A 57,054-nucleotide genomic window follows, 5' to 3' on the forward strand; every position below is an offset into this window, starting at 1 on the left:
CAGTTGCAGCGCCAGCACAGCGCCGGGCGTCAGGGCGCCGGGCTCGATGACGAGATGCGCAAGGTGCGTGCGCGCATCGCTGCGGCGCAGCAGCAGGCTGCCAGTCCCGCCGAGCCCGGGCTCGATGTGGTGCGAAACCGCCAGATCGAGAGCGACGAGGACGACGAGATGCGCAGCATTCTCGAAACCCTCAAGGCGCGGCAGCAGGCCCGGATCGCGGTGCCTGCAGACGTGCCCGAGCCTGCGCCGCGGCGGCCTGCGCCGGAGTCCGCCGACGGTGGCGATCACCGCATGATTGTCACCATGCAGCAGGAAATTCAGCAGTTGCGGGCGATGCTGGAAAGCCAGCTGAAGTCGCCGCCCCCGGCCGCGCCTGCGCCGCGCTCGCAGCCTCCGGTGGCGCAGGCCAAGCTCAGTCGCCGGCTCGACAGTCTGGGTATCGGCGCCCGGGTGGTGCGCCATCTGGTGGCCGATATCGAGCAGGATATCGAGCTCGACAAGGCCTGGCGCGGTAGTCTGGCGCGCCTGTCGGACGCCATTCCGGTGGTGGGGGAGGAGTTTATCGAACGGGGTGGCATGGTCGCCTTCGTCGGTCCCACCGGCGTCGGCAAGACCACCACCATCGGCAAGCTGGCGGCGCGCTACGTGCTGCGTTACGGCAGCTCCAGTCTGGCGCTGGTGACAACCGATTCCTACCGTATCGCCGCCCACGAGCAGCTGCGGACCTTCGGACGTATCCTCGATGTCCCGGTGCGGGTGGCGGATGAGAATCACTCGCTGGAAGAGGTGCTGCAATCGCTGCGCGGCAAGCGGCTGGTGCTGATCGATACTGCGGGCATGAGCGCCAGCGAACCCCATACCGGCGAGCAGATAGAGCTGCTAAAGAGCGTGCCTTTGCGCATGAAAAAGTTGCTGGTGCTGTCCTGCTCCAGTCAGCGTCGGGTGCTGGAAAGCGCCTACGATACCTACCGCGGGCTGGGACTGAACGGTTGCGTGCTGAGCAAGCTGGACGAGTCCGGCAGTCTTGGCGAGGCATTGACGCTGGCGATCGAGAAGCAGCTGCCGATAGCTTATGTCACGGACGGACAGAAGATACCGGACGATATCGGCGTGGCGCGGCGACACGACCTGGTGAGCCGGGCGGTGGTGACCGCGCAGAAAGCGCTGGAACGGGAACAGCAGTCGGGAGATGAGCCGGATCTGGCCTTTATCGGCCGGACCGGTTGATCCAGGGAAGAAACAGAGCATGCATCCAGTCAAGGTGGTGGCGGTAACCGGCGGCAAGGGCGGCGTCGGCAAGACCAATGTATCGGTCAATCTCTCGCTTGCGCTCGGGGAGATGGGGCGGCGTGTGGTATTGCTGGATGCCGACCTTGGGCTTGCCAATGTCGATGTGCTGCTCGGGTTGCGGCCGCGTCAGACCATCGCCGATGTGCTGGCCGGCAGTTGCGGGCTGGCCGAGGTGATGCTCGACGCCGGCGAGAACGTGCGTATCGTGCCGGCCTCTTCGGGCACCCAGGAAATGACCGCCCTGGGGGTGCACGAGCATGCCGAGCTGATCCACGCTTTCAGCGACATCGGCGATGACGTCGATGTGCTGGTTATCGATACCGCGGCGGGAATTTCAGAGTCGGTGGTCAGTTTTCTGCGCGCTTCCCAGGAGGTGCTGGTGGTGGTGTGCGACGAGCCGACGTCGATCACCGACGCCTATGCCCTGATCAAACTGCTGAACCGGGATTACCGCGTCAGTCGCTTCCGGGTGCTGGCCAACATGGTGCGCAGCGAGGCGGAAGGCCGCAATATGTTCAACAAGCTGCTGACCGTGACCGACCGTTTCCTCGATGTAACACTTCAATACGTAGGGTCAATCCCTTATGATGAATCGGTCAGAAAGGCCGTTCAACGCCAAGCTGCTGTATTAAAAGCATTTTCCAGCAGCAAAGCGGCACTTGCCTATCGTCAGCTGGCGAACAGGGTCGACAGCTGGCCGGTGATGACGACGCCGCGCGGACATCTCGAATTCTTCGTCGAGCGGCTGGTGCAGAGATTATAAAGAAGGTTCTTCGCGGCTACGCAGTGGCGGCTTGAAGGCGTGCGGCCTCGGCCTCGGGCGCTGGCGTTTGTGGTCCTCTATACTCGGGGAACTCAGGCTTCGGCTGACGGAAGAACCCCTAAAGCCCGGAAAAAGGATGTCATGTATAACCAGCTGGATTACACCTCCAGTGAGGACCTGATAGAGCAGTACGCCCCGCTGGTTAAGCGTATTGCCTACCATCTGCTGGCGCGCCTGCCAGCGAGCGTCGTGCTCGAGGACCTCATCCAGGCGGGCATGATCGGATTGCTCGAAGCTGCCGGCAAATACAACCCCGGCAAGGGCGCCAGTTTCGAAACCTACGCCGGTATCCGTATTCGCGGTGCCATCATCGACGAAGTGCGCCGTGGCGACTGGACGCCGCGTTCGGTGCATCGCAACAGCCGTCGTGTCGCCGACGCCATTCATCAGCTCGAAGCCCGCCTTGGGCGCGACGCCAGCGACGCCGAAGTGGCGGCGGAGCTGGGAATCGGCATGGACGAGTATCACTCGCTGCTGCAGGACGCCATGGAAAGTCGCCTGTTCAGCTTCGAGGAGCTGGTCAATCCCGATGACGACGGCGCCGGCGAACAGTTCGTCTCGGAGACCCCCGAGCCCGGCGGCGAGGTCGAGCAGGGCGCTTTTACCGCCGCGCTCGCCCGTGCCATCGAGGGGCTGCCCGAGCGTGAGCGGCTGGTGCTGTCGCTCTACTACGACGAGCAGCTCAACCTCAAGGAGATCGGGCAGGTGCTCGGGGTCAGCGAATCCAGGATCAGCCAGATTCACAGCCAGGCGGCTCACCGGCTGCGGGCACGGCTGCGCGACTGGCGATAAATTTTTCCACAAAGCAGCTGCAGTTTCGGCCTGTCCGGCCGATACAGCTAACGTTTGCTGCCTGTGTATATAACGGGGCTCGGGGTTAACGGAGGCTGAATGGCCTCCCGGCCGGTCAGGCCGGCAGCCCGGAGACGCCGGCGGGCCGATCAGAAGCGGCTCCGTACATCGGGTCATTATTGTTTGGGAGAACCTGTCTTGAGAAAGGACATCCGAATCCTGGTGGTGGACGACTTTTCCACCATGAGGCGCATCATAAAGAATCTGCTGCGTGATCTGGGGTTCACTAACGTCTTGGAGGCCGACGATGGCAAGACGGCCCTGCCGATCCTGAAACAGGGCAGCGTGGATTTTCTGGTGACGGACTGGAACATGCCGGGCATGACCGGTATCGACCTGCTGAAGGAAGTTCGCAAGGATCCGCAGCTGGCCGCGATACCGGTGCTGATGGTGACGGCGGAAGCCAAGCGCGAGCAGATCATTACCGCCGCTCAGGCCGGTGTGAACGGCTATGTCGTCAAGCCGTTCACCGCCGCCGTGCTGAAGGAGAAGATCGACAAGATCTTCGAGCGTCTGGAAGGCTGAGGAGTTTCCGTCATGTCCGGTGCAAAGATAACGTCAACCACGGATTCGCTGGAAGCGCTGTTGCAGGGCAAGGCGCAGGAGCTGGTTGCGGTGCTCGAGCGGGGCGACCTGCCTGATGCCATGTCGCTGATCAGTGAGCTGCAGGCTGCGCGCCATGACGCCTTTTATCGCGAGGTGGGCCGGCTCACCCGCGGACTGCATGAGGCGATCAAGTCGTTCTCGTCGGAAATCGGCGTGCCGGAAGCGCAACGCGGCCAGCTTTCCGCGATGACGGATGCCTCCGAGCGTCTCGATTACGTTATCCAGCTGACCGAACGGGCGGCCCACGACACCCTCGATCGCGTCGATCGTACCCTGGCACTGGTGGACCGATTCGCCGGGCGCCAGGACCTGCCCGAGGATACGACCCCGCAGCTCGAGCAGATGCGCGGCGAGCTGACGGAGATCCTGGTCGGGCAGGGTTTTCAGGACATTACCGGGCAGCTGATTCGCCGCGTCATGCAGCTGCTGACGCAGGTCGAAAGCCAACTGGTGGATCTTATGGAAATGGCTGCGAAGGTTGACCGGCTCAACAACGTCAGGGTGGAAGAGCCCCGCAGCGTTGCGGCGCCGGCCGATCCGGCGCGTGCCGAGGGTCCCCAGGTGCGGCCAGCGGACGGCGCCGCGGTGGCCCGCAATCAGGACGACGTCGACGATCTGTTGTCCAGTCTGGGCTTTTGAGAGGAGCGCCCCATGGGTTTGGATGTGGATCAGGAGATCCTGGAAGACTTTTTGATCGAAGCCGGCGAGATACTGGAGCAGCTCTCGGAGCAGCTAGTCGATCTCGAGCAGCGGCCGCAGGACCGTGAGCTGCTGAACGCGATCTTCCGTGGCTTCCATACGGTCAAGGGCGGCGCGGGTTTCCTGCAGATCGAGGCCATGGTGGAATGCTGCCATCAGGCCGAGAACCTGTTCGATCTGTTGCGCACCGGCGAGCTGCAGGTCTCGGCATCCCTGATGGATCTGGTGCTGCAGGCGCTCGATGCGGTCAATCGCATGTTCGGCCAGGTGCGCGCCGGCGACAATCCGGAGCCGGCCTCGCCGCAGCTGCTGCAAAGCCTGGCGGGCGCTGCCAGCGGACAGCCTGTTGCTGAGCCTGCGGCTGCACCGGCGCCGTCGCAAGCGCCGGGGGAAGTCGGGCTGAGCGAAGCGCTGGGGCAGGCGCCGAACGACGATCTCATTTCCGAGGACGAGTTCGAGTCGCTGCTGGACGAACTGCACGGCAGTGGCGGGGCGCCGGGAAAGACGGATTCGCAGGCCGGTGCCGGCAGCGACCGGATTACCGAGGATGAGTTCGAATCCCTGCTCGACGAACTGCACGGCAGTGGTGGGGCGCCCGGCAGGAAAACGCAGACGGACGCCGCCGGCCTCTCGGGACGCGAGTTCGATGCGCTGCTCGACGAACTGCCGGTCACCGCGAAGGAAGCGCCTGTGGCGCCGAAAGCGCCGGCTGCCGGGGAGCTGATTACCGACGACGAGTTCGAGGATCTGCTGGACAAGCTGCAGGCCGAAGGCAAGGGCGCCTTCGCCGCGGCACCGGCGGCCGAAAAGCCGCGCCCGCCGGCGGGCCAGCCCGAACCGGTGGCCGCTGCCCCGTCGTCCCGTGGCGCCCAGGAGTCCTCCAATGTGCGCGTCGACACCCGCCTGCTCGATACCATCATGAACATGGTGGGCGAGCTGGTGCTGGTGCGCAATCGCCTGGTGCGTCTTGGCGGCGCCCAGGAAGACGAGGAAATGGCGAAGGCGCTCGGTACCCTCGACATGGTCACCGCCGATCTGCAGACCTCGGTGATGAAAACCCGCATGCAGCCGGTGAAAAAGGTGTTCGGGCGTTTTCCGCGTCTGATTCGCGATCTCTCGCGCAACCTCAAGAAGGAAATCCGGCTGGAGCTTCGCGGCGAGGAAACCGATCTCGACAAGAACCTGGTCGAGGCGCTGGCCGATCCGCTGATCCACCTGGTGCGCAATGCCGTCGATCACGGTATCGAGGCGCCGGCCAAGCGCGAGCAGCTGGGCAAGCCGCGGGAAGGGCTGGTGCTGCTGTCCGCCGAGCAGGAAGGCGACCATATCCTGCTGGTGATCCAGGACGACGGCGGCGGTATGGATCCGAACAAGCTGCGCAAGCTGGCGGTCCAGCGCGGCATGCTCGACAGCGAAGCGGCCGCGCGGCTGAGCGATCAGGAATGCTTCAATCTGATCTTCGCCCCCGGCTTTTCGACCAAGTCCGAGATCTCCGACGTGTCCGGGCGCGGTGTGGGCATGGATGTGGTCAAGACCAAGATCACCCAGCTCAACGGTACCCTGGCGATCGATTCGGTACTGGGGCAGGGTACCCGCATCGCCATCCAGGTGCCGCTGACGCTGGCGATCATGCCGACGCTGATGGTGATTCTGGAGCAGCAGGCCTTCGCGCTGCCATTGGTCAACGTCAACGAGATCTTCAATCTGGACCTGACCAAAACCAACGTCGTCGACGGTCAGCGCGTGATCGTGGTGCGTGACCAGGCGCTGCCGCTGTTCCACCTCAAGCGCTGGCTGGTGGACGGCGCCGCGCATGCGCCGCTGCCGAAGCAGGGACATGTCGTGATCGTGACCGTTGGCACCCAGCGGGTGGGGTTCGTCGTCGACCAGCTGGTGGGCCAGGAAGAGGTGGTCATCAAGCCGCTCGGCAGCATCCTGCACGGCACGCCGGGGCTCTCCGGCGCCACCATCACAGGCGACGGCCGCATTGCCCTGATCATCGACCTGCCCAACCTGCTAAAGCGCTACGCGAGCTGACGCGGATGCTGACGAGAAGGACCCCATGGCGGCAAGCGTACTCATAGTCGACGACTCCAGCTTTATCCGGCACCGCATCAGCGATGCGCTGGCCCGCGACCCGCGCCTGAAGGTCGTGGGTACGGCGGTCAACGGCGTCGAGGCGGTCGAGAAGGCGCGCCAGCTGCGTCCTGACGTCATTACCATGGATGTCGAGATGCCGCAGATGAACGGCATCGAGGCGGTTCGCCGGATCATGCGCGAGGCGCCGACCTCGATTCTGATGCTGTCGTCGCTGACCCACGAGGGGGCCCAGACCACACTGCAGGCCCTCGAGGCCGGCGCCGTGGATTACCTGCCCAAGGATATTCGCGCCTGGCTCGACCAGTCCGGCCAGGTCAGCGGCCAGCTGATCGACCGGCTGGTGTCGCTGGCGCGCTCGCCGCGGTTTCGCCGCAGCCGTTTCGCCAGCGACAGCGTGCCCGAGGGGCGCAGTGCCAGCACCCTGGTATTCCGCTCCGGCGCGCGCGAAGACGCGCCCAGGGCGGCGCCGCCGCGCCCGGCGGGCCGTGTGCGGATGCCCGACTGCCGGCTGGTGGTGATTGGGTCCTCCACCGGCGGTCCGGCGGCCCTGCAGCAGATTCTGACGCAACTGCCGGCATCCTTCCCGTACCCGATCCTGCTGGTGCAGCACATGCCCGCAACCTTCACCCGGGTGTTCGCCGAGCGGCTCGACCAGCAGTGCCGTATTCGCGTGCGTCAGGCGGAGGACGGCGATCGCCTCGAACCGGGGCTGGCGCTGCTGGCACCGGGCGGCCAGCAGATGATCATCGACGGCAACCGCACCGACCGCGTGCGGATTCTTCCCGGCGACGAGCGCCTGACCTACAAGCCCAGCGTCGATATCACCTACGGCTCTGCCGCGCGCGCCTATGGCCGCAGGACCCTGGCGCTGATTCTCACCGGGATGGGCGCTGACGGCTGCGAGGGGGCGAAGCTGCTGAAGAAGACCGGCGCCACCATCTGGGCGCAAAACCAGCAGAGCTGCACCATCTACGGCATGCCGCAGGCGGTGGTCAAGGCCGGGCTGGCGGATGCGGAGCTGGACCTGTCGGAATTCGGGCCGCTGCTCGCCGGAGGCGGCCACTGATGGACCGGCTCAGCCTGCTGGGCTTGCTGCTGGCGGTGGTGGCCGTCGTCGGTGGTCACTATCTCGAAGGCGGCCAGTTGCAGCAGCTGTTCAACCCGCCGGCACTGCTGATCGTGGTGGGTGGCACCCTGGCGGCGGCAGCGATCCAGTCTCCGGCCGACGACTTTCGCCGTGCGCTGCGTCTGCTGCGCTGGCTGCTGCGCAGCCCCCGCTACGATTTCGAAGCCGGCGTGAAGGAAGTGGTCAGGTGGTGCGGTCTGGCGCGCAAGGACGGTCTGCTGGCGCTGGAGAAGGAGGTGGCGCGAACCCCGGATCCGCTGGTGCGCGGAGGCCTGCAGCTGCTGGTGGACGGTCGCCGCTCCGAGGTCATCCGCGCCATGCTGGAAGTGCAGCTGGTAGCGCATGAACAGCGGGATCTGCAGGGCGCGCGCGTGATCGAGAGTATGGGAGGCTATGCGCCGACGCTGGGCATTCTTGGCGCCGTGATCGGGCTTATCCAGGTCATGAGCAGCCTGGCGGATCCCGAGGGCCTGGGCGCCGGGATCGCCACGGCGTTCGTCGCCACCGTCTACGGTGTCGGTCTCGCCAACCTGCTGCTGATCCCGCTGGCCAACAAGATCAAGAATCGGGTGCTGGAGCGCTACCGCTATCAGGAAATGATGCTCGAAGGTCTGCTGTCGATCGCCGATGGCCAGAGTCCGCAGCTGATCCGCCAGCGCCTGCTGGGCTACCTGGGGTAGGTTCGCGTGCCGCGCCGCCGTCCGCCACCCGATGACAGCCCGCAGGATCGCTGGGTGGTCTCCTATGCCGACTTCATTACCCTGTTGCTGGCGTTCTTCGTCGTCATGTACGCCATTTCGACCGTGAACGAGGAAAAGTATCGCGCGCTGTCAGAGGCCCTGAGCGGCGTGTTCGAGTCGGGCGGCCGTGTAGCCGGCAACGGCGGGCAGCCGCTGGAGGACGATCTGGCGGTGGGCGACAGGCGCGAGCCGGAGGCGCCGCCGATCGAAATCGATGCGCCGGACGAGGCCCGGAGCGAGCAGTTGCGCGCGCTGCTGGACGGACTGCGGCGGCGGTTCTCGCCGCGGATCGACGACGGCGAGATGAAGATCGACGGCAACGACCTCTGGATCACGATCGAACTGCGCGCCGCGCAGTTGTTTCCCAGTGGCAGCGCCCTGCCGCAGATCGAAGCCGATGCGCTGCTGGGCGATATAGCCGAACTGCTGGTCGGACTGGACAACCCGATTCACGTCGAGGGGTTTACCGACGACAGGCCCATCGAAACCGATCAGTTCCCGTCGAACTGGGAACTGTCCGCGGCGCGGGCGGCGGCGGTGGTGCGGATTCTGGCCCTCAACGGGCTGGCGCCGCAGCGCATGGCGGCGGTGGGTTATGGCGAGTATCAGCCGGCCTACAGCAACCGCACCGCGGAGGGGCGCAGTCGCAACCGCCGGGTGGTGGTGGTGATCTCGAGAGATGAGCGAGTGCGCCGGGCGGTGCAGGCGTTCGGCAGTCAGCAGATCAGCACCGATGCGGTGAGCGAACTGCTGCAGCCGGAGCCTGCGTCTCCGCCACCGGCGCTGGAGCAGGTCGAGACGCAATCCGGTGGTATTCTCTACCGCCAGGCCGAGCCTGAGGCGCGGTAGGAGGCGCCTGGCACTCATTCTGTAGGAGCCCACTCTGTGGGCGATCTGCTCTGGAGGCCGGCTCTGATGGTTCGCTCGCGGAGCGAGCTCCTACAGGGAAGGCCCCGGGGGAGCGGCGCATCGGGAGGTGGCTTCGCCGCCGCGAATTGGGTTTGGCGGAATAGATTAAACAGGCCGCTATGCGCGGTTCACAGAACGTAAGGAGCAATATCGGGCAATGAAGGTCTGGTCTGTAGCGAACCAGAAGGGCGGCGTCGGCAAGACCACAACGGTGGTGACGCTGGCGGGACTGCTGGCCGGGGCGGGGCACAGGGTGCTGGTCGTCGACCTCGATCCGCACGGCTCCCTCACCAGCTATTTCCGCTACGATCCGGACGAGCTGGAGCATAGCGTCTTCGAACTGTTTTCGGAGGAGGTGCCGGACCGCAACCGGCTCAAGTCGCTGCTGCTCTCGACCAGCCATGAACGCATCAGTCTGCTGCCGGCTTCCACTGCGCTGGCAACGCTGGAACGTCGCGCCGTCGGCAAGGAGGGCATGGGCTTGCGGGTGGCGCGCGCCTTGCGCCGGCTGGATGGCGAATTCGACCAGGTGCTGATCGACAGTCCGCCGGTCCTCGGTGTGCTGATGGTCAACGCCCTGGCGGCCTGCGAGCGCCTGCTGGTGCCGGTGCAGACCGAGTATCTGGCGCTCAAGGGGCTGGAGCGGATGGTGCGCAGCATCGCCATGATCAACCGCGCCCGCAAGCGCAGGCTCGAATACAGCCTGGTGCCCACCTTCTATGACCGCCGGACCCAGGCCTCGGTCAACTGCCTGCGCGAGCTGCATCGTCAGTACCCGGAGCAGATGGCCGACGTGGTAGTGCCGGTCGACACCAAGTTCCGCAACGCCAGCGTTCAGGGGGTTGTACCCTCGGCGCTCGACCCGAGCAGTCGCGGTGTCGCCGCCTACGCCAAGTTGTTGCGCACGCTGATGGCGCAGCAGGGCAGGAGTGAGGCATGAGTCAGGATATGACCGACAAGCATCCGCAGCGGGTGGTGCAGGATTATCTGGACGCCCTGCTGCTGGACTCCGATGAAGATCCGCCGCAAGACGAAGCGGAAGATAGCGCCGAGCCTGTCGTAGCCGAATGCCCGGAGCCGGAGCCGGAGCCGGAGCCGGAACCGGCCATGGCTGTTGCGAAAGAGCCCGCGCAGCCCTCACCGGCCGCCGGGGACGATGCCGAAAGCCGCGCCGATGCCGCAATGATTGCCGCCTGCGGTATGGAGTCGGACGAGGCGCCAGCGGCGGGTAAAACCCAGCAGTCCCGGGAAGATGGCAGCGATGCCGAGTCGCAGGCCGACGCGCAAATGATCGCGGAGTACGGTGCCCAGGCGCAGGAGGCGAGCGCTGAGGCGCCTTGCGCGGCAGAGGTGTCGGCCGCGCCCGCCAGGCCCGACAATCCCACGCTGATCTATCGCCCCGCGGATCTGGGCGATGAGTTCAACACCGTGCTGGTGCGCATGCACGGCCTGCGGCTCGCGGTGCCCTTCGATCAGGTGCAGGCGGTGCAGCACCTCGATGGCCTTTCTCTGGCGCTGGACCGCGACCACGACTGGGTGCTGGGGCGTTACGAGTCGCGCACCGGGCCCGTGCAGGTGGTCGATACCGCGCTGCGCATGATCCCGGAGCGTTACGATCCCGCTCTGGCGCGTTATCGGGAGGCGCTGGTGCTGAGCGGGCGCCGCTGGGCGCTGGCCTGCGATGAGCTGCTGCAGTCGCTGCAGTTGCGTGCCGATGAGGTCAAATGGAACGGCGATCGCGCCAGCAGACCCTGGCTGCTGGGCACCTGCGCCCGCGAACGCTGCTTCCTGGTCGACGTTCCGGCGCTGCTGGCGCAATTCGACGCGGCCATCTCGGCCCCGGCCGATCGCCGTGATATTCTTTAGCCTTTCGGTCCAGGAAGGTTAAGGTGTCTCACATTACCCTGCTGCTGCTCATCTGCCTGTTGCTGGCGCTGACCACGGTCGGCGCCTGTGCGCTGCTGTACCGGCGCATGAAACAGTACGAGCGCCGGCAGCAGGCGTTGGTCAACGTGCTGCGCAACGAGATCCGCTCGATGACCAGCGGCTCGATCGGCATGGGGCGCCGCATGGTGGAGATCGAGCAGAAGCTCAATATCACCGCCGAGAAACAGCAGGAACTGGAAAACCGCGACCCCGGCGTCCTCGCCTACAACCAGGCCACCCGTCTGATGGAAATGGGCGCCGACGTCGACGACCTCGTCAAAAGCTGCGGCATCGGCCGCCCCGAAGCCGAACTCATGGCGCTGCTGCACCGCGAACTCCAGGCCACCGAAGCCCTCGGCCATAGCTCTAAATCCTGAAGGCGCAGCTCGCTGCGCTCCGTGCGCCCTGCGGTCGCGGTAGAGTAGGGCACCTTGAGCGCAGCGAAACGTGCCGTTGTCATAAAGCCGGCGCAGCTCGCTCCGCTCGGTGCGCCCTACGGTCGTGGTAGATGTAGGGCACCTTGAGCGCAGCGAAACGTGCCTTGTCTCAATCCCGGTAAGGCAAAAGATTGGCAAGGTCGTCATTGGCCCAGTCTTTGGCATAAACGCCCTGTGCAACATACCGGTGAAAAGTCGAATAGGGCCAGTCGGCCACCCGTGTCACCAGTCCGTGCTTGACCGGGTTGATGTGGACGTAATCCAGATGCGCCCGGTAATCACGCTCATCGCGAACCAAGTGCTCCCAGAACCGGCGTTGCCAGATACCGCGCTCGTGGCACGGTTCCCGGGAGCTGCGTGGTATTTCTCTGGAAAAGTAGCTTTTGATCAAGCGCCATCGAATCGCGAAGTCGCAGTCATTGGGCGGAAGCTCGATCAGACAGTGCATATGGTCGGGCAGGACCACCCAGCCGTGAATGCTAAACGGGTGGCTAGCCCGGACTCGTCGAACAGCTTTGCGCAATTCGTTAATATGCTCGACCAAGAGGCGGTTCTTGCACCGTTGCCGCAATGTAACCGTAAAGAAATAGCACCCTCCCGGCTGCCAGACCCGGCGATAATTCGGCATCCTTGCCTCCTGTTTGATGGCGCAGCTCGCTTCGCCCGGTGCGCCCTACGGTTGCGGAGAATGTAGGGCACCTTGAGCGCAGCGAAACGTGCCGTTGTCATAGAACCGGCGCAGCTCGCTTCGCTCGGTGCGCCCTACGGTTGCGGAGAATGTAGGGCACCTTGAGCGCAGCGAAACGTGCCGTTGTCATAAAACCGGCGCAGCTCGCTTCGCTCGGTGCGCCCTACGGTTGCTGAGAATGTAGGGCACCTTGAGTGCAACGAACCGCGCCATTACTTTTCTTCCTGCAAGCCATAGGCGAAGGCGATGACCTCGGCGATGGCGACGTAGAGGGCTTCGGGGATTTCCTCGCCCAGCTCCAGACGTATCAGCACCTCGACCAGCTCCGGGCTTTGGTGGATGTGGACGTCGTGTTCGCGGGCCAGGGCGATGATCTGCTCGGCGATCAGACCACGGCCCTTGGCCGCGACGGTCGGGGCGTTCTGGCTGTCGGGGGTATAGCCGAGCGCGATGGCGCGCTTGTCCGGGTCGCTGTCGTTCATGTCTTCAGATCGATCAGTTGTCGCTGGATGCCGATTTCTTCGCCGGGGGGCTTGCCCTGGCGGCAATGGATCTCGTTTACGCGGATGCCGTGGCTCTCAAGTGCCGCGGCCAGCGGGGCGAGCCCGGCTTCGACCCTGCGCGCGGTGTCGGCGCTCGCCGCCCAGAAGCGGGCGCTCAGCTGACCATCGTCAAGCAGGCGCATTTCCGCGTCGAGCGGTCCGGATGCGTCCAGTTCGAAATGCAGCCGGATGCGCCAGCTGCCCTGCCGCTCGTCGGCCTCCGGAGCGGGGCGTCGGCGCCGCACATCCAGCCGGACGGTTTCGTAGCCGGAAGCTGTGGTCACCGGCAGGTCGAGCCTGAAATGCCGCTCTGCGCTGCCATCGGATTGATCGCTGTTGTGTCGAACGCTGGCGAGCTGCTGCGTCGTGACCCGGGCCAGCAGCGACTCGACAAGCTTTTGCATCGGCTCCCGGGCGTCGGCGGGAAGCTGCTCGCCGAGGCGTGCGAGCTGGCCCAGATAGGTCTTGAGGTCGGCCGCTGGGCGGCCGCCGGGCGGCGTGCGCGCCAGCTGCGCCTCGCTGAAAAAACCGCCCTGCTCGACGGCGCGCCGCGCGGTGGCGGCATCGCGCCGGCCGGGGCGTATCACCAGCAGCTGCAACAGCGCCTGCACCAGCTGCGCGGCCTGCTGGCCATTGGCTGTGGACGGTAGTGGTAGCGCCGCGAGCTTGGCGAGCGCCTCGCCCGTTGGCATCTGCCGCGGCAGGCTGGCGCGAAGGGCGCTGTCGAGCGGGTTGCTGGCGATACCGGCATTGGCGGCGTCTGGAGTGCTGGCGGCCGCCCGGGTCGCGGCCGGGGAGGCGGACAGGCTGATGGCGATCTGACCGCCGGGGTCGCGCCGGACCTGAATGTCGGTACCCGGCGCGATGGCCCGCTGAGTCGCGAGCGTCAGGGCGCCGGCGCCGAGCTGCAGCCGGACGCTGAAGCCCCCGCCTGCCATTTGAGCGAGTTGCAGCACCCGGGCGTTCAGGGTCTGGCCGGCGGGTAGCAGCCGGCTGAGGGATGGCCCGCTGCCGGGCGTCGCCTGCGCCGTCAGATGTGGTACGAAAGTGGATATCACAAACAGATCCAAAGTATCGCTTCAGGAGCTGCGCAGAAGCATTGGGACCTGCTCGCAGCTTCCTCTATAATGGCGAATTTTGTGCGCGGGTATCCTGAGTATAACCCGGTGGCGAGGCAGTTGAGGATTCCCGGTTGGGCGAAGCGTTGTTGAAAGTCGAAAAACTGTTCTGCGAGCGGGATGACCGTATCCTGTTCGACGGCCTTTCGTTCGAGGTGCACGCCGGCGAGGTGTTGCAGATCGAAGGGCAGAACGGCAGCGGCAAGACCACTCTGCTGCGGATACTCAGCGGGCTGTCCCGGAATTTCGACGGCGAAATTTACTGGCGCGGCGAATCGCTGGCCGGGGTGATGCACGACTATCGCGCCTCGCTGTTGTATTTCGGCCATCAGCCGGGGGTCAAGGCCACGCTGACGCCGGAAGAGAACCTCAACTGGTACGCGGCGCTGCATCCGGATATCGACGCCGCCGGCATCGGCGAGGCCCTCGAGCGGGTCGGCCTGGCCGGCTACGAGGATGTGCCCTGTCACAATCTGTCGGCGGGTCAGCACCGGCGCGTCAGTCTGGCGCGGCTCTATCTCAGCCGGGCGCCGTTGTGGATTCTCGACGAGCCCTTCACCGCGATCGACAAAAAAGGCGTCGCGGAGAAGGAGCAGCTGATCCTGAGCCATGCCGCCCGCGGCGGTGCCGCCATCCTGACGACGCACCATGAACTGACGATGACGGGGCTTCGGCGTATCAATCTGGATCACAGGGCCGGAACTTCATGAGCGAGATGGCGACTAACAAGCCGGCTGCAGCGCTCGAACGGCGCCCGGGAACCTTTCGAGCGGCGCTGAAGCGGGATCTGCTGCTGGCGTTTCGCAACCGTCGCGACCTGGTCAACCCGCTGGTGTTTTTCCTGATGGTGGCGACGCTGTTTCCGCTGGGGGTGAGCCCGGAACCTGCGTTTCTGGCGGAGCTGGCGCCCGGGCTGGTCTGGGTCGCGGCGCTGCTGGCGACCCTGCTGTCGATGGACAGCCTGTTCCGTGCCGACTTCGAAGACGGCACCCTGGAGCAGGCGCTGCTGAGCCCGCAGCCGCTGATGCTGGTGGTGCTGGCGCGGGTGACGGCGCACTGGGTGATGACCGGTCTGCCGCTGACGCTGATGGCGCCGCTGCTGGGGCTGATGCTGTTTTTGCCGGCGGAGGGCATGCCGGGACTGATGCTGAGCCTGTTGCTCGGCACCCCGACGCTGAGCCTGATCGGCGCCATCGGCGCGGCCCTGACCGTCGGGTTGCGCAAGGGCGGCATGCTGATATCGCTGCTGGTGCTGCCGCTCTACATTCCGGTGCTGATTTTCGGCTCCGGAGCGGTGCAGGCGGCGGTTACGGGTCTGCCGCTGGCGGGTTACCTGGCGCTGCTGGGCGCCATGCTGGCGCTGGGGCTGGTGCTGGCGCCGCTGGCCATCGCGGCGGCCTTGAGAATTTCTGTAAGCGGATGATGTAACGAGTATGGCTGATAAAAAATGGATGCCGCGCTGGTTTTACCAGCTGGCCTCGCCGCGCTGGTGCTACGGCATCACCGGCAAGCTGCTGCCGGTCTTCGCGGTGCTGGCGGCGGTGCTGCTGCTGGGCGGTACCGTCTGGGCGCTGCTGTTCGCACCGGCCGACTACCAGCAGGGCAACAGCTTCCGCATTATTTACATTCATGTGCCGTCGGCGATTCTGGCGCAGTCCTGTTACATGCTGATGGCCATTGCCGGCGCCATCGGGCTGATCTGGAAAATGAAGGTCGCCGACATGGTGGCCAAGTCCTGCGCCCCTATCGGTGCCTCCATGGCGCTGCTGGCGTTGGCCACGGGCGCAATCTGGGGCAAGCCGACCTGGGGCTCCTGGTGGGTCTGGGACGCGCGTCTGACCTCGATGCTGATACTGCTGTTCCTGTATTTCGGCATCATGGCGCTGCACGCCGCGATCGAGGACGCCACCACGGCGGCGCAATCCACCGCGGTGCTGGCGCTGGTGGGGCTGGTGAACATTCCGATCATCAAGTATTCGGTGGAGTGGTGGAACACCCTGCACCAGCCGGCGACCTTCAAGCTGACCGAACGGCCGGCGATGCCCGCCGAGATGTGGTTGCCGCTGTTGGTGATGGTGCTCGGTTTCTACTGCTTTTTCGCCGTATCGCTGATGCTGCGGTTGCGCCACGAGATTCTCGCTCGCGAGCGCCGCGCAGGCTGGGTGCGGGAGCTGGTTGAGTGCAGGTGACCGGTTATGCGTAACGCGGCGGCACGCAATGGCGCGGTGCGCTTCGCTTTCCCGGCAATTGCTCCTGCATTGCCAGGATTTCCGCCGTCCTTGGCGGTTACCGGCACCCTACGCGCGTTCCGACCATGTAGGGCACCCTGAGCGGAGCGAAGCGTGCCGAAAATGGCGGCGCAGCTCGCTTCGCTCGGTGCGCCCTACACGTTTTTCGACCATGTAGGGTGCTGCTGAGCGGAGCGAAGCGCACCGCACCACGAATATTCCGGTAGCTTCGCCGCGAGGCGCGGCTCCCACAAGTTGAGTTGCAGAGGTAAAGGTGAAGTTCGATAGTCTGGCCGATTTTCTGGCGATGGGGGGGCACGGGCTCTATGTCTGGCTGGCCTATGGCATCGCCCTGGTAATCCTGGTGCTCAACGTGCTGCAACCCTGGCGCCTGACCCGGCAGTTTTTTACTGAACAGTCGCGACGCCTGCGACGGGAGAAGAAGTTGTCATGACCCCCAAACGCAAGCAACGGCTGGTGATCGTGCTGGCCATTCTGGTCGGTGTCTCGGTCGCGGTCGGCCTGGCGCTGTTCGCGCTGAGCCAGAACATCAATCTGTTCTATTCGCCGACGCAGATCGCCCAGGGCGAGGCGCCCAGGGATACCCGCATCCGCGCCGGCGGCATGGTGGTCGAGGGAAGCGTGCTGCGCGCCAGCGATTCGCTGCAGGTGCGCTTCGAGCTGACCGACTACGCCGAGACGGTGCCGGTGGAGTTCACCGGCATACTGCCGGACCTGTTCCGCGAAGGTCAGGGGATCGTCGCCCAGGGCTCGCTCGACAATCAGGGCGTGTTCCAGGCCGTCGAAGTGCTGGCCAAGCATGACGAGAACTACATGCCGCCGGAAGTCGCCGAGGCGCTGCAGGCGTCGGGCAAGATGCCGCAACCCGAGGCGGAGGTATTCAACAAATGATTCCGGAGCTTGGTGAATACTCCCTGATACTGGCGCTGTGCCTGTCCGCGCTGCTGGCGGTGGTACCGCTGGTCGGCGCCACCACCGGCAACCGTCTGTGGATGAGCTACGCGCGGCCGCTGGCGCGGGCGCAGTTTCTGTTTCTCGGCGTCAGCATGGCCTGCCTGGTCCAGGCGTTCCTGAGCGACGATTTCTCCGTCGCCTACGTCGCCGGCAACTCCAATACCGCGCTGCCGTACTACTACAAGTTCAGCGCCGTCTGGGGCGGTCACGAAGGCTCGCTGCTGCTGTGGGTACTGATTCTCGGCGGCTGGACCTGGGCGGTGGCGGCCAAGAGCGAGGACCTGCCGCTGGATATCGTGGCGCGGGTGCTGAGCGTGATGGGAATGATCGGCGTCGGCTTCATCCTGTTCACGCTGCTGACCTCGAGCCCGTTCGAGCGCCTGCTGCCGAATGCCCCCGCCGAAGGCGGCGACCTCAACCCGCTGCTGCAGGATTTCGGCCTGATCGTGCATCCGCCGATGCTCTACATGGGCTATGTCGGCTTTTCCGTTGCCTTCGCCTTCGCCATTGCGGCGCTGCTCAGCGGTCGTCTCGACGCCGCCTGGGCGCGCTGGTCGCGTCCCTGGACGGTGGTGGCCTGGGCCTTCCTCACGCTCGGCATCGCGCTCGGCAGCTGGTGGGCCTACTACGAACTCGGCTGGGGCGGCTGGTGGTTCTGGGATCCGGTGGAAAACGCCTCCTTCATGCCCTGGCTCATCGGCACCGCGCTGGTGCACAGCCTGATCGTCACCGAGAAACGCGGGGTGTTCAAAAGCTGGACGGTGCTGCTGGCGATCTTCGCCTTCTCGCTGAGCCTGCTCGGCACCTTCCTGGTCCGCTCCGGCGTGCTGACCTCGGTACACGCCTTCGCCACCGATCCGGAGCGCGGTTACTTCGTGCTGGCGCTGCTGGGCATCAGCATTGGCGGCTCGCTGCTGCTGTACGCGCTGCGCGCCGGTCACGTGAAGAGCGAATCGAGCTTCTCGCTGCTGTCGCGCGAAACCATGCTGCTGATCAACAACATCGTGTTGGTGGTGGTGTGTCTGATGGTGCTGCTCGGCACCGTCTATCCGCTGCTGATGGATGCGCTGGGTCTGGGCAAGATTTCGGTGGGGCCGCCGTATTTCAACAGCCTGTTCATACCGCTGATGTCGGTCATGATCGTCTTCCTCGGGCTTGGCACCGTGGCGCGCTGGAAACATACCCGGGCGGGGCAGCTGGTGGAGAAGCTCTGGCTGCCGGCGCTGCTGTCGCTGGTCACCGGTGTGGCGGTGTCCTTCCTCGCCGGCGAGAGCTTCAATGTCGCCGTGGCGCTGGCGGTGATGCTGGCGGCCTGGGTGTTCTTCAGCCAGCTGCGTGATATCTACGCCAAGCTGCGCAGCAAGTCGAACCCGGTCGCGGGCCTGCGAGCGCTTTCGCGCAGCTACTGGGCGATGCAGCTTGCCCATATCGGCGTTGCCGTCACCATCGTCGGGATCACCATGGTGTCGGTCTACAGCGATGCCCGTGATCTGCGCATGGCGCCCGGCGACAGCATCGGCTTCGGCCCCTACACCTTTGTCTACGACGGCGTGCGCGAGCACAAGGGGCCCAACTACGTGTCCGACAAGGCGCAGATCCGCGTCATGAAAGACGGCACCGAGTACACCCGTATGCACCCGGAAAAGCGCTTTTACAACGCCCGCGGCAACATCATGACCGAAGCGGCCATCGATCCGGGCTTCACCCGCGATCTGTATGTCGCCATGGGCGAGTCGCTCGGCGACGATGCCTGGGCGATCCGCGTGCAGTACAAGCCCTACGTGCGCTGGATTTGGCTCGGCGGTCTGCTGATGACCGCCGGCGGCCTGCTGGCGGCCACCGATCCGCGCTACCGCAAGCAGGCGCGTCGTGAAGCGCAGCGCGCCAAGGCGCAGAGTGAGATCAACGCAGAAGGAACCACGGCATGATGCGACGACTGATCCTCTTTTTCCCGCTGCTCGTTTTCTTCGGCCTGGGCATTTTCCTCTGGCGCGGTCTGCAGCTGGATCCGACCGAGCTGCCGTCGGCGCTGATCGGCAAGCCGATGCCGGCGTTTCAGCTCAGCTCGCTGTACGACGAGAACCAGACCCTGACCGAGAACGATCTTCGGGGCACGCCCGCGCTGCTGAATGTCTGGGCCACCTGGTGCCCGACCTGCAAGCAGGAACACGACCAGCTCAACAAGATCGCCCGCGAAGAAGGCGTGACCATCTACGGCATCAATTACAAGGACGACCGCGCCAAGGCCAACGACTGGCTGCAGCGCTACCAGGACCCCTACGCCCGGAACATCTTCGACCCCAAGGGCACTCTGGGGCTTGACCTTGGCGTTTACGGTGCGCCCGAGACCTACGTGCTCGACAAGGACGGCATCATCCGCTACCGCCATGTCGGCGAAGTCAACGAGAAGGTCTGGCAGCAGCTGCGTGAGGTGATGCAGCAGCTCGACGGAGGCGCTTCATGATCAGCGGCCTGTCGAACCGGGCTCTGGCCCGAAAGGCCAGATGCCTGCTGCTCATGCTGGCGTTCTGGCTGCCGCTGACGGCCCAGGCCGCGATCGATGCCTTCGAGTTCCGCGACGATGCGACCCGCGAGCGCTTTGCAGACTTGACGGCCGAGCTGCGCTGCCCCAAGTGCCAGAATCAGAATATCGCCGATTCCAACTCGCCCATCGCCTCCGACCTGCGCCACGAGATCTATCGCATGCTGCAGGACGGCGCCACGGATGATGAAATCGTCGATTTCATGGTGGCCCGTTACGGCGAATTCGTGCTCTATCGGCCGCGTCTGGACAACCAGACCCTGCTGCTCTGGTACGGGCCCTTCGGGCTGCTGCTGATCGGTGCCATCGTGGTGCTGGTGTTGACGCGCAAGCGCCGTGACGCCGGCGACGATCCGGCGCATCCGGAGCACCACCTTTCCGAGGCCGAGCAACGGCGCCTCGACCAACTGCTGAAACAGGATGAGAAGTAATGGCGGGTCTGTGGACCGGAATAGCCGTGCTGACCGTGCTTGCGGTCGCCTTTGTGATACTGCCGCTGCTGCGCGCCCGACGCCTCGAACAGGACCGGCTGGCGGAGGATCGTGATCACCAGAATATTCACATCTTTCGCGAGCGCCTGGCGGAGCTGGAGCAGGAACAGGCCCTCGGCAACCTGGGCGCGGCGGATTTCGCCGAGCTGAAGCTCGAACTCGAGCGTAATCTGCTGCAGGACGTGGGTACGCCTGCGAAAACCGCCAGCCGCAGCGGCGTCGGTCGGGGTCACTGGGTCGGCGCGCTGCTGATGGCGGTGCTGTTACCGCTGTCGGCGCTGGCCATCTACTGGCAGCTGGGCAGCGCGCCCAAGCTGCAGCTGGCGCTGGAGCGTCAGGCCAATCCCGATCCCTTCGACGGTCGCACGCCGACGCTGGAAGAAGCAGTGGCGCAGCTCGAGCACGAGCTGGAGCTGAACCCGGAGAACCCGGAAGGCTGGTACCTGCTGGGCACCACCTACATGGGCCAGCAGCGCTACGACGACAGCGTCTCGGCGTTCACCCGGGTGCTGGAGCTGTTGCCGCAGGAGGCGCCGCAGTATGCCGGCGTGCTTGGTCAGTACGCCCAGGCGCTCTATTTCGCCAACGACGGCAAGATGGACGATCGCATCCGTCACCAGGTCGAGCAGGCGCTGGTGCTCAACCCCGACGAGGTCACTTCCCTGGGGCTGCTCGGAATCGACGCCTTCGAAAATCAGCGTTTTGCCGAGGCCGTCGATTACTGGGGACGCGCCCTGCAGGGCGCCGACGCCGGGGCGCAGAACTCGCTGCGAGCAGGTATCGAGCGAGCCCGTCAGGAACTTGAGGCGCGCGGGGAGGCGGTGCCCGAGGTGCCGGGGCTCGAACCTGCGGAAATACGGCTCTCGGTGCGGCTTGGCGATGGCATCGGCCAGGATCTGGCGCCGGATCAGACGGTGTTCGTGTTCGCCCGTCCGGTGGGTGGACGCATGCCGCTGGCCGCGCTCAAGCTGCAGGTGTCGGACCTGCCGCGCCAGGTGGTGCTGGACGACAGCCTGGCCATGACGCCCCAGGCACGCCTCTCCACCGTCGACGAGGTTGAAGTCAGCGCGCGAATTTCCATGAGCGGCGATCCGGCGGCGCAGAGCGGCGACCTCTATGGCACCCTGAGCCCGGTTGCGGTAAAAGGGGGAAGTGAAGTCCTCGAGCTGGTGATCGACCAGGTCGTGGAGTAGGGGCGCCGCTCCTACGGGTGTGCGGAGTTGGGTCGCTCTTGTAGGAGTCGCGCACCCAAACTTACGGGCACTTCCCCGCGGCGAATAAAACCGGCAGCGCGCCAAAGCGTTCGCGGCGGGGCGCCGCTCCTACGGGTGTGCGGAGTTGGGTCGCTCTCGTAGGAGTCGCGCCCCGCGACGAACAAAACCGGCAACGCGCTAAAGCGTTCGCGGCGGGGAAGTGCCCTTTGGGTGCGCAGCTCATACGGGTGTGCGCAGTTGGGTCGCTCTTGAAGGAGTCGCGCACTGCGACGAACAAAACCGGCAGCGCGCCAAAACGTTCGCGGCGGGGAAGTGCCCTTTGGGTGCGCCGCTCCTACGGGTGTGCGGAGTTGGGTCGCTCTTGTAGGAGTCGCGCCCCGCGACGAATAAAATCGGCAACGCGCCAAAGCGTTCGCGGCGGGGCGGCGCTCCTACGGGTTTGCGCAGTTGGGTCGCTCTTGTAGGAGTCGCGCACCCAAACTTGCGGGCACCTCCCCGCGACGAACAAAACCGGCAACGCGCCAAAGCGTTCGCGGCGCAGGGGTAAATCGTACAGGTTGTGGTGAGGTTACGGCTCGGTCTATAGTTATCGGGGCTTGCAGCCGTTGTAGTCGGCGCCGTTCAGCGGGCGCCAGTCAGTCAATCGTGGGATAGCAGCGGGATTATGGACATCAGCCTCAGAGAGTGGCTTGTTATCGGCGGCGTGATTGTCATTGCGCTGATCATCTTCGATGGATGGCGGCGTGTCAGGGGCGGCCGGGACAGCCTGCGCATGGATATCGACCGGCGCTTCCGGGATCTGCCCGACGAGCCGGAAGAGCAGCAGAGCAACCCAGAGTTGCCTTACGGCGGCGCCCGCGTCGCGGGAGACGCGACCGATGCGGCGCTGGCCAGGGACGCGGCGGAGCCCGCGCCGCGCAGGGCCCCCATGCGCGAGAGCCGGGAACGTATCGAGCCGACCTTCGGCAGTGCCCGCGACGATGCCCCCCGCGAAGATTTCGAAAGCCCCGCCTTTGCACCCGAAGCGGTGCCGGCCGCCCGAGGCGAAGTGGATCCCTCGCTGAATCTCGGCGCTCAGGTCGACGATTTCGATGATTACGAGGACGATCTTGGCAGGCCCCGTCGCGCTTCTGCCGAGCCGAAGGTTCAGGCCAGAGCCCAGGCCGCCGCCGAGGCGCCCGTGAAAACCGCAGAGCCCGGGCAGCAGCCGGGCGCCGCGGAAACGCCGCGGGGGCCTTTCGCGCGCAAACCGCTCGAAGAGGTCGATCCGCTGTTCGACGAAGTGCCGGACGACTATTCCTTTCATGAGCCGTCTGTGCCGCACGAGCCGTCGCAGGATGAAACCGTGCAGCCGAAGCCTGCTGCTGTAGCGCCGCCGCCCGCCGCCGAGCCCGAAACCCCTGCATTCGATCTGGAAAAGCCGGTGCCCATGCTGATGGAGCGCGCCCGCAAGCCGCGAGGTGCGGTGGCGCCGGAATCTGTTTCGGCGCCGCAGCCGGAAACGCCCAAAGCGCCTGATGCCGCTGCCGGACAGGAAGCGCCAGCGCGTCCGCGCCCGGTTCCGGCCGCCCAGCCGGCCGCGGCGGAAAAGCCGCAGCAGGACTCGCTGTTCAATGAAGCCGAGTCGGCCACGCCTTCCGAGCCTGCAGCGGCCGCCGACGAAACTTTCGAACTGCCGGATCCCGAGCACGTTCTGGTGATTACGGTGGTCTCCAGCGCCCCGGAAGGTTTCCCCGGCGCGGGGCTGAACCGGATACTGACGGCCTGCGACCTGCGTCTGGGCAGCATGCGTATTTTTCACCGCCACGAGGATGGCAGCGACAGCGGTCCGGTCCAGTTCAGTATGGCCAATGCCGTCAATCCGGGCACCTTCGACCCGGCGACCATCGACAGTATGCATACCCCCGGGGTGAGCTTTTTCATGTCGATGGAGCAGCCCCGCGACGTGATGAACGCCTTCGAGTGCATGCTGGCGACCGCGGAAACCCTGGCGCGGCACCTCAACGGCGACCTGCTCGATGAAAACCGTTCGGTGCTGCGGCCCCAGACCAAGGAACATTACCGCCAGCGCATCCGCGACTTCGAAATGCACAACCGCAGCCGTCGCAGTGCCTCCCGGGCGTGATCACGAAGGTTGTTACGTTGTTGAATCGGTGCGGTTCGTTTCACTCACCGGCACCCTACGGGGGCGGAAACTCTGTAGGGTGCCGGTAAGCGAAGCGCACCGCACCAGCGACGAGTGGCGCCCTACATCCTTGCAAGCTCAATCATATCCAGGAACTCCTTGATTCAATGTGTTCGGCAGTCTCGATTGAACAGGACGTGCAGCAGCTGCGCGACCAACTGAACCACCACAATTACCGCTACTACGTGCTCGACGACCCCGAGCTGCCCGATGCCGAATACGACCGCCTGTTCCAGCGCCTGAAGCAGCTCGAAGCCGAGCATCCCGAACTGGTCACGCCGACCTCGCCGACCCAGCGTGTCGGTGCGCGCCCGGCCAGCGGCTTCACCGAGGTGCAGCACGAACTGCCGATGCTGTCGCTCGACAACGCATTCGAGGCCCAGGATCTGCGGGATTTCGTGCGCCGGGTGCAGGAGCGCCTCGGCCTGTCGTCGGATGCCGACATCGCCTTTGCCTGCGAACCCAAGCTCGACGGCATCGCCGTCAGCCTGCTGTACGAGGACGGCGTGCTGGTGCGCGCGGCGACCCGGGGCGATGGTACTACCGGAGAAGACATTACCCAGAACGTGCGCACGCTGCGTACGGTGCCGCTGCAGCTGAACGACGGCGACTGGCCGCGCCGGCTCGAAGTGCGCGGCGAGATCTACATGCCGCGCGCCGGATTCGAAGCGCTGAACGCGCGCCAGCGCGAGCGCGACGAGAAAACCTTCGTCAACCCACGCAACGCCGCCGCCGGCAGCCTGCGCCAGCTCGATCCGCGCATCACCGCCGACCGGCCGCTGGAAATGTGCAGCTACAGCACCGGCATCGTCGAGGGCGGCGAGCTGCCGGCAAGCCATTACGAGACGCTGGAACTGCTGCACCGCTGGGGCTTTCGCATCAACCCCGAAATGCGGCTGGTGCAGGGCGTCGAGGGCTGTCTGGAATACTACGAGGATCTGGCCGCGAGACGCGACAGCCTCGCCTACGATATCGACGGCATCGTGTTCAAGGTCGACGACCGGGCGCAGCAGCAGCAGCTGGGCTTCGTGTCGCGGGCGCCGCGCTGGGCCATCGCCCACAAATTTCCGGCGCAGGAGGAGATGACCCGCGTGCGGGCGGTCGAGTTCCAGGTCGGCCGCACCGGCGCGGTGACGCCGGTGGCGAGGCTGGAGCCGGTGTTCGTCGGCGGCGTCACGGTCAGCAATGCCACCCTGCACAATATGGACGAGATCGCGCGGCTCGGGCTCAAGGTTGGCGACAGCGTCGTGGTGCGGCGCGCCGGCGATGTCATTCCGCAGGTGGTACGGGTGCTGCCGGAGCGGCGCGACGGCAGCGAGACCGAGGTCGGGATACCGGCAAGCTGCCCGGTGTGCGGCTCCGATATCGAGCGCACCCAGCTCATCAAGCGCGGCAAGGGCAAGGAGGCGGTCAGCCAAGGCTCGATCTACCGCTGCGTTGGCCGTCTGGCGTGCCAGGCACAGCTCAAGCAGGCCATCATTCACTTCGTGTCGCGCCGCGCGATGGATATCGAAGGCCTCGGAGACAAGAACGTCGACCAGTTGGTCGAGTGTGGGCTGGTGCGCTCGCCGGCGGATCTGTACCGACTGAAAATCGCCGACTTCAGGGGGCTGGAGGGCTTCGCGGAGCTCTCGTCCAGCAACCTCTACAAGGCCATTCAGGCGCGTCGCGAGGTGCCGCTGGCGCGTTTCATCTACGCTTTGGGCATACCGGAAGTCGGTGATGGCACCGCGCGGGCGCTGGCGCAGCAGCTTGGCAGCCTGGAGCGCATCGCCCGGGCGCTGCCGCTGGTGCTGACCTGGCTGCCGGATATCGGTCTGGAGGTCGCCCACGAGATCCGCAACTTCTTCACCGATGCCCATAACCGGCAGGTTATCGACGAGCTGACGGACCTGGGCGTCAAGCCCGAACAGAGCGGCGAGCTGTCGCCGGCGCTCAGGGGCAGCACGACGCTGGCAGAGCTGCTGGTGAAACTGAACATTCCCTATGTCGCGAAAACCGGGGCCGAACTGCTGGCAGGCCACTTCGGCTCGCTCGATGCGCTGCTGGAGGCCGACGAGGAGCAGCTACAGTCCGTTGCCAAGTTGTCGAAACGGGCCCGTGAGGCGCTTCTCGGGCAGCTTGAGGATGAAGACTGGTGTCGTGAGGCCCGTGCGGTCGAGAAGCAGCTGCTGGAGTTCGGCATGCACTGGAGCTGTCAGAGCGAGGCTGCGGGCGAAAGCTCTCAGCCGCTGGCCGATCAGACCTGGGTACTGACCGGCACGCTGGAGCGCATGACCCGCGATGAGGCCAAGGAACAGCTGCTGTCGCTGGGGGCGAAGGTCTCCGGCAGCGTATCGAAGAAAACCGAATGCGTGGTGGCCGGCCCCGGTGCCGGTTCGAAACTCGCCAAGGCGGAATCGCTCGGCGTCAGGGTAATAGACGAAGGAGAGTTCATTGACCTGTTGCAGCAATATGGAATCAGTAGTTAGGCAATCCCTGCGTCTGCTGCCGTTCACCCTGCTGTCCGGCTGCTCCATGCTGCCGTTCGGCGGCACGGCGGAGCCCCCGCCACCGCCGACCTGCGAGCTGGTCGCCGATCATGGCGGTCTGCGCCTGGCGCTGCAGGATGCCCGCGCCAACTGGGGATTGCCGCCTGAGCTTGGCCTTGCGCTGCTGGAGCCGCCGCTGGGGCGCGACAAGCGCCGCCATGTGCTGCCTTACGGCAACGCCTGGGACGAGTACCGTATCGCTACCGGCAACTGGTCGGCCGAAACGTCGGATCTCGACGATGCCGTCGACTTTCTGGGCTGGAACGCGGCGCGCAACCGTGAACTGCTCAAGCTCGACTGGAGCCAGACGCAGGCCTTCTACCTGGCTTACAGACTCGGCCCCGGCGCCTACAATCAGGGTGTGTATCGGGGAATATGGCTGGAGAAGGAAGCCGAGCGCGTCGCGGCTCAGGCCGAGATCTACACCCGCGAACTGCAACAGTGCCCCGACCTGGTCCAGCCCAACCGCTGGGAATGGCAGCGTCTCTGGAGGTGGTTTTGATCATTCCGCATCGCGATCTTTCGCCCGACACCCTGGACAACCTGATCAGCGAGTTCGTCACCCGCGACGGTACCGACTACGGCGAGGTCGAAACGCCGCTGGCGCGGCGCATCGCCCAGGTGCGCCAGCAGCTCGACAGCGGTCGCGCGGTGATCCTGTTCAGCGAAAGTACAGGGCAGTGCAATATAGTGGAGAAAGACAAACTGCGCGACGCTTGACAGGTGACAGGTGACAGGTGACAGGTGACAGGTGACGCGCGCATTGCAATTTATCCTGTCGCATCGCCCGGTGCGGTTCGTTGCACTCACCGTCACCCTACAGGGTCGGAAACGCTGCAGGGTGCTGGTAAGCGAAGCGCACCGCACCGCACCGCACCGCTGAGCTTAGGGTGCCATGCTTTCAACGCGTAACCTGTCACCCGTAACGCGTAACCTGTCACCCGTCACTTACACCCCCCGGAGGCCCACCATGGAACAGCTCGACCAGATCAGCCAGATGATCGCCCTGTCCATGGGACTGGCCTGGGCCAGCGGCATCAACCTCTACGCCACCCTGCTGATGCTGGGTGTGCTCTCGAACATGGGGCATATCACGCTGCCGCCGGGCCTCGAGGTGGTCGGGGATCCGCTGGTGATCATGGCCGCGGGCTTTATGTACTGCGTGGAGTTCTTCGCCGACAAGGTGCCCGGCGTCGATACCGGCTGGGACAGCCTGCATACCTTTATCCGCATACCCGCGGGCGCCGCGCTGGCGGCGGGGGCGGTCGGCGATATCAGCGCACCGGTGGGGCTTGCCGCCGCCATCGTCGGCGGCACCATCGCGGCCGGTACCCACGCCACCAAGGCCGGCAGCCGGGTGTTGATCAACACCTCGCCGGAGCCCTTCAGCAACTGGACGGCCTCGATCGGCGAGGACGTGATCGTCATCGCAGGCCTCTGGACCGCGCTCTACAATCCCTGGCTGTTCCTCGCCGGACTCGTGCTCTTCATCGTGCTGATGATCTGGCTGCTGCCGAAGCTCTGGCGCGGCGTCAAACGGGTGTTCCGTTTTCTGGCGCGGCTGTTCGGCGGTGGTGAGCCGGAACCTGCGCCACCGCTCCCGGGCGAGCAGGCCTTACCGAACGATACCCGACACCCCAGGTAGGGCGCACTGAGCGCAGCGACCGCCATGGAGGGCGGGAGACCGCTCCGCGGGAAGCTTGGCATCGCAGGAGCAAATGCCGACGAACCGCGCCAGCCTCTGGCACGTTTCGCAATACTCAAGGTGCCCTACGGTTTCGGATACCGGGTGCCGTCTTATCTCGTCGGGTGCTGGCGTAGGGTGCTGGTAAGCGGAGCGCACCGCACCATTGGTATCGGTGCGCTTCGCAGCGAAACGTGCGCATCTTCCGGTGCACGGCGCCGTTCGCTTCGCTCAGGGACGCCCTGCGTCGTCCGTAACCGGGTAGCGCACCCTCTTCGCTCAGCAGCACCTTAGGTCACAGAAATTCCCGACCCGCCGATGTTAACTCATGGCTTTTCACGCCCAACTTTCGATCCGGGCGCCGCTGATCAGCAGCCGCAGCAGGTCGGTGCGGGTGACGATGCCGACCAGGCGGTCGCGCTCGTCGACGATGGGGATGGCGCCGATCTCGTACTCGACGAAGGTGGCGGCGAGATGGGCGGCGTCGGTATCGGGCGAGGCGGCGATCAGGTGGCGTGAATAGATGCTCGCCACGTTGATCATCGGGTGCTGCCCGCTGCGCTCCAGCTGACCGTAGGAAACGATCCCCAGCGGGCGCTCCTGCGGCGACATAACCACCAGGTGCTCGATTTTCAGGTTGCGCATCCGGTCCCGGGCCTCGGCGATACTGGTGTGGCGGGTGATCCACTGCACCGGCGAGCTCATGTAAAGCGAGGCGGGGAGGCTCGGGGCCCCCCGGGTCTGGTTCTGCTTCGCCGGCTCTTCGTATCCGCGACGCTGCGCCTGAGAAGTACGGGGAGCGGGGCGGCGTCGCGGATCCCTGTAGCCCTGGTAACCCTGGATACGAAACTGCTCGCCCTCGGCGTGCACGCGCTGTTCTTCACCGGCGGTGGCATGGGAAGCCTTGATCTCCTCGACCGGCTCGACTCCGCTCGGTTTGAACAGGGCCTGCACCGGCGTCTGGATCCGGTATCCCTGATCGTAGATGACAAGTGCCATTATCTCTCCCTGGGGCTGCCAACCCGGTGCGCTTCACTTCGGTAGGGTGCCGGTAAGCGCATCGCACCGCACCGATTTCAAGCTCCCGTCCGCTCAACCCATAACCCGTAACGGCTCATGCTGGTGCGTTTCGCTTCGCTCAGAGCACCCTACATCGTTGTTTCGCCTGATGCCTTAGTACGCATTCGCCCACGGAGTGGACTCCTGCTGCGTGCAGCCTTGGACTCACACTACTCGCCACTTACCCGTTATATCGACCCGCGGATCAGGTTCTTGATGATAAAACGCGCAGGATTCAGCGCATCGACGATGTCGCGCGCCAGCGGCAGCGGCTCGTCGCAGATCATCGCCGCCAGCAATTCACCGCCCAGCGGGCAGGTCAGCAGGCCCTTGGAGCCATGCCCGACACTGATATAGAGTCCGCGGTGGTGAGTTGGTGCCGTATCGAAGCGCCATTTTCGATCCTGGCGCAGGCGGGCGTAGTCCTCGAGGAAGCGCTCGTGGACCGGGAGCGGGCCGATAATGGGCAGGTAGTCCGGCGTCGAGCAGCGAAAGCCCACGCGCCCGTCCAGTGGTTGCTGCGCTATGGCCGCGGCAAGATCCGGCAGGGCGCCGGCCAGGGTTTCGAGGTTGCGCCGGTGGTCGTCCTTGCGCAGGGTTTCGCTGTCGTCGCGCAGGTCGAAGGTGGCGCCGAAGGCGTAGTGCCCGTCGAGCGGCGGTGCGATATAGCCATCGCCGCAGACAACGGTCCTGAGCGCCGGCAAGGTGCCGGGTTGCGGGCCATGGGTGACCTGGCCGCGGATAGGCTTGAGGGGCAGCTGCGCGCTGTGCGACAGTCCGCGCGCCGCCGTTGCGTTGGCGATCACGACCGTATCGGCGTCGAAGCGGCGGCCGTCGGCGGCATGGGCGCTCCAGCGCCCGGAATCTGCCTGCTGCAGCCGCTCGATGCGGGTATCGGTGTGGTGCTCGATCAACGGATGTTCGACAAGGGCATGGCACAGGGCCGGCGGCGACACCCAGCCGCCCAGCTCGAAGTAGAGGCCGGGGTGTCCGATCGGCAGTCCGGCCAGCGCGCCGGCATCGGCGGCGCAGACGCCGCGCACCAGCTCCGGCGGATAGCAGGCCTCGTCGATCAGCTGCTGCTGGCGTCGCTGTTCCTTGTCGTTCAGTGCCAGCTGCAGCAGGCCGCAGGGCGCCCAGTCGTGGTCCTGAAGCAACCGCGCGGCCAGCTGATGACTGTAGTGCAGTCCGCTGGCGTGCAGCATGCCCTGGGTCGTCGGCTTCACCGGAAGCTTGGCGTAGAGCGCCCCCTGACGGTTGCCGGAGCCGCCGCCTGCCAGAGCGCCGGACTGCTCCAGCAGCTGTACGCGGATGCCGCGGCGGGCGAGCGAGCGGGCGGCGCTGCAGCCGGCCAGGCCGCCGCCGATCACCAGCGCGCTGCGCGGACGCGCCGAGAGCCGGGGCAGTTCGAACCAGGGCTTTGCCGACAGCGGGCGTTCGGCGCCCCCGAAGGCGCCACGCAGCATCTCCCGCTTGCGGCCGAAGCCTGGGGCTTTTTCCATCGCGAAGCCGACCTCCTGCAGGCCACGCCGCACGAAACCCGCGGCGGTAAAGGTCGCCAGGGTCGTGCCGGCGTGGCTCAGCCGCGCCATCTGGGCGAACAGCCCGGGCTGCCACATATCGGGATTCTTGGCCGGGGCGAAGCCGTCGAGGAACCAGGCGTCGACGCGGGCCTCGAGCTGTGAATAACTGTCGATGGCGTCGCCGAGCATCAGCGTCAGCCGGACGCGGCCGTCATCCAGCTCCAGACGATGAAATCCCGGCGCGCCGGGCGGATACTGCGCCAGCAGCTGGGTGCTGCCGTCGGCGAACTCGGGCCAGTGGGCGAGGGCGCGGGACAGGTCCTCGCGGCGCAGCGGAAACTTTTCCACCGAGACAAAATGCAGCCGGGCCGGCGGCGGCGCCAGTCTTAGCCAGAGAGCGCGGGCGCAGAGGAAGTTGAGCCCGGTGCCGAAGCCGGTTTCGGCGATGGTGAAATCGCCCGTTTCGACGGCGGCGAAGCGCTCCCTCAGCCGGTTGCCGTCGAGAAAAACGTGCGCGGTTTCGGCATGGCCACCGTCCTTGTTGAAGTAGATATCGTCGAAGCGGCCGGACACCGGCGTATCCGCCTCCCAGCGCAGCTGTGCGTGTTCGATTCGGATTCGGTCTTGCCTGTTGCCACTCACCAATTATTCTCCATCACAGGCCGTTCGCTCGCGGAGCGAGCTGCTGCGAACCAAACGCCGCTGCGGTTGATGTCAGAGCGCTGTAGGAGCCCACTCCGTGGGCGATTCTTTCCGGGACGGCGGTTCATTGGGAGTGAGCTCTGTGAAGCCTGCGCCCGATTGCCTTTGCTCCCTTCTCGCTTCGGGCGCTATGATACCTGCTTTGCGCAATCGCGAGCACAAGGACGCCACGCATGTTTGACCTGAACCGTATCAGGATTTGCGTACTGGGACTGGGATACGTCGGACTGCCGCTGGCGGTCGAGTTCGGCCGCAGGTTCGATACCGTCGGCTATGATATCAACCCGACGCGGGTGGCAGAACTGCAGGGCGGCAGGGACAGCACCCTCGAGGTCGAGGCAGAGGAGCTGGCATCGGCCACCCGGCTCGGCTTCAGCCACCGGCTCGAGGATGTGGCGGACTGCAACGTCTATATCGTCACCGTGCCGACGCCGGTCGACGCCCACAAGCGACCGGATCTGACGCCACTGCGCGAAGCCAGCCGGGCGCTGGGCTCCGTGCTTAAGCGCAACGACATCGTTATCTACGAGTCCACCGTCTACCCGGGGGCGACCGAAGAGGTCTGTGTGCCCGAGCTGGAAGCCGTCTCCGGCCTTCAGTTCAACCGGGACTTCTTCGTCGGCTACAGCCCCGAGCGCATCAACCCGGGCGACCGCCACAACCGTCTGACCCGCATCGTCAAGGTCACGGCCGGTTCGACGCCGGACGTGGCCGACTTCGTCGACAGCCTCTACGCCGGCATTATCGAGGCCGGCACTTTCCGCGCCGGCAGTATCCGGGTTGCCGAGGCGGCCAAGGTTATCGAGAACACCCAGCGCGACCTCAATATCGCCCTGATCAACGAGCTGGCGATCATCTTCGGCAAGCTCGGTATCGACACCACCGAAGTGCTCGAAGCCGCCGGCACCAAGTGGAACTTCCTGCCGTTTCGCCCGGGACTCGTCGGCGGGCACTGCATCGGCGTCGATCCCTACTACCTTGCGCACAAGGCCCAGGCGGCGGGCTACTTTCCCGATGTGATCCTGGCGGGGCGGCGCATCAACGACGGCATGGGCCAGTACGTGGCAGAGGAGGTCATCCGGCTGATGATCAAAAAGCGCATCCAGGTCGCCGACGCGCGGGTGCTGGTGCTGGGGCTGGCGTTCAAGGAGAACTGTCCGGATATCCGCAACACCAAGGTGATCGATGTGGTGCGCAAGCTCGAAGGCTACTGCGACCGGGTCGATGTGCACGACCCCTGGGTATCGCCGCAGGAGGCCCGCCGCGAATACGGCCTGGAGCTGCTGGAAAGGCCCGAGCCTGCGCAGTTCGATGCGGTGATTCTGGCGGTGGCGCACAACGAATTCCGCGAGCTGGGCGCCGCCGGGATCCGGGGTCTGTGCAGAGACCCGGAGCACAGTGTATTGTTTGACGTAAAGGCAATGCTGCCGCAAGATCAGGTCGACAAGCGACTATAATCGAACCAGTGAGGCCGGGCAGGTGCGCGGCGCCTGCCGTCAAATTTGCGAACATTTTGAGAACAATAGGCATCGCAGGCGTCGGGGATCGTCCGGTCCTCGATAGCCAGGTAACGACAACGGAGAGCGCCATGGCAGTACAGCGCGCCTGGTACCTGCTGCAGACCAAGCCCAGACAGGAAGAGCGGGCCCGGGAAAACCTCGAAAACCAGGGCTACGACTGCTTCGCCCCCAAGCTGAGTGCCGAGCGCATTCGCCGCGGCAAGCGCCAGACCGTCGTCGAGCCGATGTTCCCCGGCTATCTCTTTATTTATCTCGATCAGGTCGCCGACAACTGGCGCCCGATCCGTTCCACCCGCGGCGTCAGTCGCATGGTGACCTTCAACGATATGCCCCTGCCGGTCGACAGCGATATCATCGAAGAACTGCGCCAGCGCGTCGCCGGTCAGGAGCCGCAGAGCGAACTCAAGAGCGGCGACACCGTGCAGATCTGCCAGGGCGCTTTCGCCGATCTGGATGCAATATTCGAGTGCTACGATGGCACCGAACGGGTGGTGCTGCTGCTCAACCTGCTGCACCGGACCCAGCGGCTGACCATGCCGCTGGCCAGTATCCGCCGGGTCTGAACACGCTGCCCGAACGGCAGCCAACCGGCCACGTTTTCAGGAAACTGACGGTCAATCCTGGGGCGGTAGCGTGCCTGTTTACAGTGACGCGGAACCCCGTAGGAGCGGCGTACCCAAGCCTACGGGCACTTCCCCGCCGCGAACGCTTTGCTCGGCCCCGGCGGTACCTGGTGGAGTAGGATGGGTGAAGCCGCCAATTGCGCCGGATTTTCGAACGGCAACGGTATTTCCGGCGGCGTAACCCATCAGATTCGTGGGTTGGGCGAAGCGACTCGAAACCAAACGAATTTGAGTTATTCGGAAGTGTTCATGTCGGATCAGGACAGGCTCCTCGAACGAATCGAGCAGCTGGCACAGAAAAACGACAATATCACCGTGCTTTGGCTCTATGGCTCAAGAGCCAAAGGGACCGCACAGCCGGAGAGCGACTATGACCTGGCCGTCGCCTTCAGGCGCTTTCCTGATGACGCCTGGGACCGGCGTCTGCAGCCGGAACTGCTGGCGCTGGAGTGGGCCGACGAACTGGGTATGCCCACGAGCAGACTTTCGGTGGCCGATATCAACCATATACCCCTGACGCTTGCCCACTCGATCATCAGAGACGGCAAGGTGCTGCTGGCCAACGACCGCTTGAGGCTGGCCCGCGAGGAAAACCGTATAACTTCCATGTGGGAGCTGGACCATGAGTACCACAAGCGTCAGTTTGGTGACGTGTGACGTGTGACGTGTGACGTGTGACGTGTGACGTGTGACGTGTGACGTGTGACGTGTGAACGCCAGGGAAGGCGGGTGTGCTGACAATGCTGGGTCGTCTTCAGTAGACAGATGATGAACGCAAAAGGTGACATGGAATGCACCAGAATCTGCATGCATGGCAACTGTCCATGGATTTGGCCGTAGAGATTTACCGGCTGACAGAGCGCTTTCCAAGTGGCGAGCTCTATGGACTAAAGGCGCAAATGCGACGAGCGGCGGTCTCTGTACCCAGCAATATTGCGGAAGGAGCGGGACGAGCTTCCAAGGCTGAGTTTAAGCGCTTTATAGCAATTGCCTGTGGATCGCTGAGCGAGTTGGAAACACAACTGTTGCTATCGCAACGGCTGAATTTTTTACGGGATATCGATGAGCCTTTGAAGACAATTCGAAGCATATTTAATCTGCTCTCTGGACTGAGAAACTCATTGAACTAATCGAAAGCAACAGTCCAATAACCCGTAACCCGTAACCCGTAACCCGTAACCCGTAACCCGTAACCCGTAACCCGTAACCCGTAACCCGTAACCCGTAACCCGTAACCCGTAACCCGTAACCCGTAACCCGTAACCTTTCAGCAACCGCTAACGGACTAGCCATGGAATCCCCCGACATCATCCACCACGGCGCCAGGGACGGCGTGACCGGCTCCTGCCATCAGTTGCGGATCGACGCCGAACGCAGCCTGCTGATCGACTGCGGCCTCTTTCAGGGCGCCGAAACCTCCGGCAGCGGCAAAAGCGGAGCCGGCCGCCTCGCGATCGACTTTTCCCTCGACGGCATTCTGGCGCTGGTGGCGCCCCATGTGCATATCGACCATGTCGGCCGTATTCCGTACCTGCTGGCCGCAGGCTTCGAGGGCCCGATCCTGTGCAGCCGGCCCTCGGCCAAACTGCTGCCGCTGGTGCTGGAAGATGCCTTCAGGCTGGGTATCAGCCGCGATGCCCGGGATGTCGAGCGCTTTATTGGCCTGATTGAAGAAAGACTGATTCCGCTGCCGTACGGAGAGTGGTTCACCGTGCTGGAAACCGATAACACCGAATGTCGCATTCGACTGCAGCGTGCCGGCCATATCCTGGGCTCGGCCTACGTCGAGTGCGACCTGCACGACCGCAAGTCCGGCACCCGTCACCGCGTTGTCTTCTCCGGCGACCTCGGTGCGCCGCACTCGCCGCTGCTCGACCCGCCAAGGTCGCCCGAGCGGGCCGACACCCTGGTGCTGGAAAGCACCTACGGCGACCGCCTACACGAAGACCGAAAATCCCGCCGCCAGCGACTGGAAAGCGCCATCGAGCGTGCCCTGGAGGACAAGGGCACCGTGCTGATCCCGGCCTTCAGCATCGGCCGTACCCAGGAACTGCTCTACGAGCTCGAAGAGATTATCCACAAGTACACTGGCGGCGTTGCTCCTCGTGGGAGCGGCGGCTTTTGTGGGAGCGGCGCCCCGCCGCGAAAAAACGCCGTCACAGGACAAACCGAAGATGGCACGAATCCCGATACAGAACCTGCACACTGGCCAACCCTCCCCATAATCCTCGATTCCCCACTGGCGAGTCGCTTCACCAGAGTTTATCGCGAACTCCAGCCCTACTGGGACGAGGAAGCCCGCGACCGCCTGAACGAAGGCCGCAAACCGCTCGCTTTCGACAATCTGCTGACCATCGACAGCCACGAAGACCATCTGAAAACCGTCCGCCACCTGGCCGAAAGTGCCCGCCCAGCCGTCGTGATCGCTGGCAGCGGCATGTGCAACGCCGGCCGCATCGTCAACTATCTCAAGGCCATGCTAGGCGACAGGCGCCACAATGTGCTGTTCGTCGGCTACCAGGCCAAGGGGACGCCCGGACACGATATCCAGCGCTATGGGCCTGATGGCGGTTATGTGGAACTCGATGATGAACGGATCGGTATCTGCGCCGGGATCGAAACCATTGGCGGCTACTCGGCGCACGCGGATCAGCAGAACCTGGTGGATTTTGTGACCGGGATGGATAAGTGGCCGAGTAGGATACGGTTGATACATGGGGAGGCTGGGGCGAAAAGGGCTTTGGCGGAAAAGCTCCGGGACCTATACCGTGCGCGGCAACTGGAAGTACAACTCGAATACTGAAGAACTGCATTTACCGTAGGAGCCCGCTCCGCGGGCGAAATCTCTGGGATTGTCCCCGATACTACTTTCGACATCTCTAACACCCTAAAGAACCACTACCGAATGTTCGCAAGCCTCAAAGAACTCTACTCTCTGCTGACCGAAGAACAGCGCAAAAAACTGCTGCGACTTCAACTGCTGGTCATCCTGATGTCCTTTGCCGAGATTGCCGGGGTGGTATCGATTGGCCCCTTTATGGCGCTGGTGGGGGATATCGAACGGCTGCAGGGAGCAGGAGCGCTGGCCGAACTCTATCGCGCCACCGGCCTGAGCGACCCGACGGACTTCCTGTTCTGGCTCGGCATTGCCGTGCTGTGCGTGCTGAGCATTGCGGCAATGATCTCGACGTTCACGATTTGGCGGCTATCGCTTTACGGCACCCGTGTCGGCGCCGAGCTCAGCAGTCGGTTGTATCGCCACTACATGCACCAGCCTTGGCTGTTTCATACCACCCATACCAGCAGCCATCTTACCAACCAGGTTGCCCAGGAGTGCCTGCGGATTACCAATACGATCCTGATACCGCTGATGCAGATGAATGCCAAGTTGGTGATGGCACTGTTTATGGCCGTCACCATCTTTATCTACAACCCGATGGTGGCAATTGTCGGGCTGTCGATTTTCGTGAGCGCCTACCTGCTGTTGTACCACACCGTTCGCAGACGACTGATGGCGAATGGCAGAGTTGTAACAGCAGCGCAGCGGGAGAGGCTCAAGCTGATGAGCGAGGGGTTCGGCGGAATCAAGGATGTTTTGCTACTCGGTCGTCAGGATATCTTTACCGAGCGCTTTGAAAACGCTAGTCAGCGCTTCGCCCGTGCTCAGGGTACGACCCAGGCGATGGGGCAGGTGCCTCGCTATGCGATGGAGTTGGTGGCCTTTGCAGGGGTGATATTGCTGGTGCTCTACCTTCTGTCAGCTTACAAGGGCAACCTGGGAGCGATCCTGCCGGTGCTCTCGGTGTATGCTTTGGCGGGTTTCAAGATGCTGCCGGCGTTGCAGCAGGTCTACACGGGGGTTTCTCAGATTCGAGGCAACCTGGCAGCTTTTGAGTCATTGAGGGGCGATCTGAGGGCCTGTGCTGGTAGTGACCGAGATGTAATGAGTTCCGAAGAAAAGACTGCAGCTAAAACAGAGAGCTGGGTACCGAAGCATTCGATCCAGTTGCGTAACGTGACTTTTACTTATCCGGGCAAGGTGGCGCCTGCACTTAATGGGTTGAGTATCAATATTCCTGCTAACCAGACAATTGGTCTTGTAGGTGCATCGGGATCGGGCAAGTCGACGGCGATTGACCTACTACTGGGCTTGATTGAGCCACAGGAGGGGAGGTTGTTGATTGATGGCGAACCCGTGACTGCCGAAAATCGACACAGGTGGCAACGTGTTATTGGGTTCGTACCGCAGTCAATCTTTCTGGCCGACAGCAGCATTCGCGAGAATATTGCTTTCGGCCTGCCGCCGGAGATGATAGAAGACGAGCGTGTCCGTCGCGCCGCCTCCATGGCGCATCTGGATGAACTGATCGCCAGCCTGTCCGATGGCCTGGATACCCGGGTCGGCGAGCGCGGTGTCCAGCTCTCGGGCGGGCAGCGACAGCGGATTGGTATCGCGCGGGCGCTCTATCAGGATGCTGAAGTGCTGGTGTTGGATGAAGCGACCAGCGCGCTGGATGGCGCTACGGAAAGGGTTGTTATGAACGCTATTCATGATTTATCGGGAAATAAAACCATTATCATAATCGCTCATCGGTTCGCTACAGTTAAGATGTGCGAAGAAATTTATATGATTTCTTCTGGGAGCGTTATAGATAACGGCTCGTACGAAAAGCTGTTCGACCAAAATGATGTCTTTAGAAGAATGGGCGGAAGCGCCTGAGTTTTTTATAGGAAATAGCTGAGATGTTCGATGGTAAGTCTATTTTAGTCACAGGCGGGACTGGGTCTTTTGGCCAAAAATTTATACCGATGCTGCTGGAAAGATATGATCCGAAGCGAGTGATAGTGTTTTCACGTGATGAAATGAAGCAATGGGAGATGGCCAAGAAGTTCGACAGAGACTCACGGATTAGATTCTTTATAGGCGATGTTAGAGACAGGGATCGTGTCTACAGAGCGCTGGATGGAGTGGACTATGTCGTACATGCTGCGGCTACCAAGATTGTACCTACGGCGGAATACAACCCCTTCGAGTGTGTGAAGACGAACGTAATCGGCGCCATGAATCTGATAGATGCTTGTATCGATAAAGGTGTCAAGAAAGTTGTGGCGCTATCGACCGACAAAGCTAGTAGTCCGATTAACCTTTATGGCGCAACGAAGCTGACGTCCGATAAATTGTTTGTGGCTGGCAATTCGTACGCAGGGGGGCATAACACTCGGCTTTCGGTTGTCCGTTACGGCAATGTGATGTGCTCGCGTGGCTCGGTTATTCCCTTTTTCTGGTCATTGAAAGAGACAGGGTCTCTTCCGATTACAGATCCCCGTATGACGCGCTTTATGATTTCGCTCGAGGAAGGAGTCAAGCTTGTCTGGCACGCCTTCAACGATATGGAGGGTGGCGAAATTTATGTCAAGAAAATACCCTCTATAAAGGTGACGGATATTGCTCGCGTAATTGCACCTGGTGCCAGCCAAGAGATCATCGGTATCCGCCCTGGCGAGAAACTCCATGAGCAGATGATCGGCGCGGACGATGCCTATTACACTTATGAGTATCCTGAACACTACAAAATACTGCCAGCTATCAATAGCTGGGATAAGGATGCAAATCGTATAAAAGATGGTAAGAAAGTTCAGGAAGGTTTTGTTTATTCAAGTGACCAAAACCCGGCGTGGATGAGTGAGCATCACTTGCGCGAATGGATCGATGCGAACTTCGATGAGATCGGGAAGCTCTGAGAGATGATACCGTACGGGCGACAGGAGATTACCCAGGCTGATATAGACGCCGTTGTGGAGGTACTGCATTCAGACTATTTGACCCAGGGACCCAAGATTCCTCAGTTCGAGCAGGCGGTCGCAAAAAAAATAGGGGCTGAATACGCAGTAGCGGTCAACAGCGCAACCAGTGCGCTGCATATCGCTTGCCTTGCCCTCGGATTGTCCAAGGACGACTGGCTGTGGACGACACCTATAACCTTTGTCGCTTCGGCAAACTGTGGCCTCTATTGCGGTGCTAAAGTCGATTTTGTTGATATCGACCCGTGCACTTACAATCTCTGTCCCATGGCGTTGGAAAAGAAGCTGGAAGAAGCAAAAGGGCAGGGACGGCTGCCCAAAGTCGTGATTCCGGTGCATCTCTGCGGTCAGCCCTGTGATATGGAAGCAATTTATACGCTGGCACAGCGGTACGGCTTCAAGGTGATCGAGGATGCATCTCACGCCATCGGCGGTAGATACCAAGGAGAATATATAGGTAACTGCCGCTATAGTGATATCACGGTGTTCAGCTTCCATCCTGTGAAGATTATTACTACTGCGGAAGGCGGCATTGCGGTGACCAACGATGCCGAGCTTGCAAAAAAAATGGCTCTGCTTCGAAGCCACGGTATCACGCGCGATCCGGCACAGATGACGAATGATGTAGACGGACCCTGGTACTACCAGCAGATCGATCTCGGGTTCAATTACCGCATGACCGAGTTGCAAGCCGCGCTGGGCATAAGCCAGCTAGACCGCCTGGACCAATATGTTGATCGACGGCATGAGCTTGCAGGTCGTTATGACCTACTATTGGCAGAGTTACCGTTAACACTGCCTTGGCAGCACCCTGACTGCTATTCTGCACGACATCTATATGTAATTCGCTTGAAGTTGGACGCCGTTAACAAAACTCATCGCTCAGTGTTCGAAGTACTTCGTGATAGAGGGGTTGGAGTAAATCTCCATTATATTCCTGTTCATACTCAACCCTATTACCAGAGGCTAGGTTTCGCTCATGGAGACTTTCCGCATTCGGAGCAATATTATCGTGAAGCTATTAGTCTGCCATTGTATCAGTCTCTGAGTCATTCAGATCAGGATGAAGTCGTGGAGATACTAAAAAAGGCGTTATCGGAATGAAGGTGGCTATAATTCCTGCTCGTGGTGGTAGCAAGCGTATTCCACGCAAGAACATCAAGGAGTTCTGTGGTAAGCCAATGATAAGCTGGTCGATCGTTACGGCATTAGATAGTGGCTGTTTTGACCGTGTGGTTGTGTCGACCGATGATGAAGAAATAGCTAGGGTAGCTAGAACGTATGGCGCTGAAGTACCTTTCATGCGCCCCGCGTCACTCTCAGATGATCATACTGCTACCATCCCGGTAATAAAACACGCTATTGAATGGCTAGCCAGACATCAGAAAATGCCTGAGCAAGTCTGCTGTATATATGCCACTGCACCTTTCATTAGAGCCGAAGACCTTCAGCGAGGGCTACAGCAGCTCAACAGTACCGGTGCGGCTTACGCTTTTACGGTAACCAGCTATGCCTTCCCAATCCAGCGGGCATTTAGAATCAGCGCGGACGAAGGTATCGAAATGTTCTACCCTGAATACTTCGAAACGCGTTCTCAGGACTTGGAAGAAGCTTGGCATGACGCTGGGCAGTTCTACTGGGGTAGGGCTGATGCCTGGATAGATGAAAAGATGATCTTCGAGCCAGAGTCCACTCCTATTATTTTGCCACGCTATCGGGTGCAGGACATCGATACTTTAGAGGATTGGAGGTGCGCAGAATGGATGTTTAAGGCATTACAATTAAACGCAGAGTCATAGGACGAGAAATGCAAGTAATTTTTCGCGTCGATGCATCACTACAGATAGGTACTGGCCACGTAATGAGATGCCTGACCTTGGCTACTGATCTGCGGGCCAAAGGCGCAGAATGCCAGTTCATCTGTAGTGAGTATCCTGGTAATCTGATTGCTTATATTCGGAGCAACGGCTTTACCGTCCATACCTTGGCAGTCTCGACGCCTGGAGGCGCGCCCTCTTTTTTACAACCGTTAGAAGGGAATATTGTAGGGCCAGTTCATAGCCACTGGCTTGCTACCTCTCAGGAGGAAGACGCAGAGAAGTGTGCCTCGATACTTGATAACCTGGAAATCGATTGGCTGGTCGTTGACCACTATGCTCTCGATAGCCGATGGGAGCTTAGGCTCGAAGAACATTGCCGCAGCTTGATGGTCATCGACGACCTTGCCGACCGCTCGCATCATTGTGATTTACTGCTCGACCAGACCTTTGGCCGCCATCCCGAAGACTACAAACCCTTGATACCAGCCAACTGCACTTTGCTCTGTGGCTCCCAATATGCCTTGTTACGTCCTGAGTTTGCAGCTCTTCGGCCATACAGCCTTGAGCGACGAAAGTCCCCACAATTCAAACAATTACTTATTACAATGGGCGGGGTCGATATGGACAATGCTACTGGCTTGGTGCTAGGAGCCCTTAAATCCAGTTCATTGCCTACCCAATGTCGAATCATTGTCGTAATGGGGGCCAACGCCCCTTGGTTATATGAGGTGTGCCAGCAAGCCGAGCTGATGCCATGGCCAACTAGTGTCAAGGTAGGAGTCAGCAACATGGCTCAGTTGATGGCCGACAGTGACTTGGCGATTAGTGCGGCAGGTGCCACTTCTTGGGAGCGATGTTGTTTGGGGTTACCATCGATTTTGGTTGTCGTGGCCGAAAACCAAAGGCTGGTTGGTCGAAATTTAGATCTTTTTGGAGCTGCTCTTCAAATAGGTACTGCTGAAATTGATGGTGAGCTTTTAAGCGAGCGCATAGGTATTGTAGAAAAAAAAATAAAGAGCATGAGTGATGCCTCCGCAAATGTTACGAGTGGGCGAGGAAGTGCTCTTGTGCTCCATTATTTAATGGGAGGTGCTTATGAGCGTTGATACTGTGCTTAGGCCTCTTACGTATGCTGATCTTGAGCTTGTATTGTCTTGGCGAAACTCATTTGAAGTTCGTAGCTGTATGTTTTCGAATGTCGAAATTACTTTGGAAGAGCATTTAGAATGGTTTGAACAGTCGTCCAATAATCCTAATACGCACTTGATGGTTATAGAAAGAGATAGGCGTGCATCCGGGTGTGTTAATATAACACAAGTTTCTGATGGTAAAATTTCAGACTGGAGCTTTCATACAGCACCTGGTTCGGAAAAAGGTACTGGGTATTTGCTGTGTAAATTAGCCATGAATTATGCTTTTGGAATTCTTGGCATGAGAAAGCTTAATGCTCAAGTATTGGGGTTTAACGAGAAGTCTATAGCGATTCACGAAAAGTTAGGGTTCAGGCAAGAAGGGCTACTGCGTGATAATTTCTATCGAGATGGTAAATATATTGATGTGCTTCTCTTTGGGATGACAGAGTCGGACTGGAGAGCCAGACATGAACACTTATAACCAGAGGCAGAATACGGCTGATACCTATATTGTTGCAAGTTGTAAACAATGGCACCAAGCTGGTTATAGTCAGTTAAAGAATGAAATTAGCGGAAACTGGTTTTGGGTTAGTAATCCTGAAGAGCTGGTAGGCGTGTTAACGTACGCCCAGCCACGCTATATATTCTTTATCCATTGGAGTTGGCTTCTTCCCGAAAGTATCTTCTCAAGATATGAATGTGTGTGTTTTCACATGACTGATGTTCCTTATGGGCGTGGTGGATCGCCTTTGCAGAACCTTATCTTGAGCGGACATGTTGAAACGACACTTTCAGCATTGAAAATGACAAATGATATCGATGCCGGCCCAGTTTATACAAAGCGTCTTTTAAGCTTAAAGGGGAAGGCTCAGAATATTTATGAAAAAGCAGGCTTTTTGAGTTTTGAAATCATACGTTGGTTAATCGAGAAGAATCCTGTTCCGATAGAACAAAGCGGGAAGGTTACATATTTCAAACGTCGAAAACCTGAAGATAGTAGAGTACCAGAAGGTTGTAATCAAAAAGAACTTTATGACTTTATACGTATGCTTGATGCAGACGGTTACCCTCATGCGTTTATAGAATATGGTAACAAGAGGCTCGAGTTGACGGATGCTGTGTTTGAAGACGGTGGTCTAACGGCCCGAGTTACGATCCACCCTAAGGATACTGCTCAATGAATGGCAAGATAACTGAAATTAATAATCGTAAGATTGGTAAAAATCAGCCGCCGTATATTATAGCAGAAGTATCAGCTAATCATAATGGTGATATCAATCGTGCTTTTGAACTCATCAAGTCGGCACACGAAGCTGGAGCAGATGCTGTAAAATTGCAGACTTATACTGCCGATACCATGACAATAGACTGTGACAATGAAGAGTTCATGATTCGTGATGGCCTTTGGGATGGCTATAAGCTATATGACTTATATAAGTGGGCAGAGACACCGTTCGAGTGGCACAGGTCAATATTTGATTATGCAGCAGAACTTGGTATTACCGTTTTTTCTACACCATTTGATGAAACGGCGGTTGACCTTCTTGAATCGCTAAATACTCCCGCTTACAAAATTGCATCTTTTGAAGCGACTGACTTGCCACTGATCAAGTATGTAGCCAGTACCGGTAAGCCTATAATTATGTCCACAGGTCTGTGCACTGAAGATGAGGTAGAGGAAGCGGTAGTGACAGCACGAGATGCAGGCTGCACAGACCTTATACTATTGCACTGCATCAGCAGTTATCCAGCGCCTATGGATCAGGCTAATTTGGCACAGATACAGACCTTGGCAAAGCGTTTTAATACTATTTCTGGATTGTCCGATCATACTCTAGGTACGACTGCATCTGTAGCCGCAGTAGCCTTGGGAGCTCGAGTGATCGAGAAACACTTCACTCTTAGTCGATCAGATAAAGGGCCTGATAGCATTTTCTCGATTGAGCCAAATGAACTTAAGCACCTTTGTCAAGATGCTTGTAACGCATGGTCTGCAGTCGGTAAGCCAGGTTTCAATCGCCAGACGTCGGAAGAAAGTAACCTAAGATTTAGACGCTCTATCTATTTTGTACGTGACCTGAAAGCTGGTGCGCCAATTACTGAGTCTGACATTCGGCGCATTCGCCCTGGTTTTGGTTTAGCACCCAAGTACTTTGAGAAGTTAATTGGAAAACGTGTTGCTGCTGATGTTAAAGCAGGAACGGCAACCAGTTGGGAGCTAATTTGTGAGTAAAAGAGTACTAGTAGTTGCTGCTCACCCTGATGATGAGGTCTTAGGCTGTGGTGGTACAATAGCTCGCCATGTGGCGGAAGGTGATACAGTTCATGTATTATTTATCGCTGATGGCGTAAGTTCTCGAGGTGAAGGCAAAGAAGAACTGGTAAAACGTGAGCAGGCTGCATTTAAAGCACATAAAATTCTTGGAGTAGCGGAGGTTAGTTATTTAGGGCTTCCAGATAACCGTCTAGATAGCTTGGCGCTTTTAGATGTGGTGCAATATGTGGAGAAGGTTATTAATGCGTTTTATCCAAATATTATATATACGCATCACTTTGGCGATCTTAATGTCGATCATTGTATTGCTCATCAAGCCGTGATGACTGCTTGTCGCCCACTTCCAGAAAGTTCAGTAAGAGAGATTTTTGCGTTTGAGGTTTTGTCTAGTACCGATTGGGCTACACCTCAAATTAACCCATTTATTCCGAATCATTATGTTGATATTAGTAAATATTTGGAATTGAAGATGGAAGCTCTTGAAGCTTACTCTCTTGAGATGAGAGATATACCGCACTCACGTAGTATTGATCACCTTGATATTCTCGCGCGCCACCGAGGACAATCTGTAGGGTGTTTTGCGGCTGAAGCTTTTTCCGTAATAAGGCTAATTAGAAAATAACTTGTGATTTATTCGGGGTTTCATTTTATCATAACTTGAGTCTTTCTATGGAGATAAGTGTTTTAAAATGGCTTAGTGATACTAAAAATATTCTTGAGATAGAGGGTGAAAGTCATCTTGCGTATCTTCATGGCCAAAAAATTCATCTATTACCGCATCTACATAATAATTCCACTAGGTACAAAGGAGCTTTTCTTAGGACAATAGCTTTTATAAAGCTTTTGATTTTTTCCGTTCGCTTTAAAAAAACAAGCTTTATAGATAAAGTATCATTTTTATTTTTCTCTGGGACAGATAACCAGCGAAACGCATTAAGGTCTACGCTTCTTGAATTAAAAAATCAAAACTTCCCTGTGTTGGCGATAACTACTCAGATCTTATCTAAACTACATGATAATGATGAAGGTTATGAGAAAATATATCTGTCTCCTTTGGATGTCTTTAAAACATTGTTAATCTTTTTCTTGCGTTTTCCACATCTTTATGGAGCTTTAAAAAAAGAACATCCTGATTTGGCTGTTAATAACTATTTCCATATGTTTTTGGAGCCGTATATATTTATACCGTATTTCATAAAGCTATTAACGAGAGTTAATCCTGAGGTGGTTGTTGTTTCCAACGACCATAATGTTGTGAATCGATGCTTGATAGCTGTATCCCATTATTTGGGGATCCGTACGGCTTATATGCAGCATGCATCTGTGAGTGATATTTTTCCGGCCTTACGATTTAATTATGCATTTTTGGATGGGATGAAAAGTTTTGAATGTTACCTTGATTGCGAGAACAATTCAAAGTTTAAATCTGTATCATACCCGATTCCGGTCGTATTTCTTTCGGGTCAGAAAAAAGATATTTCGCCATGTGCTATTGAAAAGACCTACATAGGCTATGCTGTAAATTTACTGGACTCACTTGAAGATATTGTGTGTTTGTTGAGGGCTCTCGTAAATAGTGGTTTGAAGATACGATTGCGCTGGCATCCTGGTCTTAAAAGTAATGATATTCGCTTTCTTAAGAAATCTCTCCGAGGAATTAGTGCAGTTACATTTAGTGACCCTTCTCTGGAGCGAGTTGATGATTTTATAAATCAATGTTATGTGCTAGTAGCTGGGAATAGTAGTATCCATCTTGAGGGCGCAATTCTTGGTGTTAGATGTGTTTACTATGAACTTAATAGTTCTAGATTGTACGACTATTATGGCTACGTGTCAGAAGGTATAGCTGAATACGCAAAAAATATTGAAGAGTTGGTTTCTATATGCAATGAAGATAATAATGGATATAAACATTCTGAAGCGCGTGTAAAAGCAATAAAGCGCTATAGCGCAAGTTATGCGACGAAATGGCAAGGTAGAGAAGGAAAGCTTGTTGCCAATACTTTGCAAAAATTACGTTCTGATATAGGGGTTGGGGATTTATATTGTGTGATCGATGTGGACTCATCTACCTTTAATATCGTGAATATTCCGATCTAGGTTTTTCACTATTGATAGGGTAGAGAGAATTATTAATGTAGTTTTGAATGAGCAGTTAAGCGGCGGTGAGTAATGAGGCTTTGGCTATACGCGCAGAACGGAAAATCCGACCGGGTTTGAATCGCATGGTAGAGGTGACACGGGCTGCCTCTTCGTGGGATGCTATTATAGATATCCTCCAACTTGGCATGGTTCTGTCTTATGTAGGTGCCTATGCAAACGATCACAGCGGAAATTTTGGCGTTCTCTTAGATTTTTTGAAATGGCGCTGGCGCTGTAGAAGGATTTCTGTTTTGATAATTATTAATCGTTTCTAAGTTGTCACCCGTGAAAAACGCACAGCCCGCTGATTTATAATTGACTATACGGTGCTTCGAGTGGCTAAAACCCCTCGTTTCGACGCCTGACAGCCCAAAAAATTGCAGAATCGTCGAATTATGAAGCCCAAGAAGACGACCCACGAACCGCAGAGCGATATGTTCAGACTCCGCTTGGGCAATCTTGTCAATCCGCACTATCAATTGATAGCACTGATAGCGGTAATCGATTATAAGCCGAGTTTGGTAAGCGTATTTCATCACGATATTACCTGGAGTCGTACGGTCTAGCCTATTTCCAATGTTGCTCACCGTGGCCAACTCAGAAAAGACAGGAAGGTAAGATCGCTTATGCTTTCTGGGTCCTTCTTTTCAGAGGCGACTAGATTGTAAAAATAGAGTTGTTTCACGTCGTGCAGACTTTTTTAACTTTTAGATTTTTCTGATTATAGTGATAGTTACCCGGCGGGGATTTTTTGGAGGTGTTTTTGGCTGATGTTAGCGTGGTGGTTCCATGTTACAAGGCGGAACGATTTGTTGAAAAAACGATTGAGTCATGTTTCTCGTCGATAGGATTGGATGTGGAGGTTATTGTAGTTGAAGACGGTGTTTTTGATCACACATCTTCGATCGTAGAGAAGCTTTCTAGTAAATATTCGGGTAAGATAAAACATATAGTAAATGAGATAAACCTTGGGGCTCCAGCAACAAGAAATATAGGCTTTAGAGAAGCTAATTCTGATTATGTTTTGTTTCTAGATTCGGATGATTATATAGAAGGGGGTTTGTTGGAAGGGCTTTTCAAAAGTATATCGCAATCTAATTGTTCGTTAGCGTTTGCTCCTTGTCGAAAAGAATATGTTTCTAGTGGGAAAAGTTCTGTTTTTTATCCTACCGCTGGCGAGTCATCTTATGATGTTGTTTATCGGTGGTTAATAGGTATGTCTGGGCCTGGTACTTGCTCGGTTTTGTGGCGTATTAGTGAGCTTGAACGGATTGGTGCCTGGCGTGAGGATATGGTAAGGAATCAGGATGGCGAAGTAATCATCCGTGCGATGCTTTCGGGATGCACTGTCACTAGTAGTATGTATGGCTTTGGGGTCTACGTGCATAGAAATGTGAGTAGTGTCTCGAAGCGAAGAGATTTAGAGGGTTATAGGTCGCAGAAAGAAATAGTCGACTTTGTAGAAGGAAGAATTTCTGATAATAAAGAGCAGTTTGGTTATCTAGAAAATGCTCTGTTAACATTTATCTTTAATACTGCCGTTGATGCTTACTTTCATGGTTACATTGAAGTCGCAGAGTCTTGGTATGAATTATGGAGACGTTTAGGTGGTAATTGGAAGAAGCTTCCGGATAATACGTTTAGGATGAGGGTAAAAAGGATTATCGCATTAGCTTTTGGGCCAAAAGGCTTATCAAACTTTACCTCGATTTTAAGGTTGTTAAGAAGGTTTTGATTTTTATGTGGTGTGTGGTTTGAGAGTTTTATTAATTGCCGGTACGTCGTCTATACATACTATCAGATGGGCGGCAGGTATACATAAGGCTGGTGCGGAGGTTTTTCTCGCCACACAGCACGGTTTTATTGAACCGCTTAAAGATGATATTGGAGTTCATAGATTGCCATTTAAAGGCAATATAGGGTATTTCCTCAACGGTATCGGTATTAGGAGTTTTGTTGACCGAATAAAGCCTGATATAGTGAACGTGCATTATGCGAGCGGTTATGGGACGACAGCTAGAATATTAAACTACCACCCATATGTTTTGTCTATATGGGGGAGCGACATTTTTGATTTTCCAGACAAGTCTCGTTTACATAAGAAGCTTGTACGTGGGAATTTAATGTCGGCAGATGCCGTTGCGTCAACCAGCCACTGTATGGCTTTACAAGCTCGAAAGATTGCTCCATCGTTGGGTGAGATAGCTATCACACCGTTTGGCGTTGATGTTGAGGCATTTTTATACAATAAAGAAGCGATAGAAAAAGTTGAGAAATCACAGTATTTAGTGGTCGGGACGGTAAAGGTATTAGCCTTCAAGTATGGAATCGATACATTAATTTATACCTTTGCGCAGACTGTTGAAAAACTTCAGATTGAAATGCCGGAAATTGTCCAATTTTTACGCTTGCGAATAGTTGGAGACGGACCTGATCGAGCGGAACTGGAATCACTTGCTTGTACTTTGGGTATTGGAGGTTTAGTACAGTTTGTGGGGCGTGTCGCTCACTCTCAGGTACCTCGAGAGCTTGATAAAATGGATATTTTTGTAGCCTTAAGCCGGTTAGATAGTGAAAGCTTCGGGGTTGCGGTTGTTGAGGCTGGAGCAGCCGGTCGTCCTGTTGTCGTCTCAGATGCTGGTGGTTTACCGGAAGTCGTGCGTGACGGGGAAACTGGCTTAGTAGTTCCACGGGAAGACCCCGTGTCGGCTGCGGACGCATTGATTAAGCTTATAAAAGATAGGAATTTAAGAATAAGGTTAGGTCAAAATGGGCGGCAGCATGTGATTAAAAACTATAGCTGGAATCACTGTATTGATAATATGATTTCTCTTTATGAGAAAACGATTTTTAACTATAAATCAAGTAAGTGAAAGGTTAAAGATATTAGGTTGAAAATTATTTACCTGCATCAGTATTTTACTACTCCAGAGATGAGCGGAGGCACGCGTTCTTTTGAGATGGCCAGAAGGTTAGTCGATAAAGGTCACGAAGTTCACATTATTACGAGTTGGCGAGATAAGCGTTGTCATAAAGGTTGGTGGCTTCAGGATATTAAGGGTATCAAAGTTCATTGGCTACCTGTCGATTATAACAATAGCATGTCGTACCGTAAAAGACTGGCTGCGTTTTTCAAGTTTGCTGGTGCTTCAGCGGTGAAAGCAGCATCTATTAAGAACGCTGATCTAGTCTTTGCCACAAGTACACCTCTTACTATCGCTATTCCGGGTATCTACGCATCAAAGAGACTTAAGATCCCAATGGTTTTTGAGGTACGTGATCTTTGGCCTGAAATGCCTATTGCTGTAGGTGCTCTAAATAATACATTATTACGCTGGGCTGCTGGTAGACTTGAGAAGTTTGCCTATAGAAACTCAAAACATGTTATTGCACTCTCACCGGGAATGAAAGAGGGTGTAATTAGGGGCGGTGTTTCTTCTGATAAAGTGACAGTTATACCTAATGGCTCAGATTTGGAACTTTTCAGTCCTTCAAGGTATCGCGAGGAGTTGTTTAATCAAAAATATCCTGAGTTGGCGGGAGAAAAATTAATTGTTTATGCAGGCACCTTGGGGAAAATTAACGGGGTAGAATACTTCGTTGACGTTGCTAAGGCCTGTCAGACTATAATGCCGGCCTGTCGATTTGCAATTTTTGGAGATGGTCTTGAGAGGGACGCCATTATTGATAAGGCTAATAAACTCGGATGCTTAGGTAAAAATCTTTACATTTATGATCCTGTCTCTAAGAATGAAATGACGCAGGTTTTGGGCGCCAGTGACCTATCTTTGTCTTTGTTTATCAATCTTGAACCGATGTGGGTTAACTCAGCAAACAAATTTTTTGATACGCTTGCGTCGGGCACGCCAATAGCTATAAATTATGGAGGCTGGCAGGAAGACCTTATTCAGAGTTCAGGTGCCGGCTTGGTTTTGCCGCCTTCAGATCCTACCCGGGCTGCAGAGTTGATAGTAGACTTCCTCAATGACCAGAAGCGATGTATAGCTTCAGGCGAAGCTGCTCTGAAACTCGCTCGGGAACAGTTCGATAGAGATAAACTGGCCCTTCAGTTGGAACATGTTTTGCTTGAAACGGTCAAGAAATAACTATTTATGGTCAAGCGCGCTTTCGATATTATTGTAGCTGCCAGTATTCTCGTGTTGCTTTTTCCGGCTTACGTTCTCTTAGTCATTCCCGTAAGGATTTTCATAGGAAAACAAGTAATATTCCGGCAGCTGCGTCCAGGACGAAATTGTCAACCTTTTTTTCTCTATAAGTTCCGGACAATGAATAATTCGACCGGGCCAGATGGCTCGTTGCTTCCCGATGAGCAGCGTCTAACAAGTTTTGGTAAATTTTTACGTTCAACCAGCCTCGACGAACTCCCCGAACTCTGGAACGTATTGAAGGGCGATATGAGCCTCGTCGGTCCACGTCCGTTATTGATGGAGTACTTGCCATTGTATAACGAGGAACAGCGCCGGCGTCATGAGGTCAAGCCCGGTATTACCGGCTGGGCCCAGATTAACGGTCGTAATGCATTGTCCTGGGAAGAGAAGTTCAAACTGGATGTTTGGTATGTGGATAACCAGTCATTCTGGCTGGATATGAAGATTCTCTGGATGACGGTCAAGAAGGTCCTGGCCCGTGAGGGGATTAACGCAGAAGGGCAGGCGACCTGCGAGAAGTTCCGCGGGAACAGCCAATGAAGCGCCTGGCCATACTGGGTGCAAGCGGGCACGGCAAGGTGGTGGCCGATCTGGCGGAATTGCTCGGCTGGTTACAGGTGACCTTTTTCGATGATGCTTGGCCCGAGCACCGGGAGAATGGTCCCTGGCCGATTGCGGGCCCTACGGAATCTTTAATCCTGTCAGTCGGCGCTTTCGATGGCGTTGTGGTCGCCATTGGTGATAATCGCATCCGGCTGCAGAAACAGCAGCAGCTAGCACAGGAAGGAGCCAAGCTGACCTCACTGATTCATCCGCAAGCCTCCGTCAGTCGCTATTCTGCCATCGGCTTGGGTTCTGTGGTGATGGCCGGCGCTGTGATCAATGTAGATGCGACCCTGGGAGAGGCTTGTATCATCAACACAGGTGCCACAGTTGATCACGATTGCCGGCTCGGTGATGGAGTTCATCTGAGCCCGGGTGCGCATCTTGCAGGGGGGGTAGGCGTCGGAAATGAGTCCTGGATTGGTATCGGTGCTTCGGTTAGGCAGCTGATTACCATAGGTGAAGGTGCGGTAGTAGGGGCAGGTGCTGCGGTGGTGAAGGATGTGCCCCCACGTCGTACAGTGGTTGGCGTGCCGGCGCGCTTGGTTCAATCTGACTGATTTGAGGAATTGTGTTGCTGAATACCGCTTTTTCCCCCTGGCCCTCTTACAGCGAAGAAGAAGCCGAGACCGCCAGTCGCGTGCTTTTGTCTAACAAAGTCAATTATTGGACCGGCGTCGAGGGTAAAGCCTTCGAGGCGGAGTTTGCCAAAACTAACGGCTGTACTCATGCAATAGCGGTTTCCAACGGTACCGTCGCGCTCGAACTGGCGCTTCGCGCTTTGGGGCTGGGCCCTGGCGACGAGGTAGTGGTAACCTGCCGTACCTTTATAGCCTCTGCGTCGGCAATAGTGTCAGTGGGCGCCCTACCGGTCTTCGCCGATATCGATTGGGATTCACAGAATATAACTGCAAAGACTGTTGAGGCCGTTCTTAGCTCCAGAACCCGCGCCATTATCTGTGTCCACCTGGCTGGCTGGCCATGTGATATGGATCCTCTGCTTGAACTGGCCAGTCAGCACGATCTTGTCGTAATCGAAGACTGCGCCCAGGCGCATGGCGCCCGCTATAAAGGCCGTAGTGTTGGCACTTTGGGTGATGTCGGCGCCTGGTCATTTTGCCAGGACAAGATCATGACGACCGGTGGAGAGGGCGGCATGATCACGACCAGTAATGAAGCTCTGTGGAAGAAAATCTGGGCCCTTAAGGATCACGGTAAATCTTGGGATACCGTTCACGCCACCGAACATCCCCCGGGATTCAGGTGGCTGCATGAGTCTTTCGGTACCAACGCCCGGATGACCGAGATGCAGGCTGCTATTGGTCGCCTGCAGCTGCAAAGGCTGGAGTCCTGGAATGCAGCAAGAAGCCGAAACGCAAACGCGATTTTGGAGGTAGCGAAAGGGTTGCCCGGACTGAGGGTTACTGAGCCGCCGGACTATGTACGTCATGCCTGGTACAAGTGTTATGTTTTTGTTGAGCCTGACAAGCTCAAGGCTCAATGGACACGCGATCGAATAGTTACCGAGATCAATGAAAGAGGGGTGCCCTGTTACACCGGATCCTGTTCCGAGGTGTACCGAGAGAAAGCATTCGATGGCACGGGCTGGAGACCGGAGAGACCCTTGCCGGTTGCCCGCGAGCTAGGTGAAACCAGTCTGATGTTCCTGGTTCATCCGACTCTGACTGCGGACGAGATTGACAAGACATGTAGGGTACTCGAGGAAGTCATGGAAGAGGCGGCAGCCGAGTAGCATAGTGGCATACTGAGTGATTGCGAACGGCGCGGCAGTCACTCAAATTTCACATGCAAAAAGAGGTGCGGTTCACTTCGTTCACCAGCACCCTACGATATCCCCGTAACCCGTAACCCGTAACCCGTAACCCGTAACCCGTAACCCGTAACCCGTAACCCGTAACCCGTAACCCGTAACCCGTAACCCGTAACCGCCATGGATGGCGGAAATCCTGAAAATGCAGGAGCAATTTTCAGGGAACCCGTAGCCCGACAACCGCTCCTGCGTTGCCAGCACAGCCTCCGTGCCTGGCGGTGTCCCTTCATCAAAAGGAAGAATCGATTCATGCTCGATAGCGTACTTGGCCTTTCCCGCAACCAGAAACGCTCGGTGTTTCTGTGCTTCGATGTGGTGGCGCTGACGCTGACCTGCTGGATGAGCTTTGCGCTGCGCTATGGCGAGTGGGATGCCGAGGGCTTTGTTCACTGGCCGGCGTACCTGATCGCGCCGTTGGTGGCGGTGCCGGTATTCGTGCGGCTGGGGCTGTATCGGGCGATTACGCGCTATATCGGGCCGCGGGCGCTCTGGACGGTGGTGAAGGCGGTCACGCTGTTCGTGCTGATCTGGGCGACGCTGACCTACTTCATCGGCTTCGAGCAGCGGGTTCCGCGCTCGGTGATTCCGATTTACTGGTTCATCGCCCTGGTGGTGATCGGCGGCAGCCGGCTGCTGGCGCGCTGGCTGCTGCTGCAGCAGTTTCCGGGCGGGCTGCAGCGGCTTTCGGCCGAGGACAGGGTGATTATCTACGGTGCGGGATCCGCCGGGCGCCAGCTGGCGACGGCGCTGGAGAGCGCCAGCGATCTGAGCGCTGTGGCCTTTGTCGATGACAATCCGTCGCTTGCCGGGCTCGAGGTGCACGGTTTGCTGATCTATCCGCCGGAGCGGCTGGAGTGGCTGATCGAGCATTTCGATGTCTCCGAGGTGCTCCTGGCGATGCCGTCGGCGAGCCGCACCCGGCGCCGGGAATTACTGGCGCTGCTGGAGCCTTTGCCGGTGAAGGTGCTGACGCTGCCGGGGCTGTCCGATATCGCCAGCGGGCGGGTGAATATCAGCGATATTCGCGAGATCGAGATCGCCGATGTGCTGGGCCGCGAGGAAGTGGCGCCCTATCCGCAGCTGATGGCGCAGAATATCGCCGACCAGCAGGTGATGGTGACCGGTGCAGGCGGTTCTATCGGATCGGAGCTTTGCCGGCAGATCGTCTCGCAAGGGCCCGCGCGCCTGGTGCTGTTCGACAGCTCCGAGTACGCGCTCTACCAGGTGGATCAGGAGCTGCGTCCGCTGTGCGTGCAGCAGGGTATCGAACTGATCGCGGTGCTGGGCTCGGTACTGGATAGCGCGCTGCTGGAGCGCACCCTGAGTCACTATCGCATCGATACCCTGTACCACGCGGCGGCGTACAAGCATGTGCCAATCGTCGAGCGCAATATGGTGGTCGGGGTGCGCAATAACCTGCTGGGCACCCTGGCGACGGCGCAGTCGGCCGTCGCGGCCGATGTCCGCAACTTCGTGCTGATCTCGTCGGACAAAGCCGTGCGCCCGACCAACGTGATGGGGGCTAGCAAGCGCTGCGCCGAGCTGGTACTGCAGGCGCTCGCCGAAGTGCCCGGGCACCGGACGCGTTTCGCCATCGTGCGTTTTGGCAACGTGCTGGGATCGTCCGGCTCGGTGATCCCGCTGTTCCGGCAGCAGATCGTCGAGGGCGGGCCCGTGACCGTGACTCATCCGGAAATGACGCGCTACTTCATGACCATTCCGGAGGCGGCGTCGCTGGTGATCCAGGCCGGGGCCATGGCCGAGTCCGGCGATGTTTTCGTGCTGGATATGGGCCAGCCGGTGCGCATTCGCGAGATGGCCGAGCAGATGATCCGGCTGGCCGGCTTTTCGGTGCGCGACGAGGGAACCCGGATGGCGATATCGGTATCGAGTTCACGGGGCTGCGCGATGGCGAGAAGCTCTACGAGGAGCTGCTGATCGGCGACAATGTCACCGGCACACCGCACCCGATGATCATGAAGGCCAACGAGGAGTGTCTTGGCTTTGCACAGCTGAGGCCTTTGTTGCAGCGCATCGAGGCCTGCTGCGAGTCTTACGACTGCGATACCCTGCGCGCGCTGCTGCTGGAGCTCGTCAGCGGTTATCAGCCACAGCATGAGATCCGGGATCCGCTGCACCGGCCGGCGCGGGTTCATTAGAGTAGGTGTAGGTCGTGTTCTGGGAACTCTTCATCGTGATCGAAATATACAGGGCCTGTATTGAATGTCATTGATACTGATACCCTTGCAAAAAGCGGTCGCCTCCCTGGAGCTTGCGCTTCAACAGCCGAAGAATGAATTTATCCGCGACGCGGTGATCCAGCGTTTCGAGAACACCTATGAGCTTTGCTGGAAAATGCTGCGGCGAAAGCTGATCGAGGATCAGGGCGAAGCGAGCGTGGCTCTGTTGTCTCGGCGCGAGTTGTTTCGTATGGGGGCCGAATATGGCTTTATCGGCGATTCGCAACGCTGGATTACCTACCACCGGGCGCGTAACGAAACCTCTCATCTTTACGACGAGAAGAAAGCCGAAGAGGTCTATCTTGTCGCTGTAGACTTCCTGCCGAGTGCCCAGGCATTGCTCGATTCGCTGGAGCGCCGTAATGACGAATGACGGTGCATCGAGTGCCCGCGAACTGGTTTTACGCCTGTTGTCCGGCGCTTTAGGACCGGGGATCGAGGTGTACGTATTTGGCTCTCGGGCGCGAGGGGATGCCTGCCATGCGTCCGACCTCGATGTGCTGCTGCGTTCCACCACTCCAATTGGATTTGCGGAACTGGCTGAGGCCAGTGAGCGGCTTTCTGAATCCGACCTGCCGTTTTCCGTCGATCTGTTGGATGATGCCCGTATTTCGGACGCTTTCAGGCAGCGTATTGACGTCGACCTGGTGAGCTGGGGACGAACTGACTGAGTCGGTGCTTTCAATTTACCTGCTATAGCGAAAAGCTTCGTCGCGGGGCGCGGCTACAGTTTTCCCGTCACCCGTCACCCGTCACCCGTCACCCGTCACCCGTCACCCGTCACCCGTTAGCAGGAGCGGCGCAACCGAACTTACGGGCACTTCTCCGCCGCGAATGCTTTACCTGGCAGCGCCCCACCTCCCTGACTATCCTTCCTCTGAACGCCAAGGATTCGGCGTGCAATCCACTTCAGGGAGGAAGTGTCCATGACCTGTTCCCGAAATTCGCTTTGTCTTTTACTTGGCGCAACCGCGCCAATGGTGCCGTTCGTTCAGTCGGTGGCCGCGCCGGCACCGGTGATGCTCGCCGAGGACTATCGCGGCAATATCGATGTTGGCGATTACTGGGTGAGCGAAAAGCTCGACGGTGTGCGTGCGCGCTGGGACGGGCAGCGCCTGGTGACGCGCGGTGGCTACGCGGTCAACGCGCCGCAGTGGTTCGTCCGCGGCTGGCCCGGGGAGCCGCTGGATGGCGAGCTCTGGCTCGGTAACGGACGCTTCGCCGAAGTATCGGCGCTGATACGCCGCTACGATCGCCAGGATGCCGACTGGCGCGACCTGCGCTTTATGGTTTTCGACCTGCCGGCGCGGCCGGCGGCTTTCGGCATGCGTCGGGCGCAGCTCGAAGCGCTGCTTCGGGATACTGCTGTGCCCTGGCTGCAGGCGGTCGAGCACCGCCGCGTGGCGGATCGTGCCGAACTCGACCGCCTGCTCGATGGGGTGGTGGCGGGCGGCGGCGAGGGGCTGATGCTGCATCGCGACGGTGCGCTCTATCGCGTCGGCCGCAGTCCGGACCTGCTCAAGTACAAACGGCACCAGGACGCCGAGGCCGTGGTGATCGGTTACTCGCCGGGGGAGGGCAAATACAGCGGACTGGTCGGGGCCTTGCTGGTGGAGGACGAGCGCGGGCGGCGCTTTCGCCTCGGCAGCGGCCTGAGCGACGCCGAACGGGCATCGCCACCGCCGCTGGGCGCGCGCGTGACCTATCGCTTCAACGGTCAGACGGTGAACGGGTTGCCGCGGTTCGCACGGTTTTTGCGAGTGAGAGGGCGGGAGTAGGGTGTCGGCAGGGCGCACCGAGCGTGCGAGCTGCGCCGTTGGTTGCGGCACGTTTCGCTCCGCTCAAGGTGCCCTACGAAAGTGACCGCACACCAAGGTAGGGCGCACCGGGTGGTACCGGTGCGGTT

At 59.2% G+C, this 57,054-nt stretch carries 57 protein-coding genes (1 of these 57 cut by a window edge); 52 read left to right on the forward strand and 5 right to left on the reverse strand.

Translation table 11 applies throughout. The features are described from left to right. The 12 genes from flhF to IEX85_RS16305 form a co-directional block, all read left to right on the forward strand. Positions 1 to 1,227 carry the 3' portion of a flagellar biosynthesis GTPase FlhF gene (flhF, locus tag IEX85_RS16250; protein WP_188861662.1) on the forward strand. Its footprint begins 201 nt before the window's first position, so only the last 1,227 of its 1,428 coding nucleotides appear in the window; its start codon lies beyond the left edge, outside the window; it ends in the stop codon at positions 1,225 to 1,227. A gap of 19 nt (positions 1,228 to 1,246) precedes the next feature. Then, positions 1,247 to 2,053, forward strand: a complete 807-nt coding sequence (locus IEX85_RS16255) for a MinD/ParA family protein (protein ID WP_188861663.1) — start codon at positions 1,247 to 1,249, stop codon at positions 2,051 to 2,053. A 141-nt stretch (positions 2,054 to 2,194) separates the two neighbouring features. Beyond that, positions 2,195 to 2,905, forward strand: coding sequence for an RNA polymerase sigma factor FliA (locus IEX85_RS16260; protein ID WP_188861664.1), 711 nt, complete (start codon positions 2,195 to 2,197; stop codon positions 2,903 to 2,905). A 210-nt stretch (positions 2,906 to 3,115) separates the two neighbouring features. After that, positions 3,116 to 3,490, forward strand: a complete 375-nt coding sequence (gene cheY, locus IEX85_RS16265) for a chemotaxis response regulator CheY (protein ID WP_444543278.1) — start codon at positions 3,116 to 3,118, stop codon at positions 3,488 to 3,490. 12 nt (positions 3,491 to 3,502) lie between these two features. Then, on the forward strand, positions 3,503 to 4,210 hold the full coding sequence (locus IEX85_RS16270) for a protein phosphatase CheZ (RefSeq protein ID WP_188861666.1): 708 nt from the start codon (positions 3,503 to 3,505) through the stop codon (positions 4,208 to 4,210). 12 nt (positions 4,211 to 4,222) lie between these two features. Further along, on the forward strand, positions 4,223 to 6,307 hold the full coding sequence (locus tag IEX85_RS16275) for a chemotaxis protein CheA (protein ID WP_188861667.1): 2,085 nt from the start codon (positions 4,223 to 4,225) through the stop codon (positions 6,305 to 6,307). Positions 6,308 to 6,332: 25 nt separating this feature from the next. After that, positions 6,333 to 7,436, forward strand: a complete 1,104-nt coding sequence (locus IEX85_RS16280; RefSeq protein WP_188861668.1) for a protein-glutamate methylesterase/protein-glutamine glutaminase — start codon at positions 6,333 to 6,335, stop codon at positions 7,434 to 7,436. Continuing rightward, positions 7,436 to 8,176 carry a flagellar motor protein gene (locus IEX85_RS16285; protein ID WP_188861669.1) on the forward strand — a complete coding sequence of 247 codons (741 nt, stop codon included), beginning with the start codon at positions 7,436 to 7,438 and terminating at the stop codon, positions 8,174 to 8,176. Before IEX85_RS16280 ends, IEX85_RS16285 begins: the two co-directional genes overlap by 1 nt. A 6-nt stretch (positions 8,177 to 8,182) precedes the next feature. Beyond that, positions 8,183 to 9,085 carry a flagellar motor protein MotD gene (gene motD, locus IEX85_RS16290; protein ID WP_188861670.1) on the forward strand — a complete coding sequence of 301 codons (903 nt, stop codon included), beginning with the start codon at positions 8,183 to 8,185 and terminating at the stop codon, positions 9,083 to 9,085. Positions 9,086 to 9,302: 217 nt separating this feature from the next. Beyond that, the gene (locus IEX85_RS16295) at positions 9,303 to 10,085 is read left to right on the forward strand and encodes a ParA family protein (protein ID WP_188861671.1); all 783 of its coding nucleotides are present in this window, start codon (positions 9,303 to 9,305) and stop codon (positions 10,083 to 10,085) included. Then, positions 10,082 to 11,011, forward strand: a complete 930-nt coding sequence (locus tag IEX85_RS16300) for a chemotaxis protein CheW (RefSeq protein ID WP_188861672.1) — start codon at positions 10,082 to 10,084, stop codon at positions 11,009 to 11,011. The genes IEX85_RS16295 and IEX85_RS16300 overlap by 4 nt, the downstream gene beginning before the upstream one ends. A 23-nt stretch (positions 11,012 to 11,034) precedes the next feature. Further along, positions 11,035 to 11,448 (forward strand): DUF2802 domain-containing protein, encoded by a 414-nt coding sequence (locus IEX85_RS16305; RefSeq protein WP_229721967.1) that lies wholly within the window; start codon positions 11,035 to 11,037, stop codon positions 11,446 to 11,448. Positions 11,449 to 11,617: 169 nt separating this feature from the next. Here the strand turns inward: IEX85_RS16305 and IEX85_RS16310 are convergent, their stop codons facing one another. The 3 genes from IEX85_RS16310 to fliK all read right to left on the reverse strand — a co-directional run bounded on the left by IEX85_RS16310 (position 11,618) and on the right by fliK (position 13,796). Beyond that, positions 11,618 to 12,136, reverse strand: a complete 519-nt coding sequence (locus IEX85_RS16310) for an REP-associated tyrosine transposase (protein WP_188861673.1) — start codon at positions 12,134 to 12,136, stop codon at positions 11,618 to 11,620. Between the two features lie 272 nt (positions 12,137 to 12,408). Continuing rightward, positions 12,409 to 12,678, reverse strand: a complete 270-nt coding sequence (locus IEX85_RS16315; protein ID WP_188861674.1) for an EscU/YscU/HrcU family type III secretion system export apparatus switch protein — start codon at positions 12,676 to 12,678, stop codon at positions 12,409 to 12,411. After that, on the reverse strand, positions 12,675 to 13,796 hold the full coding sequence (gene fliK / locus IEX85_RS16320; protein WP_188861675.1) for a flagellar hook-length control protein FliK: 1,122 nt from the start codon (positions 13,794 to 13,796) through the stop codon (positions 12,675 to 12,677). The genes IEX85_RS16315 and fliK overlap by 4 nt, the downstream gene beginning before the upstream one ends. Positions 13,797 to 13,930: 134 nt before the next feature. Here fliK and ccmA point away from each other — a divergent pair, with 134 nt between their 5' ends. From ccmA to IEX85_RS16390, 14 genes are all read left to right on the forward strand, one after another. Continuing rightward, on the forward strand, positions 13,931 to 14,566 hold the full coding sequence (gene ccmA / locus IEX85_RS16325) for a cytochrome c biogenesis heme-transporting ATPase CcmA (protein WP_188861676.1): 636 nt from the start codon (positions 13,931 to 13,933) through the stop codon (positions 14,564 to 14,566). 5 nt (positions 14,567 to 14,571) lie between these two features. After that, positions 14,572 to 15,279 (forward strand): heme exporter protein CcmB, encoded by a 708-nt coding sequence (gene ccmB, locus IEX85_RS16330; RefSeq protein ID WP_188861677.1) that lies wholly within the window; start codon positions 14,572 to 14,574, stop codon positions 15,277 to 15,279. Positions 15,280 to 15,289: 10 nt separating this feature from the next. Then, entirely contained in the window at positions 15,290 to 16,045 is a 756-nt protein-coding gene (locus IEX85_RS16335; RefSeq protein WP_308425655.1) for a heme ABC transporter permease, read from the forward strand. A gap of 313 nt (positions 16,046 to 16,358) precedes the next feature. Beyond that, entirely contained in the window at positions 16,359 to 16,538 is a 180-nt protein-coding gene (ccmD, locus tag IEX85_RS16340) for a heme exporter protein CcmD (RefSeq protein WP_188861678.1), read from the forward strand. Continuing rightward, complete coding sequence (ccmE, locus tag IEX85_RS16345; RefSeq protein WP_188861679.1) at positions 16,535 to 16,996, forward strand: cytochrome c maturation protein CcmE; 462 nt, start codon at positions 16,535 to 16,537, stop codon at positions 16,994 to 16,996. The genes ccmD and ccmE overlap by 4 nt, the downstream gene beginning before the upstream one ends. Further along, positions 16,993 to 18,987 carry a heme lyase CcmF/NrfE family subunit gene (locus IEX85_RS16350; protein WP_188861680.1) on the forward strand — a complete coding sequence of 665 codons (1,995 nt, stop codon included), beginning with the start codon at positions 16,993 to 16,995 and terminating at the stop codon, positions 18,985 to 18,987. The genes ccmE and IEX85_RS16350 overlap by 4 nt, the downstream gene beginning before the upstream one ends. Continuing rightward, the gene (locus IEX85_RS16355; RefSeq protein WP_188861746.1) at positions 18,987 to 19,523 is read left to right on the forward strand and encodes a DsbE family thiol:disulfide interchange protein; all 537 of its coding nucleotides are present in this window, start codon (positions 18,987 to 18,989) and stop codon (positions 19,521 to 19,523) included. The genes IEX85_RS16350 and IEX85_RS16355 overlap by 1 nt, the downstream gene beginning before the upstream one ends. Continuing rightward, positions 19,520 to 20,032 carry a cytochrome c-type biogenesis protein gene (locus IEX85_RS16360; protein WP_373290926.1) on the forward strand — a complete coding sequence of 171 codons (513 nt, stop codon included), beginning with the start codon at positions 19,520 to 19,522 and terminating at the stop codon, positions 20,030 to 20,032. The genes IEX85_RS16355 and IEX85_RS16360 overlap by 4 nt, the downstream gene beginning before the upstream one ends. Beyond that, the gene (gene ccmI / locus IEX85_RS16365; RefSeq protein ID WP_188861681.1) at positions 20,032 to 21,285 is read left to right on the forward strand and encodes a c-type cytochrome biogenesis protein CcmI; all 1,254 of its coding nucleotides are present in this window, start codon (positions 20,032 to 20,034) and stop codon (positions 21,283 to 21,285) included. The genes IEX85_RS16360 and ccmI overlap by 1 nt, the downstream gene beginning before the upstream one ends. A 685-nt stretch (positions 21,286 to 21,970) precedes the next feature. Continuing rightward, a complete protein-coding gene (zipA, locus tag IEX85_RS16370) occupies positions 21,971 to 23,431 on the forward strand; it encodes a cell division protein ZipA (RefSeq protein ID WP_188861682.1) in 1,461 nt (486 codons plus the stop codon). 167 nt (positions 23,432 to 23,598) lie between these two features. Then, positions 23,599 to 25,962: an NAD-dependent DNA ligase LigA gene (ligA, locus tag IEX85_RS16375; protein WP_188861683.1), complete on the forward strand. Its 2,364-nt coding sequence runs from the start codon at positions 23,599 to 23,601 to the stop codon at positions 25,960 to 25,962. Next, the gene (locus IEX85_RS16380) at positions 25,946 to 26,524 is read left to right on the forward strand and encodes a transglycosylase SLT domain-containing protein (protein WP_188861684.1); all 579 of its coding nucleotides are present in this window, start codon (positions 25,946 to 25,948) and stop codon (positions 26,522 to 26,524) included. The genes ligA and IEX85_RS16380 overlap by 17 nt, the downstream gene beginning before the upstream one ends. Then, a complete protein-coding gene (locus tag IEX85_RS16385) occupies positions 26,521 to 26,742 on the forward strand; it encodes a YheU family protein (RefSeq protein WP_188861685.1) in 222 nt (73 codons plus the stop codon). The genes IEX85_RS16380 and IEX85_RS16385 overlap by 4 nt, the downstream gene beginning before the upstream one ends. A gap of 250 nt (positions 26,743 to 26,992) precedes the next feature. Continuing rightward, positions 26,993 to 27,667 carry a DUF4126 domain-containing protein gene (locus IEX85_RS16390; protein ID WP_188861686.1) on the forward strand — a complete coding sequence of 225 codons (675 nt, stop codon included), beginning with the start codon at positions 26,993 to 26,995 and terminating at the stop codon, positions 27,665 to 27,667. A 375-nt stretch (positions 27,668 to 28,042) separates the two neighbouring features. Here IEX85_RS16390 and IEX85_RS16395 read toward each other — a convergent pair whose 3' ends face one another. Both IEX85_RS16395 and mnmC read right to left on the reverse strand, forming a co-directional pair. Further along, entirely contained in the window at positions 28,043 to 28,705 is a 663-nt protein-coding gene (locus IEX85_RS16395; protein WP_188861687.1) for a CBS domain-containing protein, read from the reverse strand. 248 nt (positions 28,706 to 28,953) lie between these two features. Then, the gene (mnmC, locus tag IEX85_RS16400; protein WP_229721968.1) at positions 28,954 to 30,930 is read right to left on the reverse strand and encodes a bifunctional tRNA (5-methylaminomethyl-2-thiouridine)(34)-methyltransferase MnmC2/FAD-dependent 5-carboxymethylaminomethyl-2-thiouridine(34) oxidoreductase MnmC1; all 1,977 of its coding nucleotides are present in this window, start codon (positions 30,928 to 30,930) and stop codon (positions 28,954 to 28,956) included. Positions 30,931 to 31,163: 233 nt separating this feature from the next. Between mnmC and tviB the strand changes: the two genes are divergently transcribed. From tviB to IEX85_RS16525, 26 genes are all read left to right on the forward strand, one after another. Further along, a complete protein-coding gene (gene tviB / locus IEX85_RS16405; protein ID WP_188861688.1) occupies positions 31,164 to 32,447 on the forward strand; it encodes a Vi polysaccharide biosynthesis UDP-N-acetylglucosamine C-6 dehydrogenase TviB in 1,284 nt (427 codons plus the stop codon). Between the two features lie 131 nt (positions 32,448 to 32,578). Beyond that, positions 32,579 to 33,073, forward strand: a complete 495-nt coding sequence (gene rfaH / locus IEX85_RS16410; protein ID WP_188861689.1) for a transcription/translation regulatory transformer protein RfaH — start codon at positions 32,579 to 32,581, stop codon at positions 33,071 to 33,073. A gap of 180 nt (positions 33,074 to 33,253) precedes the next feature. Then, complete coding sequence (gene mntA, locus IEX85_RS16415) at positions 33,254 to 33,790, forward strand: type VII toxin-antitoxin system MntA family adenylyltransferase antitoxin (protein WP_229721969.1); 537 nt, start codon at positions 33,254 to 33,256, stop codon at positions 33,788 to 33,790. Between the two features lie 134 nt (positions 33,791 to 33,924). Continuing rightward, on the forward strand, positions 33,925 to 34,263 hold the full coding sequence (locus IEX85_RS16420) for a four helix bundle protein (protein WP_188861690.1): 339 nt from the start codon (positions 33,925 to 33,927) through the stop codon (positions 34,261 to 34,263). A 161-nt stretch (positions 34,264 to 34,424) separates the two neighbouring features. Next, the gene (locus tag IEX85_RS16425) at positions 34,425 to 35,936 is read left to right on the forward strand and encodes an MBL fold metallo-hydrolase RNA specificity domain-containing protein (protein WP_188861691.1); all 1,512 of its coding nucleotides are present in this window, start codon (positions 34,425 to 34,427) and stop codon (positions 35,934 to 35,936) included. Between the two features lie 102 nt (positions 35,937 to 36,038). After that, positions 36,039 to 37,853, forward strand: coding sequence for an ABC transporter ATP-binding protein (locus IEX85_RS16430; protein WP_188861692.1), 1,815 nt, complete (start codon positions 36,039 to 36,041; stop codon positions 37,851 to 37,853). A gap of 23 nt (positions 37,854 to 37,876) precedes the next feature. Beyond that, positions 37,877 to 38,875: a UDP-N-acetylglucosamine 4,6-dehydratase (inverting) gene (gene pseB / locus IEX85_RS16435; RefSeq protein ID WP_188861693.1), complete on the forward strand. Its 999-nt coding sequence runs from the start codon at positions 37,877 to 37,879 to the stop codon at positions 38,873 to 38,875. Positions 38,876 to 38,878: 3 nt separating this feature from the next. Further along, complete coding sequence (pseC, locus tag IEX85_RS16440) at positions 38,879 to 40,039, forward strand: UDP-4-amino-4,6-dideoxy-N-acetyl-beta-L-altrosamine transaminase (protein ID WP_188861694.1); 1,161 nt, start codon at positions 38,879 to 38,881, stop codon at positions 40,037 to 40,039. Then, positions 40,036 to 40,734, forward strand: coding sequence for a pseudaminic acid cytidylyltransferase (pseF, locus tag IEX85_RS16445; RefSeq protein ID WP_188861695.1), 699 nt, complete (start codon positions 40,036 to 40,038; stop codon positions 40,732 to 40,734). Before pseC ends, pseF begins: the two co-directional genes overlap by 4 nt. A gap of 8 nt (positions 40,735 to 40,742) precedes the next feature. After that, complete coding sequence (gene pseG, locus IEX85_RS16450; protein WP_188861696.1) at positions 40,743 to 41,861, forward strand: UDP-2,4-diacetamido-2,4,6-trideoxy-beta-L-altropyranose hydrolase; 1,119 nt, start codon at positions 40,743 to 40,745, stop codon at positions 41,859 to 41,861. Beyond that, positions 41,851 to 42,369, forward strand: coding sequence for a UDP-4-amino-4,6-dideoxy-N-acetyl-beta-L-altrosamine N-acetyltransferase (gene pseH, locus IEX85_RS16455; protein WP_188861697.1), 519 nt, complete (start codon positions 41,851 to 41,853; stop codon positions 42,367 to 42,369). The genes pseG and pseH overlap by 11 nt, the downstream gene beginning before the upstream one ends. Continuing rightward, a complete protein-coding gene (locus IEX85_RS16460) occupies positions 42,356 to 43,069 on the forward strand; it encodes a formyl transferase (protein ID WP_188861698.1) in 714 nt (237 codons plus the stop codon). The genes pseH and IEX85_RS16460 overlap by 14 nt, the downstream gene beginning before the upstream one ends. Beyond that, positions 43,066 to 44,121 (forward strand): pseudaminic acid synthase, encoded by a 1,056-nt coding sequence (gene pseI / locus IEX85_RS16465; RefSeq protein ID WP_188861699.1) that lies wholly within the window; start codon positions 43,066 to 43,068, stop codon positions 44,119 to 44,121. Before IEX85_RS16460 ends, pseI begins: the two co-directional genes overlap by 4 nt. Then, complete coding sequence (locus tag IEX85_RS16470) at positions 44,114 to 44,785, forward strand: PIG-L deacetylase family protein (protein WP_188861700.1); 672 nt, start codon at positions 44,114 to 44,116, stop codon at positions 44,783 to 44,785. The genes pseI and IEX85_RS16470 overlap by 8 nt, the downstream gene beginning before the upstream one ends. Before the next feature lie 47 nt (positions 44,786 to 44,832). Next, entirely contained in the window at positions 44,833 to 46,263 is a 1,431-nt protein-coding gene (locus IEX85_RS16475) for a hypothetical protein (protein ID WP_188861701.1), read from the forward strand. A gap of 805 nt (positions 46,264 to 47,068) precedes the next feature. Then, positions 47,069 to 48,040 carry a glycosyltransferase gene (locus tag IEX85_RS16480; RefSeq protein WP_188861702.1) on the forward strand — a complete coding sequence of 324 codons (972 nt, stop codon included), beginning with the start codon at positions 47,069 to 47,071 and terminating at the stop codon, positions 48,038 to 48,040. Positions 48,041 to 48,059: 19 nt separating this feature from the next. Next, positions 48,060 to 49,178, forward strand: coding sequence for a glycosyltransferase (locus IEX85_RS16485; RefSeq protein WP_188861703.1), 1,119 nt, complete (start codon positions 48,060 to 48,062; stop codon positions 49,176 to 49,178). A gap of 18 nt (positions 49,179 to 49,196) precedes the next feature. Next, complete coding sequence (locus IEX85_RS16490; protein WP_188861704.1) at positions 49,197 to 50,411, forward strand: glycosyltransferase family 4 protein; 1,215 nt, start codon at positions 49,197 to 49,199, stop codon at positions 50,409 to 50,411. 6 nt (positions 50,412 to 50,417) lie between these two features. Next, positions 50,418 to 51,014 (forward strand): sugar transferase, encoded by a 597-nt coding sequence (locus IEX85_RS16495; protein ID WP_188861705.1) that lies wholly within the window; start codon positions 50,418 to 50,420, stop codon positions 51,012 to 51,014. Further along, complete coding sequence (locus tag IEX85_RS16500; protein WP_188861706.1) at positions 51,011 to 51,637, forward strand: acetyltransferase; 627 nt, start codon at positions 51,011 to 51,013, stop codon at positions 51,635 to 51,637. The genes IEX85_RS16495 and IEX85_RS16500 overlap by 4 nt, the downstream gene beginning before the upstream one ends. 14 nt (positions 51,638 to 51,651) lie before the next feature. Further along, positions 51,652 to 52,830 (forward strand): DegT/DnrJ/EryC1/StrS family aminotransferase, encoded by a 1,179-nt coding sequence (locus tag IEX85_RS16505; RefSeq protein ID WP_188861707.1) that lies wholly within the window; start codon positions 51,652 to 51,654, stop codon positions 52,828 to 52,830. Between the two features lie 327 nt (positions 52,831 to 53,157). Next, positions 53,158 to 54,846, forward strand: coding sequence for a polysaccharide biosynthesis protein (locus tag IEX85_RS16510; protein ID WP_268238095.1), 1,689 nt, complete (start codon positions 53,158 to 53,160; stop codon positions 54,844 to 54,846). After that, the gene (locus IEX85_RS24040; protein WP_268238096.1) at positions 54,810 to 55,067 is read left to right on the forward strand and encodes a hypothetical protein; all 258 of its coding nucleotides are present in this window, start codon (positions 54,810 to 54,812) and stop codon (positions 55,065 to 55,067) included. The genes IEX85_RS16510 and IEX85_RS24040 overlap by 37 nt, the downstream gene beginning before the upstream one ends. Before the next feature lie 64 nt (positions 55,068 to 55,131). Next, positions 55,132 to 55,521, forward strand: a complete 390-nt coding sequence (locus IEX85_RS16515; protein WP_188861708.1) for a nucleotidyltransferase substrate binding protein — start codon at positions 55,132 to 55,134, stop codon at positions 55,519 to 55,521. After that, positions 55,511 to 55,819 (forward strand): nucleotidyltransferase family protein, encoded by a 309-nt coding sequence (locus IEX85_RS16520; protein ID WP_188861709.1) that lies wholly within the window; start codon positions 55,511 to 55,513, stop codon positions 55,817 to 55,819. The genes IEX85_RS16515 and IEX85_RS16520 overlap by 11 nt, the downstream gene beginning before the upstream one ends. Positions 55,820 to 56,074: 255 nt before the next feature. Then, positions 56,075 to 56,926 (forward strand): DNA ligase, encoded by an 852-nt coding sequence (locus IEX85_RS16525; protein ID WP_188861710.1) that lies wholly within the window; start codon positions 56,075 to 56,077, stop codon positions 56,924 to 56,926. Positions 56,927 to 57,054 lie beyond the last annotated feature (128 nt).

The sequence above is a fragment of the Marinobacterium nitratireducens genome, from assembly GCF_014645375.1.
Taxonomy (GTDB): domain Bacteria; phylum Pseudomonadota; class Gammaproteobacteria; order Pseudomonadales; family Balneatricaceae; genus Marinobacterium_A; species Marinobacterium_A nitratireducens.

Coding starts and splice junctions, on each gene's coding strand:
- IEX85_RS16255 (WP_188861663.1), top strand. CDS start 1,247: ATGCATCCAGTCAAGGTGGTGGCGGTAACCGGCGGCAAGGGCGGCGTC.
- IEX85_RS16260 (WP_188861664.1), top strand. CDS start 2,195: ATGTATAACCAGCTGGATTACACCTCCAGTGAGGACCTGATAGAGCAG.
- IEX85_RS16270 (WP_188861666.1), top strand. CDS start 3,503: ATGTCCGGTGCAAAGATAACGTCAACCACGGATTCGCTGGAAGCGCTG.
- IEX85_RS16275 (WP_188861667.1), top strand. CDS start 4,223: ATGGGTTTGGATGTGGATCAGGAGATCCTGGAAGACTTTTTGATCGAA.
- IEX85_RS16280 (WP_188861668.1), top strand. CDS start 6,333: ATGGCGGCAAGCGTACTCATAGTCGACGACTCCAGCTTTATCCGGCAC.
- IEX85_RS16285 (WP_188861669.1), top strand. CDS start 7,436: ATGGACCGGCTCAGCCTGCTGGGCTTGCTGCTGGCGGTGGTGGCCGTC.
- IEX85_RS16295 (WP_188861671.1), top strand. CDS start 9,303: ATGAAGGTCTGGTCTGTAGCGAACCAGAAGGGCGGCGTCGGCAAGACC.
- IEX85_RS16300 (WP_188861672.1), top strand. CDS start 10,082: ATGAGTCAGGATATGACCGACAAGCATCCGCAGCGGGTGGTGCAGGAT.
- IEX85_RS16310 (WP_188861673.1), bottom strand. CDS start 12,136: ATGCCGAATTATCGCCGGGTCTGGCAGCCGGGAGGGTGCTATTTCTTT.
- IEX85_RS16315 (WP_188861674.1), bottom strand. CDS start 12,678: ATGAACGACAGCGACCCGGACAAGCGCGCCATCGCGCTCGGCTATACC.
- ccmB (WP_188861677.1), top strand. CDS start 14,572: ATGGCGACTAACAAGCCGGCTGCAGCGCTCGAACGGCGCCCGGGAACC.
- IEX85_RS16335 (WP_308425655.1), top strand. CDS start 15,290: ATGGCTGATAAAAAATGGATGCCGCGCTGGTTTTACCAGCTGGCCTCG.
- ccmE (WP_188861679.1), top strand. CDS start 16,535: ATGACCCCCAAACGCAAGCAACGGCTGGTGATCGTGCTGGCCATTCTG.
- IEX85_RS16350 (WP_188861680.1), top strand. CDS start 16,993: ATGATTCCGGAGCTTGGTGAATACTCCCTGATACTGGCGCTGTGCCTG.
- IEX85_RS16355 (WP_188861746.1), top strand. CDS start 18,987: ATGCGACGACTGATCCTCTTTTTCCCGCTGCTCGTTTTCTTCGGCCTG.
- IEX85_RS16360 (WP_373290926.1), top strand. CDS start 19,520: ATGATCAGCGGCCTGTCGAACCGGGCTCTGGCCCGAAAGGCCAGATGC.
- ccmI (WP_188861681.1), top strand. CDS start 20,032: ATGGCGGGTCTGTGGACCGGAATAGCCGTGCTGACCGTGCTTGCGGTC.
- zipA (WP_188861682.1), top strand. CDS start 21,971: ATGGACATCAGCCTCAGAGAGTGGCTTGTTATCGGCGGCGTGATTGTC.
- ligA (WP_188861683.1), top strand. CDS start 23,599: ATGTGTTCGGCAGTCTCGATTGAACAGGACGTGCAGCAGCTGCGCGAC.
- IEX85_RS16380 (WP_188861684.1), top strand. CDS start 25,946: ATGGAATCAGTAGTTAGGCAATCCCTGCGTCTGCTGCCGTTCACCCTG.
- IEX85_RS16390 (WP_188861686.1), top strand. CDS start 26,993: ATGGAACAGCTCGACCAGATCAGCCAGATGATCGCCCTGTCCATGGGA.
- IEX85_RS16395 (WP_188861687.1), bottom strand. CDS start 28,705: ATGGCACTTGTCATCTACGATCAGGGATACCGGATCCAGACGCCGGTG.
- tviB (WP_188861688.1), top strand. CDS start 31,164: ATGTTTGACCTGAACCGTATCAGGATTTGCGTACTGGGACTGGGATAC.
- rfaH (WP_188861689.1), top strand. CDS start 32,579: ATGGCAGTACAGCGCGCCTGGTACCTGCTGCAGACCAAGCCCAGACAG.
- mntA (WP_229721969.1), top strand. CDS start 33,254: ATGGGTGAAGCCGCCAATTGCGCCGGATTTTCGAACGGCAACGGTATT.
- IEX85_RS16420 (WP_188861690.1), top strand. CDS start 33,925: ATGCACCAGAATCTGCATGCATGGCAACTGTCCATGGATTTGGCCGTA.
- IEX85_RS16425 (WP_188861691.1), top strand. CDS start 34,425: ATGGAATCCCCCGACATCATCCACCACGGCGCCAGGGACGGCGTGACC.
- IEX85_RS16430 (WP_188861692.1), top strand. CDS start 36,039: ATGTTCGCAAGCCTCAAAGAACTCTACTCTCTGCTGACCGAAGAACAG.
- pseB (WP_188861693.1), top strand. CDS start 37,877: ATGTTCGATGGTAAGTCTATTTTAGTCACAGGCGGGACTGGGTCTTTT.
- pseC (WP_188861694.1), top strand. CDS start 38,879: ATGATACCGTACGGGCGACAGGAGATTACCCAGGCTGATATAGACGCC.
- pseF (WP_188861695.1), top strand. CDS start 40,036: ATGAAGGTGGCTATAATTCCTGCTCGTGGTGGTAGCAAGCGTATTCCA.
- pseG (WP_188861696.1), top strand. CDS start 40,743: ATGCAAGTAATTTTTCGCGTCGATGCATCACTACAGATAGGTACTGGC.
- pseH (WP_188861697.1), top strand. CDS start 41,851: ATGAGCGTTGATACTGTGCTTAGGCCTCTTACGTATGCTGATCTTGAG.
- IEX85_RS16460 (WP_188861698.1), top strand. CDS start 42,356: ATGAACACTTATAACCAGAGGCAGAATACGGCTGATACCTATATTGTT.
- pseI (WP_188861699.1), top strand. CDS start 43,066: ATGAATGGCAAGATAACTGAAATTAATAATCGTAAGATTGGTAAAAAT.
- IEX85_RS16475 (WP_188861701.1), top strand. CDS start 44,833: ATGGAGATAAGTGTTTTAAAATGGCTTAGTGATACTAAAAATATTCTT.
- IEX85_RS16495 (WP_188861705.1), top strand. CDS start 50,418: ATGGTCAAGCGCGCTTTCGATATTATTGTAGCTGCCAGTATTCTCGTG.
- IEX85_RS16500 (WP_188861706.1), top strand. CDS start 51,011: ATGAAGCGCCTGGCCATACTGGGTGCAAGCGGGCACGGCAAGGTGGTG.
- IEX85_RS16510 (WP_268238095.1), top strand. CDS start 53,158: ATGCTCGATAGCGTACTTGGCCTTTCCCGCAACCAGAAACGCTCGGTG.
- IEX85_RS16515 (WP_188861708.1), top strand. CDS start 55,132: ATGTCATTGATACTGATACCCTTGCAAAAAGCGGTCGCCTCCCTGGAG.
- IEX85_RS16520 (WP_188861709.1), top strand. CDS start 55,511: ATGACGAATGACGGTGCATCGAGTGCCCGCGAACTGGTTTTACGCCTG.
- IEX85_RS16525 (WP_188861710.1), top strand. CDS start 56,075: ATGACCTGTTCCCGAAATTCGCTTTGTCTTTTACTTGGCGCAACCGCG.